The 57040-nt window shown below is 73.9% G+C and carries 55 protein-coding genes and 1 pseudogene (2 of these 56 running past the window's edge); 40 read left to right on the top strand and 16 right to left on the bottom strand.

The genetic code is table 11. The features are described from left to right. A protein-coding gene (locus BLS43_RS06580) for a glycosyl hydrolase (RefSeq protein ID WP_143029951.1) crosses the window boundary here: on the top strand, positions 1-1130 show its 3' portion. The gene continues 808 nt to the left of window position 1, outside the view; the window shows 1130 of its 1938 coding nt (coding positions 809-1938); the start codon falls outside the window, past its left edge; the stop codon is at positions 1128-1130. A gap of 19 nt (positions 1131-1149) precedes the next feature. On the opposite strand, the gene BLS43_RS06575 is transcribed toward BLS43_RS06580, so the two are convergent. Next, complete coding sequence (locus BLS43_RS06575) at positions 1150-3225, bottom strand: elongation factor G-like protein EF-G2 (RefSeq protein ID WP_093078252.1); 2076 nt, start codon at positions 3223-3225, stop codon at positions 1150-1152. 158 nt (positions 3226-3383) lie between these two features. Here BLS43_RS06575 and BLS43_RS06570 point away from each other — a divergent pair, with 158 nt between their 5' ends. The 3 genes from BLS43_RS06570 to BLS43_RS06560 all read left to right on the top strand — a co-directional run bounded on the left by BLS43_RS06570 (position 3384) and on the right by BLS43_RS06560 (position 6046). Then, positions 3384-4793: an NAD-dependent malic enzyme gene (locus tag BLS43_RS06570; RefSeq protein ID WP_093078248.1), complete on the top strand. Its 1410-nt coding sequence runs from the start codon at positions 3384-3386 to the stop codon at positions 4791-4793. Positions 4794-4859: 66 nt separating this feature from the next. Next, on the top strand, positions 4860-5459 hold the full coding sequence (gene pdxT / locus BLS43_RS06565) for a pyridoxal 5'-phosphate synthase glutaminase subunit PdxT (RefSeq protein ID WP_245707333.1): 600 nt from the start codon (positions 4860-4862) through the stop codon (positions 5457-5459). Positions 5460-5560: 101 nt separating this feature from the next. Beyond that, on the top strand, positions 5561-6046 hold the full coding sequence (locus BLS43_RS06560; protein ID WP_093078239.1) for an SRPBCC family protein: 486 nt from the start codon (positions 5561-5563) through the stop codon (positions 6044-6046). Here the strand turns inward: BLS43_RS06560 and BLS43_RS06555 are convergent. Further along, positions 6032-6337: a hypothetical protein gene (locus BLS43_RS06555; protein ID WP_093078236.1), complete on the bottom strand. Its 306-nt coding sequence runs from the start codon at positions 6335-6337 to the stop codon at positions 6032-6034. The two genes, BLS43_RS06560 and BLS43_RS06555, sit on opposite strands and share 15 nt — an antisense overlap. Positions 6338-6564: 227 nt before the next feature. Between BLS43_RS06555 and BLS43_RS06550 the strand changes: the two genes are divergently transcribed. From BLS43_RS06550 to BLS43_RS29845, 3 genes are all read left to right on the top strand, one after another. Continuing rightward, positions 6565-7314 carry a YebC/PmpR family DNA-binding transcriptional regulator gene (locus tag BLS43_RS06550; RefSeq protein WP_093078233.1) on the top strand — a complete coding sequence of 250 codons (750 nt, stop codon included), beginning with the start codon at positions 6565-6567 and terminating at the stop codon, positions 7312-7314. 75 nt (positions 7315-7389) lie between these two features. Next, entirely contained in the window at positions 7390-10143 is a 2754-nt protein-coding gene (gene polA, locus BLS43_RS06545) for a DNA polymerase I (RefSeq protein ID WP_093078230.1), read from the top strand. A 135-nt stretch (positions 10144-10278) separates the two neighbouring features. Then, positions 10279-10497 (top strand): hypothetical protein, encoded by a 219-nt coding sequence (locus BLS43_RS29845; protein ID WP_176921199.1) that lies wholly within the window; start codon positions 10279-10281, stop codon positions 10495-10497. Between the two features lie 13 nt (positions 10498-10510). On the opposite strand, the gene BLS43_RS06535 is transcribed toward BLS43_RS29845, so the two are convergent. Next, the gene (locus tag BLS43_RS06535) at positions 10511-10996 is read right to left on the bottom strand and encodes an MOSC domain-containing protein (protein ID WP_245707332.1); all 486 of its coding nucleotides are present in this window, start codon (positions 10994-10996) and stop codon (positions 10511-10513) included. A 17-nt stretch (positions 10997-11013) separates the two neighbouring features. Between BLS43_RS06535 and BLS43_RS31950 the strand changes: the two genes are divergently transcribed. The 9 genes from BLS43_RS31950 to BLS43_RS06485 all read left to right on the top strand — a co-directional run bounded on the left by BLS43_RS31950 (position 11014) and on the right by BLS43_RS06485 (position 20024). Then, positions 11014-11277, top strand: coding sequence for a helix-turn-helix transcriptional regulator (locus BLS43_RS31950; protein ID WP_176921198.1), 264 nt, complete (start codon positions 11014-11016; stop codon positions 11275-11277). Between the two features lie 91 nt (positions 11278-11368). Beyond that, entirely contained in the window at positions 11369-11953 is a 585-nt protein-coding gene (ruvC, locus tag BLS43_RS06520; protein WP_093078580.1) for a crossover junction endodeoxyribonuclease RuvC, read from the top strand. 156 nt (positions 11954-12109) lie between these two features. Next, positions 12110-12706, top strand: a complete 597-nt coding sequence (ruvA, locus tag BLS43_RS06515; RefSeq protein WP_093078227.1) for a Holliday junction branch migration protein RuvA — start codon at positions 12110-12112, stop codon at positions 12704-12706. Next, positions 12703-13743 carry a Holliday junction branch migration DNA helicase RuvB gene (gene ruvB, locus BLS43_RS06510; RefSeq protein ID WP_093078224.1) on the top strand — a complete coding sequence of 347 codons (1041 nt, stop codon included), beginning with the start codon at positions 12703-12705 and terminating at the stop codon, positions 13741-13743. Before ruvA ends, ruvB begins: the two co-directional genes overlap by 4 nt. Positions 13744-13844: 101 nt before the next feature. Continuing rightward, complete coding sequence (gene yajC / locus BLS43_RS06505) at positions 13845-14288, top strand: preprotein translocase subunit YajC (RefSeq protein WP_093078221.1); 444 nt, start codon at positions 13845-13847, stop codon at positions 14286-14288. Between the two features lie 93 nt (positions 14289-14381). Then, a complete protein-coding gene (secD, locus tag BLS43_RS06500) occupies positions 14382-15917 on the top strand; it encodes a protein translocase subunit SecD (RefSeq protein WP_093078218.1) in 1536 nt (511 codons plus the stop codon). A 1-nt stretch (position 15918) separates the two neighbouring features. Then, on the top strand, positions 15919-17082 hold the full coding sequence (gene secF / locus BLS43_RS06495) for a protein translocase subunit SecF (protein WP_093078215.1): 1164 nt from the start codon (positions 15919-15921) through the stop codon (positions 17080-17082). Further along, the gene (locus tag BLS43_RS06490; RefSeq protein ID WP_093078212.1) at positions 17079-17621 is read left to right on the top strand and encodes an adenine phosphoribosyltransferase; all 543 of its coding nucleotides are present in this window, start codon (positions 17079-17081) and stop codon (positions 17619-17621) included. Before secF ends, BLS43_RS06490 begins: the two co-directional genes overlap by 4 nt. Positions 17622-17702: 81 nt before the next feature. After that, positions 17703-20024 carry a RelA/SpoT family protein gene (locus BLS43_RS06485; protein WP_176921197.1) on the top strand — a complete coding sequence of 774 codons (2322 nt, stop codon included), beginning with the start codon at positions 17703-17705 and terminating at the stop codon, positions 20022-20024. An 89-nt stretch (positions 20025-20113) separates the two neighbouring features. Here BLS43_RS06485 and BLS43_RS06480 read toward each other — a convergent pair whose 3' ends face one another. Continuing rightward, positions 20114-20953: a peptidylprolyl isomerase gene (locus BLS43_RS06480; RefSeq protein ID WP_093078210.1), complete on the bottom strand. Its 840-nt coding sequence runs from the start codon at positions 20951-20953 to the stop codon at positions 20114-20116. A gap of 77 nt (positions 20954-21030) precedes the next feature. Between BLS43_RS06480 and BLS43_RS06475 the strand changes: the two genes are divergently transcribed. The 3 genes from BLS43_RS06475 to BLS43_RS06465 are packed head-to-tail and all read left to right on the top strand — an operon-like array spanning position 21031 to position 23599. Continuing rightward, positions 21031-21702, top strand: a complete 672-nt coding sequence (locus BLS43_RS06475) for an MBL fold metallo-hydrolase (RefSeq protein WP_093078207.1) — start codon at positions 21031-21033, stop codon at positions 21700-21702. Then, entirely contained in the window at positions 21699-22970 is a 1272-nt protein-coding gene (gene hisS / locus BLS43_RS06470; protein WP_093078205.1) for a histidine--tRNA ligase, read from the top strand. Before BLS43_RS06475 ends, hisS begins: the two co-directional genes overlap by 4 nt. Before the next feature lie 59 nt (positions 22971-23029). Then, complete coding sequence (locus BLS43_RS06465) at positions 23030-23599, top strand: class I SAM-dependent methyltransferase (protein ID WP_093078202.1); 570 nt, start codon at positions 23030-23032, stop codon at positions 23597-23599. A gap of 109 nt (positions 23600-23708) precedes the next feature. On the opposite strand, the gene BLS43_RS06460 is transcribed toward BLS43_RS06465, so the two are convergent. Further along, positions 23709-24818: a YibE/F family protein gene (locus BLS43_RS06460; RefSeq protein WP_245707331.1), complete on the bottom strand. Its 1110-nt coding sequence runs from the start codon at positions 24816-24818 to the stop codon at positions 23709-23711. Positions 24819-25228: 410 nt separating this feature from the next. Between BLS43_RS06460 and BLS43_RS06455 the strand changes: the two genes are divergently transcribed. From BLS43_RS06455 to BLS43_RS06435, 5 genes are all read left to right on the top strand, one after another. Further along, positions 25229-26299 carry an Rv2578c family radical SAM protein gene (locus tag BLS43_RS06455; RefSeq protein WP_281245815.1) on the top strand — a complete coding sequence of 357 codons (1071 nt, stop codon included), beginning with the start codon at positions 25229-25231 and terminating at the stop codon, positions 26297-26299. Positions 26300-26333: 34 nt separating this feature from the next. Then, on the top strand, positions 26334-28100 hold the full coding sequence (gene aspS, locus BLS43_RS06450; protein ID WP_093078197.1) for an aspartate--tRNA ligase: 1767 nt from the start codon (positions 26334-26336) through the stop codon (positions 28098-28100). Beyond that, positions 28100-29041, top strand: a complete 942-nt coding sequence (locus BLS43_RS06445) for a DUF389 domain-containing protein (protein ID WP_093078194.1) — start codon at positions 28100-28102, stop codon at positions 29039-29041. The genes aspS and BLS43_RS06445 overlap by 1 nt, the downstream gene beginning before the upstream one ends. Before the next feature lie 62 nt (positions 29042-29103). Then, positions 29104-30309 carry a hypothetical protein gene (locus BLS43_RS06440; protein ID WP_093078191.1) on the top strand — a complete coding sequence of 402 codons (1206 nt, stop codon included), beginning with the start codon at positions 29104-29106 and terminating at the stop codon, positions 30307-30309. 62 nt (positions 30310-30371) lie between these two features. After that, the gene (locus tag BLS43_RS06435; RefSeq protein WP_245707330.1) at positions 30372-31181 is read left to right on the top strand and encodes a GDSL-type esterase/lipase family protein; all 810 of its coding nucleotides are present in this window, start codon (positions 30372-30374) and stop codon (positions 31179-31181) included. On the opposite strand, the gene BLS43_RS06430 is transcribed toward BLS43_RS06435, so the two are convergent. The 4 genes from BLS43_RS06430 to BLS43_RS06415 form a co-directional block, all read right to left on the bottom strand. Then, entirely contained in the window at positions 31178-31375 is a 198-nt protein-coding gene (locus BLS43_RS06430) for a hypothetical protein (protein WP_093078189.1), read from the bottom strand. The two genes, BLS43_RS06435 and BLS43_RS06430, sit on opposite strands and share 4 nt — an antisense overlap. Positions 31376-31460: 85 nt before the next feature. Continuing rightward, positions 31461-32615 carry an aminotransferase class I/II-fold pyridoxal phosphate-dependent enzyme gene (locus BLS43_RS06425; RefSeq protein ID WP_093078186.1) on the bottom strand — a complete coding sequence of 385 codons (1155 nt, stop codon included), beginning with the start codon at positions 32613-32615 and terminating at the stop codon, positions 31461-31463. Next, the gene (locus BLS43_RS06420) at positions 32612-33097 is read right to left on the bottom strand and encodes an Lrp/AsnC family transcriptional regulator (protein WP_218129726.1); all 486 of its coding nucleotides are present in this window, start codon (positions 33095-33097) and stop codon (positions 32612-32614) included. Before BLS43_RS06420 ends, BLS43_RS06425 begins: the two co-directional genes overlap by 4 nt. Positions 33098-33107: 10 nt before the next feature. Then, positions 33108-34277: an aminotransferase-like domain-containing protein gene (locus BLS43_RS06415; RefSeq protein WP_093078183.1), complete on the bottom strand. Its 1170-nt coding sequence runs from the start codon at positions 34275-34277 to the stop codon at positions 33108-33110. A gap of 244 nt (positions 34278-34521) precedes the next feature. On the opposite strand from BLS43_RS06415, the gene BLS43_RS29835 reads away from it, so the two are divergent. Both BLS43_RS29835 and BLS43_RS06405 read left to right on the top strand, forming a co-directional pair. After that, complete coding sequence (locus tag BLS43_RS29835; protein WP_176921195.1) at positions 34522-35601, top strand: hypothetical protein; 1080 nt, start codon at positions 34522-34524, stop codon at positions 35599-35601. Positions 35602-35617: 16 nt separating this feature from the next. Beyond that, positions 35618-36973 carry a replication-associated recombination protein A gene (locus BLS43_RS06405; protein WP_425438525.1) on the top strand — a complete coding sequence of 452 codons (1356 nt, stop codon included), beginning with the start codon at positions 35618-35620 and terminating at the stop codon, positions 36971-36973. Between the two features lie 131 nt (positions 36974-37104). On the opposite strand, the gene BLS43_RS06400 is transcribed toward BLS43_RS06405, so the two are convergent. Both BLS43_RS06400 and BLS43_RS06395 read right to left on the bottom strand, forming a co-directional pair. Further along, positions 37105-37992, bottom strand: a complete 888-nt coding sequence (locus BLS43_RS06400) for a S1 family peptidase (protein ID WP_093078180.1) — start codon at positions 37990-37992, stop codon at positions 37105-37107. 87 nt (positions 37993-38079) lie between these two features. Then, positions 38080-39318, bottom strand: a complete 1239-nt coding sequence (locus tag BLS43_RS06395; protein WP_218129725.1) for an arginine deiminase — start codon at positions 39316-39318, stop codon at positions 38080-38082. Positions 39319-39337: 19 nt separating this feature from the next. Between BLS43_RS06395 and BLS43_RS06390 the strand changes: the two genes are divergently transcribed. The 3 genes from BLS43_RS06390 (at position 39338) to rocD (ending at position 41934) form a co-directional block, all read left to right on the top strand. Then, entirely contained in the window at positions 39338-39784 is a 447-nt protein-coding gene (locus tag BLS43_RS06390; RefSeq protein ID WP_093078562.1) for an Lrp/AsnC family transcriptional regulator, read from the top strand. A 117-nt stretch (positions 39785-39901) separates the two neighbouring features. Then, positions 39902-40732, top strand: coding sequence for a dimethylargininase (gene ddaH, locus BLS43_RS06385; protein WP_093078174.1), 831 nt, complete (start codon positions 39902-39904; stop codon positions 40730-40732). A 2-nt stretch (positions 40733-40734) separates the two neighbouring features. Further along, positions 40735-41934: an ornithine--oxo-acid transaminase gene (gene rocD, locus BLS43_RS06380; RefSeq protein ID WP_245707349.1), complete on the top strand. Its 1200-nt coding sequence runs from the start codon at positions 40735-40737 to the stop codon at positions 41932-41934. Positions 41935-41972: 38 nt separating this feature from the next. Here the strand turns inward: rocD and BLS43_RS06375 are convergent, their stop codons facing one another. Beyond that, positions 41973-43028: a DNRLRE domain-containing protein gene (locus tag BLS43_RS06375; protein WP_093078171.1), complete on the bottom strand. Its 1056-nt coding sequence runs from the start codon at positions 43026-43028 to the stop codon at positions 41973-41975. A gap of 113 nt (positions 43029-43141) precedes the next feature. After that, positions 43142-43828 carry a TetR/AcrR family transcriptional regulator gene (locus BLS43_RS06370; protein ID WP_176921194.1) on the bottom strand — a complete coding sequence of 229 codons (687 nt, stop codon included), beginning with the start codon at positions 43826-43828 and terminating at the stop codon, positions 43142-43144. 528 nt (positions 43829-44356) lie between these two features. Here BLS43_RS06370 and shbA point away from each other — a divergent pair. From shbA to BLS43_RS06340, 6 genes are all read left to right on the top strand, one after another. Next, positions 44357-44968, top strand: a complete 612-nt coding sequence (gene shbA / locus BLS43_RS06365) for an RNA polymerase sigma factor ShbA (protein WP_245707348.1) — start codon at positions 44357-44359, stop codon at positions 44966-44968. A gap of 134 nt (positions 44969-45102) precedes the next feature. Further along, positions 45103-45498, top strand: a complete 396-nt coding sequence (locus tag BLS43_RS06360; RefSeq protein WP_093078162.1) for a DUF948 domain-containing protein — start codon at positions 45103-45105, stop codon at positions 45496-45498. Beyond that, complete coding sequence (locus tag BLS43_RS06355) at positions 45495-45800, top strand: hypothetical protein (protein WP_093078159.1); 306 nt, start codon at positions 45495-45497, stop codon at positions 45798-45800. The genes BLS43_RS06360 and BLS43_RS06355 overlap by 4 nt, the downstream gene beginning before the upstream one ends. Positions 45801-45822: 22 nt before the next feature. Then, complete coding sequence (alaS, locus tag BLS43_RS06350) at positions 45823-48483, top strand: alanine--tRNA ligase (RefSeq protein ID WP_093078156.1); 2661 nt, start codon at positions 45823-45825, stop codon at positions 48481-48483. 135 nt (positions 48484-48618) lie between these two features. Further along, positions 48619-49035, top strand: coding sequence for a Holliday junction resolvase RuvX (gene ruvX / locus BLS43_RS06345; protein WP_093078154.1), 417 nt, complete (start codon positions 48619-48621; stop codon positions 49033-49035). 110 nt (positions 49036-49145) lie between these two features. Continuing rightward, positions 49146-50348 carry an endolytic transglycosylase MltG gene (locus BLS43_RS06340; protein ID WP_245707329.1) on the top strand — a complete coding sequence of 401 codons (1203 nt, stop codon included), beginning with the start codon at positions 49146-49148 and terminating at the stop codon, positions 50346-50348. Positions 50349-50426: 78 nt separating this feature from the next. On the opposite strand, the gene BLS43_RS06335 is transcribed toward BLS43_RS06340, so the two are convergent. Next, positions 50427-51284, bottom strand: coding sequence for a spermidine synthase (locus BLS43_RS06335; RefSeq protein WP_245707328.1), 858 nt, complete (start codon positions 51282-51284; stop codon positions 50427-50429). 232 nt (positions 51285-51516) lie between these two features. Between BLS43_RS06335 and BLS43_RS31625 the strand changes: the two genes are divergently transcribed. The 5 genes from BLS43_RS31625 (at position 51517) to aroQ (ending at position 55879) form a co-directional block, all read left to right on the top strand. Next, complete coding sequence (locus BLS43_RS31625) at positions 51517-52404, top strand: prepilin peptidase (RefSeq protein ID WP_281245814.1); 888 nt, start codon at positions 51517-51519, stop codon at positions 52402-52404. A gap of 12 nt (positions 52405-52416) precedes the next feature. Beyond that, on the top strand, positions 52417-53622 hold the full coding sequence (gene aroC / locus BLS43_RS06325) for a chorismate synthase (RefSeq protein ID WP_093078151.1): 1206 nt from the start codon (positions 52417-52419) through the stop codon (positions 53620-53622). Beyond that, positions 53619-54239, top strand: a complete 621-nt coding sequence (locus BLS43_RS06320; RefSeq protein ID WP_093078148.1) for a shikimate kinase — start codon at positions 53619-53621, stop codon at positions 54237-54239. Before aroC ends, BLS43_RS06320 begins: the two co-directional genes overlap by 4 nt. 123 nt (positions 54240-54362) lie before the next feature. Next, positions 54363-55454: a 3-dehydroquinate synthase gene (gene aroB, locus BLS43_RS06315; RefSeq protein ID WP_093078145.1), complete on the top strand. Its 1092-nt coding sequence runs from the start codon at positions 54363-54365 to the stop codon at positions 55452-55454. After that, positions 55451-55879, top strand: a complete 429-nt coding sequence (gene aroQ / locus BLS43_RS06310) for a type II 3-dehydroquinate dehydratase (RefSeq protein ID WP_093078142.1) — start codon at positions 55451-55453, stop codon at positions 55877-55879. The genes aroB and aroQ overlap by 4 nt, the downstream gene beginning before the upstream one ends. A 28-nt stretch (positions 55880-55907) precedes the next feature. Here the strand turns inward: aroQ and BLS43_RS06305 are convergent. After that, positions 55908-56972: pseudogene (locus BLS43_RS06305) on the bottom strand (MFS transporter); the annotation flags it as partial. A 21-nt stretch (positions 56973-56993) separates the two neighbouring features. Further along, a protein-coding gene (locus tag BLS43_RS06300) for an MBL fold metallo-hydrolase (RefSeq protein ID WP_093078136.1) crosses the window boundary here: on the bottom strand, positions 56994-57040 show its 3' end. 655 nt of this gene lie beyond the right edge of the window; the window shows 47 of its 702 coding nt (coding positions 656-702); its start codon lies off the right edge, out of view — the gene reads right to left on this strand; its stop codon occupies positions 56994-56996.

Genomic DNA, 57040 nt, shown 5'->3' with positions numbered 1-57040 from the left:
CGAGCGTGGGGTCGTTCGCCACGCTCTACGGCCGCATGGACCTGTGCCGCACGACGTCGCTGCAGCTGCGCACGCCTGCGCTGACCCCGTCCGGCGCCCTCGACCTCGGCAGGCTCGACGCGGCCGAGCGGACCGAGCTCGAGCGGGCCGTCACGGCGGACACGGCAACGTTGCAGCTGACCGCCGCGGACACCTACTTCGGTGGGAAACAGCTGGCCAGGGCCACGAACCTGCTGACCCTCGCCGAGGGCCTGGACATGGCGCCGACCGCGCAGCGGATCCGCGACCAGCTCGTCCCGGTGCTGGAACAGTGGGCCGACCCCACGGGATGCGCCGAGCGGACCACGCACTGCTTCGTGTACGACCCGACGCTGCGCGGCATGGTGGGGCTCGAGAACTCGTTCGGCTCCGAGGAGTTCAACGACCACCAGTTCCACTACGGCTACTTCCTCTACGCCGCCGGGATCCTGGGCCGGGACGACCCCGCGCTCGTCGAGAGGATCGCGCCGGTGATCGACCTGCTGGCGGCGGACATCGGCAACGCCCGCGCCACGGGGGAGTTCCCCCGGGCCCGGGCGTTCGACCCGTACGAGGGCCACTCGTGGGCGTCCGGGTTCAGCCCGTTCGGCGACGGCAACAACCAGGAGTCCAGCTCCGAGTCGGTCACCGCCTACAACGGGCTGGCCCTGTGGGCGGAGCTGCGCGGACAGCCCGAGCAGCGCACGCAGGCCGTCGCGATGCTGTCCCGCGAGGCCTCGTCCGCGGTGCGGTACTGGACGCAGCCCGACCTGCCGTCGGGGTTCGGGCACGAGATCGTGTCCATCAACTGGGGCGGCAAACGGGACTACGCCACCTGGTTCAGCGCGGAACCCAGCGCGATCCTGGGGATCCAGCTGATCCCGATGTCGCCCGTCGCGGGCTACCTGGGTGGGGACGTCGACCGGATCCGCCGCGCCGTCGCCGAGGCCACCCCGAACGGCTACGACGTCCCGCTGGGCGACTACGTGCTGATGTACAAGGCGATGGCGGACCGCGACGAGGCCCTGCGCATCGCGCGCACCCTCCCGAACGACGCGATCGACGACGGCAACTCCCGCGCCTACCTCCTGGCCTGGATCCTCACCCGCTGAGATCCCGCCATGCCGGAGGTCAGGGGGTGTCGTAGCGGGCGAAGCGTCGCGTGAACGTCGCGGTACCGCTCGTCAGGGCGCGCAGGTCCACGGCGTAGCGGAGCAGCTCGGCCGCAGGCACCTCGGCGCGGACCAGGGTGCGGCCCGGCACCTCCGTCGGCTCGGTGCCCAGCACGCGTCCCCGCCTGCCGGACAGGTCGCCCAGGACGGCACCCAGGTGCGCGTCGAGGATCGTCACACCGACCTCGTCGACCGGCTCCAACACCACCAGCCCGCACTCCTCGGCCGCCGCGCGCACGGCGAGCGCCCCGGCCGTCTGGAAGGCGGCGTCCGAGGAGTCGACGCTGTGGGCCTTGCCGTCCACCAGCGTCGCCCGGACATCGACGACCGGGTGTGCGACGCCGTCGACCGCAGGCCCGTGGGCGAGCTGCGCGCGGATGCCCTTCTCGACGCTCGGCACGTACTGCGTCGGCACCGACCCGCCGACCACCGCGGAGCGGAACTCGAACCCGGACCCGCGGGGGAGCGGCTCGAACTCGACGTGGCACACCGCGTACTGCCCGTGCCCGCCGGACTGCTTGACGTGCCGCCCGGTCACCCGCGCCGCGGACCCGAGCGTGACCCGCATCGGCACCCGGACGTCCTCGGTGCGGACGTCCGCCCCCGCCTCCCGCAGCCGCGAGAGCACCACGTCCGCGTGCGCCTCCCCGGTCGTCCACAGCACGGTCTGGTGGGTCTCCCGGCTGCGTTCCAGGCGCAGCCCCGGGTCGGCGGCGACCAGCGTGGCGAGGGTCCGCGCGAGCTGGTCCTCCGCGCCCCGCTCCGTCGGCGCGACGGCGATCGGCAGCAGCGGCTCGGGCAGCTCCCAGGCCCGCAGCAGCAGGGGGTGGTCGGCGGCGGACACGGTGTCGCCCGTCTCGGCCCCGGAGACCTTCGTCAGGGCGCAGATGTCCCCGGCCACGCAGACCTCGGTGTCGACGAGCGTGGCGCCCAGCGCCGTGTAGAGGTGGGAGAGCCGGTCGTCGAGGTCGTGACCGGTGTCCTCGGGGCTGCTGCGCGGCGCCGGCACGTGCCCGGACACGTGGATCGCGGTGTCCGCGCGCAGGGTCCCGGAGAACACCCGGACCAGCGAGACCCGGCCGACGTACGGGTCCGCCGAGGTGCGCACGACCTCCGCGGCCAGCGGCCCGTGCGGATCCGCCGTCAGCGCGGGGTGGGGGTTGCCGTCGATGGTGCTCACCGGCGGCAGTGGATGCTCCAGCGGCGTCGGGAACCCGCCTGCGAGCAGCTCCAGCACGGCGTCCAGCCCGGTCCCCGTCGCGGCGCAGACCGGCACGACGGGGTGGAAGGCCCCGCGGGCGACGGCCGTCTCCAGGTCGGCGACCAGCGTCTCGACGGCGATGTGCTCGCCGCCGAGGTAGCGGTCCATCAGCGACTCGTCCTCGGACTGTTCGATGATCCCCTCGATCAGGCTCGCCCGGGCCTCCTCGGCGCCGTCGGGCGCGGCTCCGGGACCCTGCGTGAGCAGGCCGTACAGCCCGTCGTCGGTCGGCAGGTACAGGGGGGCGACCCCCGCGCCGAACGCCTCCCGGCACGCCAGCCGGGCGGCCTCGACGTCCGCCCGGGCCTGGTCGCACCGCGCCACCACGACCGCCCGCGGCATCCCGACGGCGGCGCACTCCTGCCACAGCGCCGCGGTGGCGGGGTCGATCGCGCCGTCGGCCCCGGCGGTCGCGGGGACGACGAACAGCGCGGCGTCCGCGGCGCGCAGGCCCGCCCGCAGGTCGCCGACGAAGTCCCCGTAGCCGGGGGTGTCGATCAGGTTGATCTTGAGCCCCGCGTGCCGCAGCGGCGCGACGGCGACGCCGACCGAGCGGTGCCTGCGGACGGCGGCGGGGTCGTGGTCGCAGACGGTCGTCCCGTCGACGACGCTGCCGGCGCGGGGGATGGTGCCGGTGTGGGCGAGGAGGGCCTCGGCCAGCGTCGTCTTGCCCGCCCCCGAGGGGCCGACGAGCACGACGTTCCTGATCAGTGCGGGATCGACCACCCCGGCCGGGTCGGCTCCCGAGGCTGTCCGGTCTTGTCTGACGGTCATGGCCGCACCTCCGCGGGCATCCGCGCGGCACACCGGTGTGCCGCCGGTCACACCGATTGGACTCCGGTGTCCGGTCGCGCACAACCCCTCAAGACTTGCTCAAGACCGACCCCGGCGTGTGCGTGGCCACGTCGGCCCCGCGAGTAGGGTCCCTGGCCGTGCCCATCCCCGGTCCCGGTTACGCCATCACCGTCCGCGTCGAGGCCCCGTCGTCCAGCAGCGCCGCGGGGGATCTCGCGGTCGCCGTCGGGAACGTGGGCGGCGTCGTCACCGCGTTCGACGTCGTGGAGTCGCGCACCGACGCGATCGTCGTCGACATCTCCTGCAACGCCCTGAACTCCGAGCACGCCGAGGAGATCACCGCGGCGCTCGGCGCCGTGCCGGGCGTGACCGTGCGGAAGGTGTCCGACCGGACGTTCCTGATCCACCTCGGCGGCAAGATCGAGGTCTCGTCGAAGGTGGCGCTGCGCAACCGAGACGACCTGTCCCGGGCCTACACCCCGGGCGTCGCGCGGGTGTGCCAGGCGATCGCGGCGAACCCGTCGGACGCCCGGCGGCTGACGATCAAGCGCAACACCGTCGCCGTCGTCACCGACGGGTCCGCGGTGCTGGGCCTGGGCAACCTGGGCGCGGCCGCGTCGATGCCGGTGATGGAGGGCAAGGCGGCGCTGTTCAAGCGCTTCGCCAACGTCGACGCCTGGCCGGTCGCGCTCGACACCCAGGACACCGAGGAGATCATCCGCACCGTCCAGGTCATCGCGCCCGCGTACGGCGGCATCAACCTCGAGGACATCGCCGCGCCGCGCTGCTTCGAGATCGAGCGCAGGCTGCGCGAGCTGTTGGACATCCCGGTCTTCCACGACGACCAGCACGGCACCGCCGTCGTCGTGCTCGGTGCGCTGCGCAACGCCCTGCGGGTCGTGCACAAGTCGATCTCCGACGCCAAGATCGTGGTCTGCGGCGTCGGCGCGGCGGGCTCGGCGATCATCCGGCTGCTGGCCTCGGAGAAGCCGGGGGAGGTGCTCGCCGTGGACATCGACGGGATCGTGCACGCCTCGCGGCCGGGCCTGGACGAGAACCTCACGTCGATCGCGGCGCAGACCAACCCGACCGACCGCTCCGGCTCGCTGGCCGACGCCCTCGTCGGCGCGGACGTGTTCATCGGCGTCTCGGCGCCGAACCTGTTCGGGGCCGACGAGGCCGCCACCATGGCGGACGACGCGATCATCTTCGCCCTGGCCAACCCGGACCCGGAGATCGACCCGAGCGTCGCCATGCAGCACGCGGCCGTCGTGGCCACGGGCCGCTCGGACTACCCGAACCAGATCAACAACGTGCTGGCCTTCCCGGGGGTGTTCCGCGGCCTGCTCGACGCGCAGGCCCACGACATCACCGACCGGATGCTGCTGGCCGCCTCGGCCGCGATCGCGGACGTCGTCGCGGAGCCCAACGCGAGCTTCATCGTCCCCAGCGTCTTCGACCAGTCGGTCGCGCCCGCCGTGGCGGACGCCGTCCGCCACGCCGCCCAGGAGGCCGCGGCGGCGGGCGAGGTCACCGCGGGTCTCTGACCCCCGCCGCGTGCCGTCCGCTCGTCGGGGTCGGGGTGCGCTGGGTCACTGTCTACCCTGGTCGGCGTGGTTCCGACGATCGGTGTGCTGGCCCTGCAGGGTGACGTCCGCGAGCACCTCGCCGCGCTGAGCGCGGCCGGGGTCGGCGCGGTGCCCGTGCGCAGGCCCGCCGAGCTCGCGGCCGTGGACGGGATCGTCCTCCCCGGCGGCGAGTCGACGACGATCAGCAAGCTCCTCGGGATCTTCGAGCTGCTCGATCCGTTGCGCGCCCGGATCGCCGACGGGCTGCCGGCCTACGGATCCTGCGCCGGGATGATCCTGCTGGCGGGCGAGGTGCTCGACGGGCGCCCGGACCAGGAGCAGCTCGGCGGCCTGGACGTCGTCGTGCGCCGCAACGCCTTCGGTCGCCAGGTGGACTCCTTCGAGACCGACCTGGACATGACCGGCGTCGGGTCGGTGCGGGCGGTGTTCATCCGCGCGCCGTGGGTGGAGAAGACCGGCGCGGACGTCGAGGTCCTGGCCACGGTGCCGGGGGACGCCGCCCAGGCCGCGGGCCGGGTCGTCGCCGTCCGGCAGGGGAACGTCCTGGCCACCTCCTTCCACCCGGAGATCACCGGGGACCTGCGCGTGCACGCCTACTTCGCGGACCTCGTGCGCTCGGCATAGACAACCGATCGGGTGCTGAGCCGCGCCACCCGGCTCCTGGAGTCCTACGCACAGCTCTGGCGCCATCGCGCGCAGTCCATCGACGCACTGCTGGAGGAGACATGACCGTCGTCGACGTCGTCCGCGACACCGAGAACCTCACCCTCACGTTCGTCGCGGAGTTCGCGGCGCCCGTCGAGCGGGTGTGGCAGGTCTGGGAGGACCCGCGCCTGCTGGAGCGGTGGTGGGGGCCGCCGACCCACCCGGCGACGTTCGAGCTGCTGGAGGTCGAGCCCGGTGGCCGCGCCGCCTACTTCATGACCGGCCCGGAGGGGGACCGGTTCCACGGCTGGTGGCGCATCACCGCCGTCGACGCCCCGCGCGGCCTCGCCTTCGAGGACGGCTTCGCGGACGCGGACGGCACCCCGTCGGACGCCATGCCGACGACGTCCGCCCTCGTCACGCTGGAGGCGACGGACTCGGGGACCCGGATGACGACGGTCACCACGTTCCCCTCGCTCGAGGCGCTGGAGAAGCTCTCCGAGATGGGCATGGAGGAGGGCATGCGCCTGGCGATGGGGCAGATCGACGGGCTACTGGCCGCCTGAGTGCAGCAGCTGCCCGTCGATCCACGGGTCGAAGCTGCGCGTGCGCCCCAGGTCGTCGGTGTAGGCGCAGGCCCGGTTGGTGATCGTGTCCGGGTTCGCGGGGTCGCCGAACTGCGGCGGGCTCTGCAGGTCGCAGGTGTACAGCGGCTGCGCGGGCCCGGTCACGGTGACGGTCAGTGGGGCGGCCTCGGCGTGGTCGGCGGTGCCGAGGAGGACGACGGACGACCCGGTCGCGAGCGCGGCGGCACCCGCCGCGGCGAAGCCCAGGCGCGCGATCAGCGTGCGGTCCATCGTGTCCCCCTCGTGTCGTCCCTGCCTCGCTATCGCGGGCCGGTCGACCGTCATTAACGCCTGACCTGGGCTTTCACCGAGGTCGGTGAATTCGGGGTACCCCGTGTAACGCCGGGTGCACCCTCTGGCGATGAGGCGCCGGACACCAGGTCGGTAGCATGGACGGGACATCCGGCAGGGGCCCTGGGCCGCCTGCGTGCCGCGAGCGAGGAGGGACGGGGCAGCCGATGAGTGGCCACTCCAAATGGGCGACGACCAAGCACAAGAAGGCCGTCATCGACGCCCGGCGCGGCAAGATGTTCGCGAAGCTGATCAAGAACATCGAGGTCGCGGCCCGCACCGGCGGCGGTGACCCGGACGGCAACCCCACGCTCTACGACGCCATCCAGAAGGCGAAGAAGAGCTCGGTGCCGAACGACAACATCGACCGGGCGGTGAAGCGCGGCTCCGGTGCGGACGGCGGCGGCGCCAACTACGAGACGATCACCTACGAGGGCTACGGCCCCAACGGCGTCGCGATGCTGATCGAGTGCCTGTCGGACAACCGCAACCGCGCGGCCACCGAGGTGCGCACGGCGATGACCCGCAACGGCGGGACCATGGCCGACCCCGGCTCCGTCGCCTACCTGTTCACGCGCAAGGGCGTCGTCGTGCTGCCGAAGGGCTCGCTGACCGAGGACGACGTGCTGCTGGCCGTCCTCGAGGCGGGCGCCGAGGAGGTCAACGACCTGGGGGACAGCTTCGAGGTCGTCTCCGAGCCCACCGACCTGGTCGCGGTGCGCACCGCGCTGCAGGAGGCGGGCATCGACTACGACTCGGCCGAGCCGACCTTCCTGCCCTCGATGCAGATCGAGCTGGACGCCGAGGGCGCCAAGAAGGTCTTCAAGCTGATCGAGGCGCTCGAGGACTCCGACGAGGTCCAGAACGTCTACTCGAACTTCGACGTGTCCGACGAGGTCATGGCCGAGGTCGGCTGAGATACCACCCGGTCCCGGGTGGGGGAGCGCTTCCCCCACCCGGAACCGTCGGTGCCCGGTCCTAGACTCGCGGCCGTGACCGCACCGACGAAGAACGCGACCGACACGAAGCGACTCCTGCTGCTGGACGGGCACTCGCTGGCGTACCGGGCCTTCTTCGCCCTGCCCGCGGAGAACTTCCGCACCGGCACCGGGCAGACCACGAACGCCGTCTACGGCTTCACGTCGATGCTCATCAACCAGCTGCGGGACGAGCAGCCGACGCACCTCGCCGTGGCGTTCGACGTCTCGCGCAAGACCTTCCGGTCGGAGCGCTACGCCGACTACAAGGCGAACCGCACGACCACGCCGGACGACTTCCGCGGCCAGGTGGACCTCATCAAGGAGGTCCTCAAGGCGCTCAACATCCCGGTGTTCGCCGTGGACGGGTTCGAGGCGGACGACATCATCGCCACCCTCGCCACCCAGGCGGAGCAGCAGGGCTTCGACGTGCTGATCACCACCGGCGACCGGGACGCCTTCCAGCTGGTCACCGACCACGTCACGGTGCTCTACCCCAAGCGCGGCGTCTCCGACCTCGGTCGGATCGACCCGGCCGAGGTGGACAAGCGCTACGGGCTCACCCCGACCCAGTACCCGGACTTCGCGGCGCTGCGCGGGGACCCCTCGGACAACCTGCCCTCCATCCCCGGCGTGGGGGAGAAGACGGCGGCGAAGTGGGTCCGCGAGTTCGGCTCCCTCGGCGAGCTGACCGACCGGGTGGACCAGGTCAAGGGCAAGGCGGGGGACGCGCTGCGCGCCAACCTGGCGAACGTGCTGATGAACCGCCAGCTCACGGAGCTCGTCCGGGACGTGCCGCTGGACAGCGTCCCCGCCGAGCTCGAGGTGCGGCCGTGGGACCGGGACGCGGTGCACCGGCTGTTCGACGAGCTGGAGTTCCGCGTGCTGCGCGAGCGGCTGTTCGCCACGCTGCAGAGCGCCGAGCCCGAGGCGGAGTCCGGGTTCGCGGTGCAGGGCGGGATCATCGCGCCCGGGGAGCTGGGCGACTGGCTCGCCGAGCACGCGCGGGACGGGCGGCGCGTGGGCGTCGCGTTCTCGGGGGTCGCCGGGGCGATCACCGAGCGGGACTTCTCCGGGATCGCGCTGGCCACGGGCGAGCCGTCGGTCGAGGACCGGGCGGACGGGGCCGCGGCGGGGGTGCCCGTGGCCGGGTACGTGGACGTCCGGCTGCTCACGCCGGAGGACGAGGCCGCGCTCGGGGCGTGGCTGGCGGACCCGACCGTGCCCAAGGCCTCACACGACGTCAAGGCGGTGCTGCACGGCCTGCGCTCGCGCGGGTGGGAGCTGCGGGGCCTGACCAGCGACACCGCGCTGGCGGCGTACCTGGCCCGGCCCGGACAGCGCTCCTTCGACCTGGCGGACCTGGCGCTGCGCTACCTGCGCCGCGAGCTCGCCATGGAGGGCGGCCCCGCGGACGGGCAGCTCTCCCTGCTCGGCGGCGAGGAGGAGGCGGACGCGCAGCACGCCGAGGCCGAGATGGTCGCCGCGTCCGCGGTCGCCGAGCTGGCGGACGCACTGGGCACCGAGCTCGCCGAGAAGGAGCAGACCCGGCTGCTGCTGGAGCTGGAGCAGCCCCTCGCCTTCGTGCTCGCGGACTGCGAGGCCGCGGGCATCGCCGTGGACCAGTCGCACCTCGGCATGCTGGAGGCGGAGTTCGGCGGGCAGGTCGCCCAGGCCGCGCACCTCGCCTACGAGGTCATCGGCAAGGAGATCAACCTGGGCTCGCCCAAGCAGCTGCAGGTCGTGCTGTTCGACGAGCTGAACATGCCCAAGACCAAGCGCACCAAGACCGGCTACACCACGGACGCGGACGCGCTGCAGAGCCTGTTCGAGCAGACCGAGCACCCGTTCCTGCAGCACCTGCTCACCCACCGGGACGCCACCCGGCTCAAGATCACGGTCGACGGGCTGCTCAAGTCGGTCGCGGCGGACGGGCGGATCCACACCACGTACTCGCAGACGATCGCCGCGACGGGCAGGTTGTCGTCCACCGACCCCAACCTGCAGAACGTGCCGATCCGCACGGCGGCCGGGCGGCGGATCCGCGAGGCGTTCGTCGTCGGCGAGGGCTACGCGGAGCTGATGACCGCGGACTACAGCCAGATCGAGATGCGGATCATGGCCCACCTGTCCGAGGACGCCGCGCTGATCGAGGCCTTCAACTCGGCGCGGGACTTCCACTCGGAGACGGCGTCGAAGGTGTTCGGGGTGGCGCCGGACGAGGTCACGCCCGCCCAGCGCGCCAAGATCAAGGCGATGAACTACGGGCTGGCCTACGGGTTGTCGGCCTTCGGCCTGTCCGGGCAGCTGCGGATCTCCACCGAGGAGGCCCGCGCCCTGATGGACGACTACTTCGAGACCTTCGGCGGGGTGCGGGACTACCTGCGCTCGGTCGTCGACGTCGCCCGCCGGGAGGGCTACACGGCCACCATGCTGGGTCGTCGGCGCTACCTGCCCGACCTGACCAGCGACAACCGCCAGCGCCGCGAGATGGCCGAGCGGATGGCGCTCAACGCCCCCATCCAGGGCTCGGCGGCGGACATCATCAAGGTCGCGATGCTCGGGGTGGCCAGGGCACTCGCCGAGGAGGGGCTGCGCAGCCGGATCCTGCTCCAGGTGCACGACGAGCTGGTGCTGGAGGTCGCCGAGGGCGAGCACGAGCGGCTGGAGAAGCTCGTCCGCCGCGAGATGGCCGCGGCCGAGGACCTCTCGGTGCCGCTCGAGGTCTCGGTCGGCTACGGCCGCAGCTGGGACGACGCCGCCCACTGACCGCCCCGCGCCGCGAGTCCCACACTTCGGACACGCGAGTCCCGCGGTCGGCACGCGAGTCCGCCGCCCCGTGCGCGCGGGCGTCGGTGACCGCTGAAATCGGGTTGCCGCGGGCGGCAGGATGCTCGGAGTGCTGTGCGCCACGGACCCGCTCCCGCCCGCCCGTTCCTCACCGACCCCGACCACATCGTGCGGTGGGCCTGGCGCACCCAGCCGACGGCGGGCGAGCACGTGCGGGCCCTCGCCGCCGCCCGTCCCGACCTGCCGGTCGTCCGGCTGCGCTCGCGCGCGGAGATCAGGACCTGGCTGGAGGGCCCCGCCCGCGCCCTGGCCCCGCCCGCCGCGGACACCTGAACGTCGGCCGCGGTCACTCGCCGCGGTCGAGGGTCGTCGGGCCCAGGCGCAGGACGCCGGACGTCAGCGGTGCGCACCGGATCCCGCCGCGGCGGCGGAGGGCCCGGAACGCACCCGGCGCGAGCGCCTGGTCCATCCAGGCACACGGGTTGGCCGGGCGGTGGGCCCGGAACCGCACGCCGCCGAGAGTGAACTCGCCGGCCAGCCCGTCGACGTCCGCGCCGCGCAGCACGACCGTGCGCCGCGCGAGGACCGGGTCGAACGCCGGCACCCCGAGCTCGGCGGCCACCGCCTCCAGGGACTCGACCGCGATCAGCGTCACGGAGGCGCGGCGGTGCGCCGGGTGGCCGAAGTACCGGTCGCCCACGACCCCCAGCCCGGCCCTGACCTCGACGGACGCCCGGCCCGGAGGCTCGGGATCGGGCCGCGGCCCGTCGGACGGGCGACCCTCGAACGCGTGGATCGGCGACGCCATCAACGCGACGATCTCCACCTGCACGGCTCCATCCTTCCCCCATGAGCCCGCCGCCCGTCGCACACGTCCGGCGGGCCCGTGACCTGATCGACCGCTGCTACGCCGAGCCGCTCGACCTGGAGGCCATGGCGATCGCGGCCGGGTACTCCCGGTTCCACTTCGCCCGGGCGTTCCGCACGGCCTACGTCGCGCCACGTTCGCCGAGCTCAGCGGGCGCGGGGTCGAGTTCCTGCAGCCGCCCGCCGAACGCCCGTACGGCGTCGAGGCCGTGTTCCGGGACGACTCCGGCAACTGGTTCAGCCTGACCGAGCGGGCGTAGGCCCGGCCCGTCCGCGCGTCGGACGTCCGCGGCGGAGCCGGGCGCCGGTAGCGTCCTCCCGGACGAGGGGAGTGCGGGTGCGGGTACTCGGAGTCGACCCGGGGCTGACCCGGTGCGGGCTCGGCGTGGTCGACGGCACGGGTGCGCGCCAGGTCGCGTGCGTCGACGTCGGCGTGGTGCGCAGCGACACGGACGTCCCGGTGGACCGTCGGCTCCTCGTCGTGGCGGACGAGGTGGAGCGCTGGATCGCACGCCACCGGCCGGACGTGGTCGCGATCGAGCGGGTGTTCGCCCAGCACAACGTCCGCACCGTGATGGGCACCGCCCAGGCCAGCGGGGTGGTCGCGCTGGTCGCCGCGCGGGCCGGGCTGCCGGTCGCGTTCCACACCCCGAGCGAGGTCAAGGCCGCGGTCACCGGTGCGGGTCGCGCGGACAAGGCCCAGGTCACGGCCATGGTCACCCGCGTGCTGGGGCTCGCCGAGGCGCCGCGGCCCGCGGACGCTGCGGACGCCCTGGCCCTCGCCATCTGCCACTGCTGGCGGGCGCCGATGATGACCCGGATGGCCGAGGCCGAGCGCCGGGCGGCCGAGATCGCGAAGCAGCACAGGGCGCGGTTGGCGGCGGCCCAGAAGGAGCGGCTCGCGGCGGCCCGACGGCGCTGAGCGAGGGCCGGGGTGAGAGCCCGGTCGCGCGGCGCCTCCCCCGCCCGAGTGCAGGACTCGCGGTGGGACACGCCGTCGGGTGGGGGTGGATCGGTTCGGGGGACCGGGCCGGTAGCCTTCGGCTCGAACTAGTGTTCGTATCTGCGAGGAGTGCTTGTGATCTCGTCCGTGCGCGGGCCCGTGCTGGAGATCGGGTTGGACCACGCCGTGGTCGAGGTCGGCGGGCTCGGGTACGCCGTGTTCTGCACGCCGAACACGCTGGCCGGGCTGCGGCGGGGGACCGAGGCGAAGCTCGCCACCACGTTGATCGTCCGCGAGGAGTCGCTGACCCTCTTCGGGTTCGCGGACGTCGACGAGCGGGAGCTGTTCCTGCTGCTCCAGACCGTGTCCGGGATCGGCCCGCGGCTCGCGCTGGCGACCATCGCGGTGCTGGAGCCGGACACGCTCCGCCGCGCCCTGCACGACGGGGACCTGGCGACGCTGCAGCGCATCCCCGGCGTCGGGAAGAAGAGTGCGGAGCGGCTGGTGGTGGAGCTGCGGGACAAGGTGCTGGTCACGCCCGCCACCCCGCCCGTCGCGCAGGTCGCGGCCACCGGCGGGCACCGGGACCGGGTCGTGGAGGCGCTGCTGGGGCTCGGGTTCACCCAGAGACCCGCCGAGCAGGCGGTGGACGCGGTGCTGGCCGAGAACCCCGCGGCGGACCCGTCGCACCTGCTCCGGACCGCGTTGAGCAGCCTGGGCCGTAGCCGGTGAGCGAGGAGTCGCGCGAGTTCAGCGGGGTCGCCGCCGAGGCGGTACCCGAGGACCTGGACGTCGAGAACTCGCTGCGGCCGCGGAACCTGCGGGAGTTCATCGGGCAGCCGCGGGTGCGCGAGCAGCTCGAGCTCGTGCTCGAGGGGGCGCGGCGACGCGGCGACCCGCCGGACCACATCCTGCTCTCCGGGCCCCCCGGGCTCGGCAAGACCAGCCTGAGCATGATCGTCGCGGCCGAGATGGGGGCGTCGATCCGGCTGACGTCCGGGCCGGCGTTGGAACGCGCGGGCGACCTCGCCGCGATGCTGTCCAACCTGCTCCCCGGGGACGTGCTGTTCATCGACGAGATCCACCGCATCGCCCGGCCCGCCGAGGAGATGTTGTACCTCGCGATGGAGGACTTCCGGGTGGACGTCGTCGTCGGGAAGGGGCCGGGGGCCACCTCGATCCCGCTGGACATCGCGCCGTTCACGCTGGTCGGGGCCACGACCCGGGCCGGCGCGCTGACCGGCCCGCTGCGGGACCGCTTCGGCTTCACCGCGCACATGGAGTTCTACGAGCCGCACGAGCTGGAGCGGGTGCTGACCCGCGCGGCCACCATCCTGGACGTCGACCTGAAGGCGGACGGCGCCGAGGAGATCGCCGGGCGCTCCCGCGGCACCCCCCGCATCGCGAACCGCCTGCTCCGCCGCGTGCGGGACTTCGCCGAGGTCCGCGCGGACGGCACCGTGAACCGCGCCGTGGCCCGGGACGCGCTCGCGGTGTACGACGTCGACGAGCTGGGTCTGGACCGGCTGGACCGCGCCGTGCTGGGGGCGTTGGTGCGGACGTTCGGAGGAGGCCCCGTCGGCGTGTCGACGCTGGCTGTGGCGGTGGGCGAGGAACCCGGTACCGTCGAGGAGGTCTGCGAGCCGTACCTGGTACGGGCCGGGATGCTCGCCCGCACGCCGCGGGGCCGGGTGGCCACACCCGCGGCCTGGGCCCATCTGGGGTTGCGTCCTCCGGAGGAGAGCACCGGTCCGCAGGGACTGTTCTAGGCGAAACCGCACGTCACGCGCCCGGCCCGGTGGTCGAGGCGCGAGCCCGGACTGGCAGACTCGCACCGCCGACGTGCTCGAATACGGAAGAAAGCGACATCATGGACCTGAGCCTGCTGTTCCCCATCCTCATCCTGCTGCTGTTCATCCCGATCTTCCTGTCGGGGCGCAAGCAGAAGCGGCAGTTGGCGGAGACCCAGCAGATGCAGAACGCCCTGGCGGAGGGTGACGTCGTCACCACCACCTCGGGCCTGCGCGGCACCGTGGTCGACGCGTCCTACGAGGACACCATCGACCTGGAGATCGCGGACGGCGTCGTCACCACGTGGCTGCGCGCCGCGGTGCGGGACAAGGTCGCGACCGACACCCACGCCGAGGACGCCGCCGAGGACGCCGCGGACACCGAGTCGGACACTCCGGCCGAGCTGCCCACGACCGGCACGACCGGCACGACCACCGCGAACGGGACGAGCCCGACGACGGCGACCACCTCGGACACCCCGGCGGGCGCGACCGTCGAGACCCCGGCCGACGACAAGAAGTGACCGCGGGGGCGCTGTCCGCGCCCTTCGACCCGTGGTGCAGCATCGTCGGGTGCGCACGCAGCGCAGTCCGAGGCGACCGGGAGTGGAAGAAGAGTGGCAACGACCCCGGGGCGGATCCGCCCCTGGCGGTACCTCGCGGGGTTCGCGGGCATCGTCGTGGCGCTGTACGCGTTGGTGGCCTTCACCGGTGACCGGTCCTTCGCGCCGAAGCTCGGCATCGACCTGCAGGGTGGCACCCGGGTCACGATGACCGCGCGCACCGCGGACGGTCAGACCCCGCCGCGGGACCAGCTGATCCAGGCGCAGGCGATCATCGAGCAGCGCGTGAACGGGCTGGGCGTGAGCGGCGCCGAGGTGGTGCTGGACGGCAACAACCTCACCATCACCGTCCCCGGTGACGGTGGCGAGCAGGCCCGTGACCTGGCCCAGACGGCGCAGCTGCGGTTCCGGCCGGTCGTCGGGCAGCCGATCCAGGCCACCCCCGCCGACCCGGCGCAGCCCCCCGCGGCGGACCCCGAGTCGCCGGACGCCGTCGCGCAGGCCAAGCAGCTGCGGCAGAGCACGGACCCGACGACGCAGCAGATCGCGCTGCAGACGCTGGACTGCAACGCCCCGGACCCGCTGCAGGGCTACGACGACCCGGCCCTGCCGCTCGTCGCGTGCGACCAGAACAAGACGGCCAAGTACGTCCTCGGCCCGACCATCGTCGAGGGCACCGAGATCGCGTCGGCCACGGCCACGCAGGACCCGAACGGCGTCGGCTCGGTCGTCGACCTGACGTTCAAGTCCGCGGGCAACGCGGCGTGGGGCGCCTACACGGCGGCGAACGTCGGCACCCAGGCGGCGTTCGTGCTCGACGGCGAGGTCGTCTCGGCCCCCACCATCCAGGGCGCGCTCTACGGCAACACCCAGGTCAGCGGCAACTTCAGCCAGGAGCAGGCGCAGAACCTCGCCAGCGTGCTGCGCTACGGCTCGCTGCCGCTGTCCTTCGAGTCCTCCGAGGCCCAGACGGTCTCCGCGACGCTGGGGCTCGCCTCGCTGGAGGCCGGGCTGCTCGCCGGCGCCGTCGGCCTGATCCTGGTGTTCGTCTACTGCCTCTTCTACTACCGGGTGCTCGGGCTGCTCACGATCCTGTCGCTGATCCTGTCCGGCGCGGTCGTCTACGCCGTGCTGGTGCTGCTGGGGCGCTGGATCGGGTTCACCCTCGACCTCGCGGGCGTCGCCGGGTTCATCGTGGCCATCGGCATCACGGCGGACTCGTTCGTGATCTTCTTCGAGCGGCTGAAGGACGAGGTCCGCGAGGGCCGCTCGTTCCGGTCCGCCGTGCCGCGGGCCTGGGTCCGCGCCCGCCGCACCATCCTGACCGCGGACGCCGTCAGCTTCCTCGCCGCGGCGGTGCTCTACATCCTGGCCGTCGGCCAGGTGAAGGGCTTCGCGTTCACCCTCGGCATGTCCACGGTGCTCGACCTGGTCGTGGTGTTCCTCGTAACGCACCCGCTGGTGGCGCTGGCGTCGAACTCGAAGATCTTCTCCAGCCCCGCGCTGTCCGGCCTGGGCTCGGTCGCCAGGATCGGGGCGCAACGCCGCCGCACCCGCGAGACCGCCTCGTCCGGCACGAAGGGGGCCTGAGATGTCCGTGTTCAGCAGGCTCTACTCCGGGACCGGCGCGTTCGACGTCGTCGGGCGCCGCAAGGCCTGGTACGTCACCTTCGGGGTGCTCGTCCTGATCTCGGTGCTGTCGATCGCGATCCGCGGGTTCAACCTCGGCATCGACTTCACCGGCGGCTCACAGATCCAGCTGCCGGCCGCGGGCGTGAACGGCACCATCACCACCGAGCAGGTGGAGCAGGTCTACCGGTCCGCCGTGGGCGAGGACCCCGCGACCGTCCAGTCGGCGGGGGTGGGCGACTCGGCGACGATCATCATCCGGTCGGAGGCGCTCGAGCCCGCCCAGCTCGCGGCCCTCAAGGACGGTCTGAACGCGCAGCTGCAGCCCGTCGGCGGCGAGCAGGTGATCAGCGACAGCGCCGTCTCCGGCACCTGGGGCGGGGAGATCACCCGGCAGGCGCTGATCGCGCTCGGGGTGTTCCTCGTGCTGGTCACGCTGTTCCTGGCGCTCTACTTCGAACGCTCGATGGCGATCGCCGCGCTCGTGGCGCTGGTGCACGACGTCGTCGTCACCGCGGGCATCTACTCGCTCGTCGGGTTCGAGGTCACGCCGTCCACGGTGATCGGCCTGCTCACGATCCTCGGCTTCTCGCTCTACGACACGGTCGTGGTGTTCGACAAGGTCAAGGAGAACACCCGCGGCCTGCTGCAGCTGACCCGCCGCACCTACGGCGAGCAGGCCAACCTCGCGGTGAACCAGACGCTGATGCGCTCCATCAACACCTCGCTGATCGCGGTGCTGCCGGTGATCGGGCTGATGGTGGTGGGCGTCGGGCTGCTCGGCGTCGGCACGCTCGCCGACCTGGCGCTCGTGCAGCTCGTCGGCATCATCGCGGGTGCGTTGTCCTCGCTGTTGCTGGCCACGCCGCTGCTGGTCGACCTCAAGATGCGGGACCCGCGCTTCCGCAAGCAGGCCGAGCGGGTCATGGCCCGCCGGGCGCGGGCGGCCGCGACCCGGTCGGGTGAGGCCCCGGAGTCCGCGCAGTCCTCGGACCTCGACACCACCGACGACGAGGCCGTGGCCCGGGAGCTGCGCCGCGAGCGGGCCCTCGCGGCGGCGGCGAGCTCGCCGCGGCGCGCCCAGCCGCAGCCGGGTCGTCCGCAGGGCAAGAGGCGCCGCCGGTGACCGCCGCAGGCGACGACTCCGAGTACGAGCTGGAGCGGGTGCGGGACCTGGTCCGCAGCGTGCCGGACTACCCCGAGCCGGGGGTGCTGTTCCGCGATCTCACGCCGGTCCTCGCGGACGCCGAGGCGTTCGCGACCCTGACCACCGAGCTGGCGGCCTGGGCGGGTGCCGCGGACCTGGTCGCCGGGGTGGAGGCGCGCGGGTTCCTCATCGGCGCCGCGGTCGCGCTCGTCGCCGGGACGGGCGTGGTGCCGATCCGCAAGGCCGGGAAGCTGCCGTCGGTCGCCGGGACACGGACCTACGACCTCGAGTACGGCACGGCCACGCTCGAGCTGCCCGCGGGCGTCGTCGAGCCGGGCACGACGGTCTTCGTGGTGGACGACGTGCTGGCCACCGGGGGCACCGCCGCCGCGGCCTGCGGCCTGCTGACGGACGCGGGCGCCGAGGTCACCGGGTTCGCCACCGTGATCGAGCTGGCGGCGCTGCGGGGGCGGGACAAGCTGCCCGGCGTCGAGGTCCACTCCCTGCTCTCCTACTGAGGCGCTCCGCGCCCGTGAGTGGTAAGTGGTGCCCTGGCACCACTTACCACTCACGGGCGCGGAGCGCCTATCGTTGAGGGGGTGACGGACGTCCAGCAGACCAGCCCCGCCGAGCTCGATCCGGCGCTGGAGTCGGCCAGACCGTCCGCCACCCGGCGCGTGCGGGCCCGCATCGCCCGCCGGATGACCCCCCAGCGCGTGGCGATCGTGAAACCGGTCCTCGAACCGCTGGCCAGTGTGCACCGCACGTTGCACCCCAAGGCCGACCTGGTGCTGCTGCAGCGCGCCTACGACGTGGCCGAGGAGAAGCACGCCCACCAGAAGCGCAAGTCCGGGGACCCGTACATCACGCACCCCCTGGCCGTCGCCACGATCCTCGCCGAGCTGGGCATGGACACGACCACGCTGGTCGCGGCCCTGCTGCACGACACCGTCGAGGACACCGACTACTCCCTCGACCGGCTGCGTGCGGAGTTCGGCGACGAGGTCGCGCACCTGGTGGACGGGGTCACCAAGCTCGACAAGGTGGAGTTCGGCACGGCCGCGGAGGCCGAGACGATCCGCAAGATGGTCGTCGCGATGGCCCGGGACCCGCGGGTCCTGGTGATCAAGCTGTCCGACCGGCTGCACAACATGCGGACCATGCGCTACCTGCCGCCGGAGAAGCAGGCGAAGAAGGCCCGCGAGACCCTCGAGGTCATGGCCCCGCTGGCGCACCGGCTCGGCATGGCCACGGTGAAGTGGGAGCTGGAGGACCTGTCCTTCGCGATCCTGCACCCGAAGAAGTACGACGAGATCGTCCGGCTCGTCGCGACCCGCGCGCCGTCCCGGGACACCTACCTCAAGCAGGTCATCGCCGAGATCTCGCGACAGCTGCAGGCCGCCCGGGTGGACGGCACCGTCGAGGGCAGGCCCAAGCACTACTACTCGATCTACCGCAAGATGATCGTCAAGGGCCGCGAGTTCGACGACATCCACGACCTGGTGGGCGTGCGCGTCCTGGTGGACGAGGTGCGGGACTGCTACGCCGCGATGGGCATGGTCCACGCGCTGTGGCAGCCGATGCCGGGCCGGTTCAAGGACTACATCGCCCAGCCGCGCTTCGGCGTCTACCAGTCCCTGCACACCACGGTGATCGGGCCGGACGGCAAGCCCCTCGAGGTGCAGATCCGCACCCACGAGATGCACCGCACCGCCGAGTACGGCATCGCGGCGCACTGGCGGTACAAGGAGACCCGGGGCCACAACAACGGCTCGTCGGTCGAGATCGACGAGATGTCCTGGATGCGGCAGCTGCTCGACTGGCAGCGCGAGGCCGCGGACCCCGGGGACTTCCTCGAGTCGCTGCGCTACGACCTCGCGGCCAAGGAGCTGTTCGTCTTCACCCCGAAGGGGGACGTGCAGACCCTCCCGGTCGGCTCCACCCCGGTCGACTTCGCCTACGCCGTGCACACCGAGGTCGGGAACCGGTGCATCGGCTCGCGGGTCAACGGCAGGCTGGTCGCGCTGGAGCGCACGCTCGAGTCCGGGGACGTCGTCGAGATCTTCACCTCGAAGGCCGAGGGCGCCGGGCCGTCGCGGGACTGGCTGGGCTTCGTCCAGTCACCGCGCGCCAAGACCAAGATCAAGCAGTGGTTCGCGAAGGAGCGCCGCGAGGAGGCCATCGAGGAGGGCAAGGAGGCGATCACCCGGGAGGCCCGCCGCACGGGCATGCCGCTGCAGCGCCTCGTGTCCGCGGACGCGATGAACGCGGTCTCCCGGGAGCTGCACTTCACCGAGATCTCCCAGCTCTACGCGGCGATCGGCGAGGGCCAGACCAGCGCCCGGCACGTCGTGCAGCGGCTCACCGCCCTGCTCGGCGGCATGGAGGACGCCGAGGAGGAGCTCGCCGAGCGGGCCACCCCGTCGACGGTGCGGGTCCGCCGCCCGAGCGGGGACGCCGGCGTCGTCCTGCAGGGCGCGGACGGCGCCGAGATGGGAGACGTCTACTGCAAGCTCGCCCGCTGCTGCACCCCCGTCCCCGGGGACGAGATCCTCGGGTTCGTGACGCGCGGGGGAGCGGTCTCCGTGCACCGCACCGACTGCACGAACGCCGCGGACCTCAAGGCCCGCAGCGAACGGCTCGTGGACGTCGCGTGGTCGGTGTCGCCCGCGTCGGTGTTCCTGGTGGCGATCCAGGTCGAGGCGCTGGACCGGCACCGGCTGCTGTCGGACGTCACGAAGGTGCTGGCGGACGAGAAGGTCAACATCCTCTCGGCCTCGGTGACCACGAGCCGCGACCGGGTGGCGGTGAGCCGGTTCTCCTTCGAGATGGGCGACCCCAAGCACCTCGGCCACGTGCTGCACGCCGTCCGCAACGTCGAGGGCGTGTACGACGTCTACCGGGTCACCAGCGCCGGCTGACCCCGTGAGCGGCGATAGTCGCTATAGCGGCTCCGCCGACCCACCCCGCCGCCTCCGGCGGCTGCCGACCCCCGGCCGCCGCTCACGGCTCAGGAGACGGTGGCGGTCTCGATGGTGACCGGGGTGGCGGGGGCGCCGTCCCCGGAGCCGCTGGTCGTGCCGCCCGCGGCGACCGTGTCGAGGGTCTGCAGGCCGGGGGCGTCGATCGTGCCGAACACGGTGTAGTTCGGGTCCAGCTGGGCGTTGCCGTAGATCATGAAGAACTGGCTGCCGTTGGTGTTCGGGCCCGCGTTCGCCATGGCCAGCAGCCCGCGGCCGTAGGTGATCTCCGGGAACGTCTCGTCCGCGAACGAGTAGCCGGGGCCGCCGCTGCCGCTGCCCGACGGGTCGCCGCACTGCAGCACCTGCAGGCCGGGGGCGGTGGTGAGCCGGTGGCAGGTGGTGCCGTCGAAGTAGCCCTGCTGCGCCAGGCTGACGAAGCTGTTGACCGTGCAGGGGGCCAGCGCCCGGTCCAGCGTGAGGCCGATCGGGCCCGCGGACGTGGTGAGGGCGGCGGCCACCGTGCCCTGCGCGCTCACCCCGGTGGTCTGCGCGGGCGGGGTCGCCGGCTTGGCCGCCTGCTCACCCGCCGGGTACGCGCAGTCGACCGCGGCCGGCAGCGGGGTGGGCCGGACCGGGACCGGGGCGTTCTCGGTGGGGACGTTCTGGGCGGCGTCCGTCGGGGCCGCGGCCGGCGGCGGGGCGGCGGAGGTGTCGGACTTCCACGGGGCGGTGACCAGCAGCACCACGGCGACGACGACCACGACGACCGCCCCGGCCGAGGAGAGCACCGCGACCCGCTTCTGTCGGCGCGCCCGCTCCTCCCGGTGCTTCTGCTGGTTCGCCAGCTTCCGCTTGGCCGCCTCCCGGCGCATCTGGTTCGTGGCCACCCGAGAATCCTCCGTCACTAGATCGCCCCGGCAGGGTAGCGAGGTCGCCTGTGTGACCCGCGTCTAGGCTGGTCGCCGTGCTCGTGGTCGGTTTCCCCGCAGGGGCGTTCCAGACGAACTGCTACCTCGTCGCGACCGGTGTCGGGGAGGCGTGCGTGATCGTCGACCCGGGCCAGGACGCCGAGGAGCCGCTCTCCGCCGCGCTGGCGGAGCACCGGCTCACCCCGGTCGCCGTGCTGCTGACCCACGGCCACTTCGACCACACCTTCAGCGTGCAGCCGGTGTGCGACGGCGCGGACATCCCCGCCTGGATCCACCCGGACGACCGCGAGCTGCTCGCGGACCCGATGAAGGGCATCAGCAAGGAGTCCGCCGCCTTCTTCGGCGGCCGGCTGGAGCTGCGCGAGCCGCGCTCGGTCGAGCTGCTGGTGGACGGCGGCGACCTCGAGCTGGCCGGGATGCGGCTGCGGGTCGACCACACGCCGGGCCACACCCGGGGCTCGGTCGTGTTCACCACCGAGACCGAGGACGGGGTCGAGGTGATCCTCGCCGGGGACACCCTCTTCGCGGGCTCCATCGGGCGGACCGACCTCCCCGGCGGCTCGCACGAACAGCTCCTCACGAGCATCCAGGACCGGCTGATGACCAGGCCGGACAGTGGCGTCGTGCTCCCCGGGCACGGCCCCACGACGACGATCGGCCGGGAACGGGCCGCAAACCCGTTCCTCCAGACGAGGCAGGGACTGTGAGCACGTTCTCGGCGCCCAAGGGCATCCCGGAGTACTACCCGTCGGACGGCGGGTCGAGCTCGGCCGGGTTCGTGCACGTGCGGGACACGCTGTCCGCCGCGGCGGAGCGGGCGGGCTACGGGTACATCGAGCTGCCGGTCTTCGAGGACACGGGGCTGTACGCGCGCGGCGTGGGGGAGTCCACGGACGTCGTCAGCAAGGAGATGTACACCTTCGCCGACCGCGGGGAACGGTCGGTGACGCTGCGGCCCGAGGGGACCGCGGGCGTCGTGCGGGCGGTGATCGAGCACCACCTCGACAAGCAGGGGCTGCCGGTCAAGCTGCGCTACGCCGGCCCGTTCTTCCGCTACGAGCGGCCGCAGGCCGGGCGGTACCGGCAGCTGCAGCAGGTGGGCATCGAGGCGATCGGCGCGGACGACCCGGCGCTGGACGCCGAGGCCATCGCGATCGCCGACGAGGGCTTCCGGGCGCTGGGGCTGCGGGGCTACCGGCTGGAGCTGACCTCGCTGGGGGACGCGGCGAGCCGCCCGGCCTACCGCGCCCTCCTGCAGGACTTCCTCGCGGGCCTGGACCTCGACGAGGCGACCCGGGCGCGCGCGGAGATCAACCCGCTGCGGGTGCTCGACGACAAGCGCCCCGAGGTCCGCACGCTGATGCTGGACGCGCCGCTGCTGCTCGACCACCTCTCGCCGGAGGCCCAGGCCCACCACGAGGCCGTGCTCGGCCACCTGGACGACCTCGGCGTCGCCTACACGATCAACCCGCGGATGGTGCGCGGGCTGGACTACTACACCAAGACCACGTTCGAGTTCGTGCACGACGGGCTCGGCGCCCAGTCCGGCATCGGCGGCGGCGGGCGCTACGACGGGCTGATGGCCACCCTGGGCGGACCGCAGCTGTCCGGCGTCGGGTTCGGGATCGGGGTCGACCGCACCCTGCTGGCCTGTGCCGCCGAAGGGCTGCAGCCGTGGTCCGCGGCCCGGGTCGAGGTGTTCTGCGTGCCGCTGGGCGACGAGGCCCGACGCAGGCTGGTCACCGTCGCCGGTGCGTTGCGGGCCGCCGGGGTCCGGGTGGACCTCGCCTACGGCGGCCGCGGCCTCAAGGGTGCGATGAAGTCCGCGGACCGCTCGGGCGCCCGCTACGCGCTCGTGCTGGGGGAGCGCGACATGGAGTCCGGGACCGTGGGGGTGAAGGACCTCGCCTCCGGGGACCAGCGGTCGGTGCCGCTCGAGTCGGTGGTGACGGAGCTCGCCTCGCTGCTCGCGTGAGCGGGGTCTCGTCCCCGGTGAGCAGGGACCGATGAGCAGGGACCGATGAGCAGGGACCGATGAGCACGGCGGACCGGGAGCGCTGGGACGCCCGGCACGCGGCCGTGGGGCTCGGCACCCCGATGCCGCCCGACGGGCTGCGGGGCCGGGAGTCGCTGCTGCCCGGGGCGGGGCGGGCACTGGACCTCGCCTGCGGGCGGGGCGCGGTCGCCGTGTGGGCGGCGCAGCGGGGTCTCGCGGTGGACGCGGTGGACGTGTCGCCCGCGGCCGTGCGGTCGGGGCGGGCGCTCGCGGGGGCGGTGGGGGTGCGCGCGGTCGAGGTCGGTGAGACGGCCGCGCCGGGCGAGGTGCGGTTCGCGGTGGCGGACCTGGACGCCTGGCGGCCGCCCGAGGGCGTCTACGCGCTCGTCGTGTGTCAGCGGTTCCGCGATCCGGCGCTGTACCCGGCCCTGGCCGCGGCCCTCGCACCCGATGGCCTGCTGGTGGTCACGGTGTTGTCCGAGGTCGACGACGAGCCCGGGCGGTTCCGCGCGCGACCCGGCGAGCTCCGCACGGCGTTCGGGCACCTCGACGTGCTCGCGGACGAGGAGCGGAACGGGGAGGCGACGCTGGTCGCGCGGCGCCCGTGACGCCGCCTGTGACGCCCCCGGGTCGGGTCACGGGCGGGTCATGATCCACCCGTGGGGAGGAGGAGGGTCGATTTCCGACCGTCCCGCTCCCGGAGTGTGGATCACCCCCTCAGGCCCGCTCCCGGCTCGCGACGACCGCCGCGAAGGCCGTCGTGATCGGCACCGACGCGACCAGGCCGATGCTGCCGACCAGGGTGCGGACGACCTCGGTGGCGACGTCCTGCGAGGTCAGCACCGCCCCCGGGCCCTGCCCCGCCACCGTGAACAGCAACAGCAGGGGCAGCGAGGCACCGGCGTAGGCGAGCACCAGGGTGTTGACGGCCGACGAGACGTGGTCGCGCCCGATCCGCATGCCGGCGGCGAACAGCTCTCGCGGGCCGAGCGAGGGGTTGGCGGTCCGCAGCTCCCAGACCGCGCTGGTCTGGGTGACGGTGACGTCGTCGAGCACGCCGAGCGCCCCGATGATCACCCCGGCGAGGACGAGGCCGCGGGCGTCGACGGGCGCGCCGAGCGTGGCGATCAGGCCCGCGGTCGTGTCGTCGAGCCCCGTGAGCCGGGCGAAGGCCGAGAACACCGAGCTCAGCACCGCGATGAGGCCGAGCGAGAGCAGGGTGCCGAGGACGGTCGTCGACGTGCGCGCGGAGAAGCCGTGGGTCAGGTACAGGACCAGGAACATGATCACCGACGCGCCGATCACGGCGACCGTGACCGGGCTGGACCCGGCCAGGATCGCGGGCAGCACGAACACGACGAGCACCACGAGGCTCAGCCCGAGCGCGACCAGCGCCGCCAGCCCGCGCCACCGCCCCAGCGCGAGCACCGCCAGCGCGAACGCCGCGCCCAGCCAGATCAGCGCGCTCCCGCGCTGGAAGTCGACCACCTGGTACGAGCCCGGGTCCGCCGCGTCACCGCCCGAGTAGGCGACCTGCACCGCGTCGCCGACGGCGAAGCGGGGGGTCGACGGCTCGATCGGCACGAGCTGCACCAGGTCGCGGCCGGGCAGCGGCCCGCCCTCCATGTGCAGCGTCAGCCCGGCGCAGCCGCCGTCTCCGGAGCCGGGCGAGCAGTCGGCCGCCTGCGCCGCCGTGACCTCGGCGTGGAACACCTCCTGGGGTCGCTGCGTGCTGTGCGGCAGGTCGCCCGTCGGCCAGAGCACGACCAGCCCGACCAGCGTCGCGAGCGCACAGGGGACCAGCAGGGCGGCCAGCAGGACCCGCACCCGGCGCCCGGCAGGTGCCGCGGGCCCGTGGCCGTGGCCGTGGCCGTGGCCGGTTCCGGGCGCCGGCTCGGGCTCCGGCTCCGCGACGGGTGCGGGCGGGACGACCGGGATCGGCTCCGTCCGCTCCGCAGCCGAGCCTCCCGCAGCCGAGTCTCCCGCAGCCGAGCCTCCCGCAGCCGAGCCTCCCGCGGCCGAGCCTCCCGCGGCCGAGCCTCCCGCGGCCGAGCCTCCTGCGGTCGAGCCTCGCCGAGCCGGGTCGCCCGCCGCCCCGCGCGCGGGTGCCCCGTGCTCGGGCCGGAGCGCGCGACGGTCGTGACGGGCCATCCCCGCATCCTCGCGACCCCCGCCGCGGCGACGACGCGCGGGTCCGGGCTTGCGCACGATCTCGAACATGTGTTCGACTGACGCTCGTGCGATGGAGCGGTCAGGAACCCCAGCAGGCGCTCCCGGGACTGGTCCGGACGGTCCGGGCCCCGGAGTTCGCCGGCGTCGTCTTCCACGAGGTGGAGGCGAGGTCGGCGCTCAACCGGGTGCCCGGCTCGTCGCCGATGCCGTTCTCGTGGACGGTGAACCCGTACCGGGGCTGCTCGCACGCCTGCGTCTACTGCTTCGCCCGCACCACCCACACCTACCTCGACCTCGACGCGGGCCGGGACTTCGACTCCCAGATCGTGGTGAAGGTGAACGTCGGCGGGGTGCTGCGCCGCGAGCTCGCCCGGCCGCGGTGGGCGCGCGAGCCGGTCGCGATGGGCACCAACACCGACCCCTACCAGCGTGCCGAGGGCCGCTACCGGCTGATGCCCGGGATCGTCGAGGCGCTGGCCCGCTCCGGCACGCCGCTGTCCGTCCTGACCAAGGGCACCGTGCTCGCCCGTGACCTGCCGCTGCTCGCCGCCGCCGCGCGGGACGTGCCGGTCGGGCTCGGGGTGTCGCTCGCGCTGCTCGACCGGGACCTGCAGGGCAGGCTGGAGCCGGGCACGCCGAGCCCGCGCGCCCGGCTGGACCTCGTGCGCCGGATCGCCGACGCGGGCCTGGACTGCGGCGTGATGATCGCGCCGGTGCTGCCGTACCTGACCGACTCCCGCGAGGCGCTCGACGCGGTGCTGGCGCAGGTGAAGGAGGCGGGCGCGTCCGGGGTGAGCGTCCTGCCGCTGCACCTGCGGCCGGGCACCCGCGAGTGGTTCCTGGCCTGGCTGGCGCGGGAGTACCCGCCACTGGTCCCGCGCTACGAACGGCTCTACCGCCGCGGCGCCTACGCCGACCCGCAGTACCGCAAGGCCCTCGCCGCCCGGGTCCGCCCGCTGCTGCGTGCGCACGGCCTGGACCGCGGGGAGGGTGTGCGCCGCAGCGCGCAGGACGACGGGGTCTCCGCCGGCCGGGTGTCGGCCCAGGCGGGTTTCCCGGCGTCGGACGTGGCGCGGCAGGCCCCGCCCGCGGAGCACCTGGCGGCCCCGGTGGTGGAGCAGTTGACCCTGCTCTGAAATGCGGTCGCACCGGCGGATAGCCTTGCCGACCGTGATGCGAACCCACCCCGTCGGCACGCTGCGTGCCGAGCACGCCGGCCAGACCGTGACCCTCGCCGGATGGGTGGCCCGTCGCCGCGATCACGGCGGCGTGATCTTCGTCGACCTGCGGGACGCGTCCGGCTCCGCCCAGATCGTGTTCCGCGAGGGCGAGATGGCCGAGCGGGCGCACCGGCTGCGCTCGGAGTTCTGCCTGCAGGTGACCGGCGAGGTCGTGCCGCGCCCGGCGGGCAACGAGAACCCCGACCTGCCCACCGGGGCGATCGAGCTGACCGTCACCGAGTTCACCGTGCTCTCGGAGTCCGCGCCGCTGCCCTTCCAGATCGACGAGCAGACGGTCGGCGAGGAGGTCCGGCTCAAGTACCGCTACCTGGACCTGCGCCGGGCCGAGCCCGCCGCCGCGATCCGGCTGCGCAGCAAGGTCAACCAGGCCGCGCGCAGCGTGCTGGAGAAGCACGACTTCGTCGAGATCGAGACGCCGACGCTCACCCGCTCCACCCCCGAGGGCGCCCGGGACTTCCTGGTCCCCGCCCGCCTCAAGCCCGGCTCCTGGTACGCGCTGCCGCAGTCCCCGCAGCTGTTCAAGCAGCTGCTGATGGTCGGCGGGATGGAGCGCTACTACCAGATCGCGCGCTGCTACCGGGACGAGGACTTCCGCGCCGACCGGCAGCCGGAGTTCACCCAGCTCGACATCGAGATGAGCTTCGTCTCCCAGGACGACGTGATCGCCCTGGCCGAGGAGGTCCTCGCGAGCCTGTGGCGGCTCGTCGGACACGAGATCACCGGGCCCATCCGGCGCATCTCCTACGCCGAGGCCATGTCCCGCTACGGCAGCGACAAGCCGGACCTGCGCTTCGACCTCGAGCTGACCGAGCTCACCGAGTACTTCGCCGAGACCGGGTTCCGGGTTTTCCAGAACCCGTACGTCGGCGCCGTCGTCATGCCGGGCGGGGCGGCCCAGCCCCGCAAGCAGCTGGACGCCTGGCAGGAGTGGGCCAAGCAGCGCGGCGCCCGCGGCCTGGCCTACGTGCTGGTCGACGAGGACGGCACCGTGTCCGAGAAGGGCCCGGTGGTCAAGAACCTGTCCGAGGAGGAGCGCGCCGGGCTGCCCGCGGCGGTCGGGGCCAATCCGGGCGACTGCATCTTCTTCGCCGCAGGCCGGCCGAACGAGGCCCGCGCCCTGCTCGGTGCGGCCCGCCAGGAGATCGCCCGGCGCACCGGCCAGATCGACGAGAGCGCCTGGTCCTTCGTCTGGGTCGTCGACTTCCCGATGTTCGAGAGCACGGCCGACACCACGGACGTCGCGGTGGGCAAGGGCGCCTGGACGGCCCTGCACCACGCCTTCACCTCGCCGACGCCCGAGTGGATCGACAAGCTGGAGTCCGACCCGGGCCACGCGCTGGCCTACGCCTACGACATCGTCTGCAACGGCAACGAGATCGGCGGCGGGTCGATCCGTATCCACCGGGCCGACCTGCAGAAGCGGGTCTTCGAGATCATGGGCCTGTCGGACGAGGAGGCGCAGGAGAAGTTCGGCTTCCTGCTCGACGCGTTCGCCTACGGCCCGCCCCCGCACGGCGGGATCGCGTTCGGCTGGGACCGGATCACCGCGCTGCTCGCCGGGCAGGACTCGATCCGCGAGGTCATCGCGTTCCCGAAGACCGGCGGCGGCTTCGACCCGCTCACCGCGGCCCCGGCGCCGATCACGCCGGAGCAGCGCAAGGAGGCAGGGGTCGACGCCCAGCCCCCGACGCCGTAATGCTGCACCTGCGGGTCGTCAGCCCCGCGCAGACGACACCGCAGGTCCTGCGGCTGCTGGAGGCCGAGGCCGGGGTCGCGCACCTGGTCCTGCACCGCGGCGCGGCCGTGCGGCCCGCCGGGGACGTCGTCGAGGCGGACGTGGCCCGCGAGTGCGCCGACGCGCTGCTCAGCGACCTGCGCACCCTCGACCTGGACCACGACGGCGCCCTCACCCTCGAGTCGCTGGACACCGTGCTGTCGGACTCGGCGGACCGCGCCGAGGAGGCGGCACCCGGCGAGGGCTCCGACGCGGTGCTGTGGGACGAGCTGATCGCGCGCACGGGGGAGGAGTCGCGGCTGTCGTTCTCCTTCCAGGCCTTCCTGACCATCGCGTGCCTGCTGGCCGCGATCGGCGCGATCACCGACTCGGCGGTGCTGGTCGTGGGCGCGATGGTCCTGGGACCGGAGTTCGGCCCGCTCGCCGCCGTCGCCGCCGGGCTGGTGCTGCGCCGGCGCGACCTCGTCCGCCGCGGCGGTACCGCGCTCGCGGTGGGCTTCCCGCTGGGGATGGCGATCACCGCGGCGGCCACGGTGCTGTTCGACGCCACCGGCCTGCTGGTCAGCGCCGATCTCGACGGCCTCGACGAGGTGGCGTTCATCTACCAGGTCGGCCCGTTCTCGCTGATCGTCGCGCTGCTCGCGGGGGTGGCCGGGACCCTGGCGCTGACCTCGGCGAAGTCCGGGAGCCTGGTCGGGGTGTTCATCTCCGTCACGACCGTGCCGGCGGCGGCGTTCGCCTCCGTCGCGGCCGTGGAGGGCCGGTGGTCCGAGGCCGGGTTGTCGGCGTTGCAGCTGCTGGTCAACCTCGTCGGGATCGTGGTCGCGGCGGCCGGGACGCTGCTCGTCGCCCGGTGGACCGGCGCCCGCCGCGACCGCGGCCGGGAGCTCTCGGCGGGCTGAGGGGCACGCCGCTGCCCGCGCGCCACCCGGCGCGGCAGGCCACAGGGGGTAGGGTCGACCCGATGTCACGTGACCTGGCCGACTTCCCCAGGCCCGTGCTCACCGCCCTCGCCGCCGCCGAGCGCTTGTTGACCCGCCGCGCCGGCGCGAGCGTGGTGCTCGCCGACCCCGAGGACCTCGGCGGCAGCGAACGGTCGGTGGTGGCGCGCGCCCGGGTGGCGCGCAACCCGTTCTCGCTGCCGCGCACCCTCGTGGTGAAGCACTATCTCGGCGATCCCGGGCCCGACCGGCCCGACCCGTTCCACTTCGAGGTCGCGAGCTGCCAGCTGTTCACCGCCCTGCCGGTCGACTCCCGGCCCAGCCCGGTGCTCATCGCCCACGATCCGCAGGCCCGGCTGCTGGTGCTGGAGGACCTCGGCCGCAGCTCCACGCTCGCGGACACCCTGTTCGGCACCGACCCGGTCGCCGCCCAGCGCTGCCTGCTGAGCTGGGCCCGCGCGCTGGGGCGCATGCAGGCGGCCACCGCGGGCCGGGAGAACGACTTCGGCGCGCTGTTGCGCAGGCTGGGGGAGCGGGCCCGCCGCGACCCGATCGCGGACGAGGCCCGGGCGGCGTTCGCCGGGGTGCCCGAGCTGCTGCGCCAGGCGCTCGGGGTCACCGTGTCCGCGGCGGCCGAGGCGGAGGCCCGCGAGACCGCCCGGCTGTTGGGTGGGACCCGGTTCCGGGCCTTCAGCCCGTCGGACACCTGTCCGGACAACAACCTGGTGACCAGCCGCGGCGTCCGCTTCGTGGACTTCGAGTGGGGCTGCTTCCGGGACGTCGCGCTCGACGCGGCCTACTTCCGGGTCCCCTTCCCCGGCTGCGAGTCCAGCTTCGCCCTGCCGGACGGGATGGCCGACGCGATGCTCGAGGCCTGGCGCAACGAGATCGCGACGGTCTGGCCCGACCTGGACGACCCGGCGCTGCTCGGCGCCCGCCTGCTCGACGCCCAGCTGCTGTGGGTCTGGCTGTGCACGTGGTGGCTGCTGCCCCGGATCACCGGGCCGGACGCCACCGACACCGCGTTGGGCCCCGATCCCGGCCGCTCCCCGCGGACCAGCGTGGCGCTCGCCGAGTACTGGCGCCGCCTCGAGCAGGACGCCCGCGGAGCCGGTCGCACGGCCACGGCGGAGCTGGCCGCGGCGATCGCCGCCGCGCTGGGGGCCCGGTTCGACCCCGAGGGCGGGCACACCCTGGCGGTGTACCCGGCGTTCCGCGAGTTCGCCTGACCGCCCGCCGACCTTCACCACGCGCACATCGGACGGGTCGGGCGAGGATCGATCATGCCCTCGTGACCGTGCAGACCCTCGCCCCTGCCCGTTCCGGCACCCTCGCCCCCCGCCCCATCCGGACCCTGGCCGCGCTGGGCGACTCCACGGTCGTCGGCGTGGGGGACCCCCTGCCCGGCGGCGGCTGGCGGGGATTCCCCGCGCTGCTGCGGGACGCCGTCGGGGCCGACCTGCTCAACACCGGCCGCACCGGCGCCCGCATGGCGGACGTCCGGGACCTCCAACTGCCCGCGGCCGTCGCCGCCCGCCCGGAGGCGGCGGTGGTCTGTGCGGGGATGAACGACACCCTGCGCTCGGACTTCGAGCCGGCGGGCATCCAGCGCGACCTCGCGGCCGTCCTGCGGGCACTGCACGGGGTCGGCAGCCATCCGGTGGTGCTGCGCTACCACGACCACACGCAGGTCTTCCGGCTGCCGCACCGGCTGCGGGCCGCGCTGCGCTCGCGGGTCGCGGCCTTGAACACGGCGATCGACGGGGCCGTGCAGGAGAGCGGGGAGACGGGGGCGACCGGAGTGCTCGACCTGCACCGACTCCCGGGCGGCTACGAGCGGACGGCGTGGAGCGTGGACCGGTTGCACCCCTCGGAACAGGGGCACCGGCTGCTGGCCCGGGGCACCGCCGAGCTCTACCGCGCGGCGGGGTTCGCGGTGCCGGGTGAGGTGACGCTGGAGTGCGCGGGCGGGCGCGAGGTCACGGCGCTACACCGCGGGGCGTGGATCGTCGTCAAGGGCACGCCGTGGCTGGTACGCCGCGGCCGGGACCTCGGCCCGGTGATCCTGCGCGGCCTCCTCGACGGAGACCGCGCCCGCTAAGCGGACTTCTGCAGCGGGGCGGGCGCCAGGGGCAGGCCCGTCTCGATCTCGAAGAGGGAGGCCCGGCTGCAGGGTCCGCAGACCCAGCTGATCCCGGCGACGGTGTGGTGGCTGCTCCAGGCGAGCCCGCGGACGTCACGGGCGGTGCGTGGATCGTGACAGACGGCGCAGCGGCTGGGCGGGTTCTCGTCCATGCCTGCCGAGGATGGCCGAGTCGCATTGCCGTTCTGTGAACGCCACACCCCTCGATGTTGCTTTCCGGGGAAGACTGTGAACCTGTTACCGCGAACGCAGGAACCGGCCCATCCGGACGAGGGCCTCCTCCAGCAGCGGCAGCGCCGTGGCGTAGGAGCAGCGGACGTGCCCCTCACCGCTGGGCCCGAACACGTTCCCGGGCACCACGGCCACCGACTCCGCCTCGAGCAGCCGCTCGGCGAAGGTCTCCGAGTCCAGGCCCGACGACCGGATGGACGGGAAGGCGTAGAACGCGCCGCCCGGCTCGGGACAGTCCAGCCCGATCTCCCGCAGGCCCTTCACGAACACCCGGCGGCGCCGGTCGTAGTCCGCGACCATCTCCTCGACGTCCCCGTCCGCCTCCTTCAGCGCCTCCACGGCGGCGAGCTGGGAGACGTGCGGGGCGCAGAGCATCGTGTACTGGTGCACCCGGACGCACAGCTCGGCGATCGTCTGCGGCGCGCAGATCCAACCGACCCGCCAGCCGGTCATCGCCTGGGCCTTGGAGAACCCGCCCAGCACGACGGTCCGCTCCCGCGCCCCGGGCAGGGCGCCGAGACTGGTGTGCACGCCGTCGTAGGTCAGGCGGTCGTAGATCTCGTCGGAGAGCAGGTAGAGGTCGTGCTGCTGCGCCACCCGGACCAGGCCCTCCAGGGCGCTGCGCGGCTGCACCGCGCCCGTCGGGTTGGCGGGGGAGCCGATCAGGATCGCCTTGGTCCGCGGGGTCACGGCCGCCGCGACCACCGCCGGGTCCACGGCGAACCCGTCCTCCGCGCGCGTCGGCACCCGGACGGGGGTGCCGCCCGCGAACGCGACGCACGGCTCGTAGGCCACGTAGCAGGGCTCCGGGACGATCACCTCGTCCCCGGGGTTGAGGACGACCCGCAGGGCGAGGTCGAGCCCCTCCGACACCCCGGTGGTGATGAGGCACTCGGAGTCCCACGCGTAGCTCGCCGAGTACCGCTTCCGCAGGTCGGCGCAGATCAGCTGCCGCAGCTCGGGCAGCCCGGCGTTCGACGTGTAGGTCGTGTAGCCGTGCTCCAGGGCGTAGATGCCCGCCTCGCGGATCCGCCAGGGTGTGACGAAGTCCGGCTCGCCGACGCCCAGGGAGATGACGTCCTCCATCTCCGCGGCGATGTCGAAGAACCGCCGGATGCCCGACGGCGGGGTGGCCCGGATCGTGTCGTTGAGCGGCTTCACGGGGTCACCGGCAGCCGGTGGTCCGGCTCGGGGTCGGAGAACGAGTCCCCGTCCCGCTTGTGGGTCTTGAGCACGAAGTGCGTGGCGGTGGCCTGCACCCGGTCGATCGTGGACAGCTTGCGGCTGACGAAGTCGCTCACCGCCCGGATGTTCGGCCCGACGACCGTGCACCGCAGGTCGTGCCCGCCGGAGACGAGGTAGCAGCTCAGGACCTCGTCGAAGCGGGCGATCCGCTCGGCCACGTCGTCGAACCCCACGCCGCGGGCGGGGGTCACCGCCACGTCGATGAACGCGGTCACCTCACCGGAGTCGCCGTCGACCTTCTCCCAGTCGACGACGGCCTTGTACCGGCGGATGACGCCCGCCCTCTCCCACTCCTCGACCTGGGCCGTGACCTCGGCGACGGACCGACCGGTCATCGTCGCCAGGGTGTCGTGACCCAGCGTCGAGTCCTTCTCCAGAAGCTCGAGGATCTCGCGCACGTCGGCGACCCTACGACAGGCTGCGCGCGAGCCGCCGGACCGCCTCCCGCAGCTCGTCCGGCGGGTAGGTGGCGAAACAGACCCGGGCGCTGTGGGCGAAACCGGCGTCGACCGAGAAGGCGGAGCCGGGCACGAACCCGACGCCGTTCTCGACGGCCCGGGGGAGCAGCGCGGTCGTGTCGGGGGCGTCGGGGCCGTCGAAGTCCAGCCAGACGAACATCCCGCCGGTGGGGGTGGAGCGACGGACCCCGCCCAGCTCGGTGTCGATCGCCGCGGTGAGGGCGGCGGCCCGCTCCCGGTTGGCGGCGCGGAGCCCGTCGAGGTGGGCGGCGAACCACGGCTCGTCGGCCAGCAGCTCGGCCGTGATCGCCTGGGTCAGGGCGGAGCCGCAGAGGTCGGTGGACTGCTTGAGCCGCTCGACGGCCGCGGTCAGCGGCGCGGGCCCGGTGAGCCAGCCGACCCGCAGGGCGGGCGCGAGGACCTTGCTGGCGCTGCCCAGGCGCACGACCCGGTCGCCGTGGGCGGCGACGGGGGTCGGCGGCGCGCCGTCGAAGGCCAGCAGCCCGTAGGGGTCGTCCTCGACGACGAGGAAGCCGTAGCGCTCCGCGAGCCCGGCCAGCGCGCGGCGGCGCTCCTGGCTCAGGGTGACCCCGCGCGGGTTGTGGAAGCTGGCGACCGTGTGGACCAGCCGCGGCCGCAGCCCGCCCGCCAGCCGCTCGGCGAGCAGGTCGACGCGCAGGCCGTCCTCGTCGACGGGGACGGCGTGGACCGCCGCCCCGGCGGCCTGCAGGACCTGCAGGGCGCCGACGTAGACGGGATCCTCGACGACGACCGGGTCGCCGGGGTCGAGCAGCGCGCGGGCCACCAGGTCGAGGGCCTGCTGCGACCCGCTGGTGACGACGACGTCCCCGCCTCCGACCGGCCGTCCGATCCGGGCGCTCTCGTGGGCGGCGACCACCTCGCGCAGCACCGCGATCCCGGTCGTCTCGCAGTATTGGGCGGCGGCCGGGTCGGCGAGCGCCCGCGCGGCGGCCTCGGCGATCCGTGCGCGCGGCAGGGCGTCGGCGGCGGGCAGCCCACCGGCCAGGCTGAGCACGTGGGGGCGAGCGGTGAGGGTGAGCAGGTCCCGGATGGCCGAGCCGCGAACGGCCGACAGACGGGTGGACAGCGTGAGCGACATGAGCGTTCCCGAGGCAGACGGTGGGGGAGCCGGGCTCCGGGGTCGGAGCGTGGTGGCCGGGTCCCGCGGGGGTCGTCCGCGGCGTGGGGTGCCGAACCGGGTGGGGTTCCGCTCCATGGTGCAACAGTCGTCCTGCGATTCGGAACCGAGATTCCAGGATATGGGAATGTGTCGAGGTTGCGAACCGATCACGACAGCATTCGGGTGATGGCCTCACCTGCACGGACCCTCTAGGTTGCCGGGCATGAGCTACCCGCCCGGTGACGACGGCGACCAGGCCCGTCCGCAGCAGCCCGGCCCGAACGACCCCGGCTACCCGCAGCAGGGCGGTTACCCCCAACAGGGCGGATACCCCCAACAGGGCGGCTACCCCCAGCAGGGTGGCTATCCGCAGCAGGGCGGCTATCCCCAGCAGGGCGGTTACCCGCAGCAGGGTGGCTATCCGCAGCAGGGCGGTTACCCCCAGCAGGGCGGTTACCCGCCGCCCGCGGGCTACCAGGGCGGCTACCCCCAGCAGGGCGGGTACCCGCCGCCCGCGTACCCGGGACCCGGTGGCGGTGCTCCCGCGCTGCCGGACCCGCTGGTGGCGGCGGACTTCGGCGACTGGTGGACCAAGGTCATCGCGGTGCTCGGCCGCAGCTGGCAGCCGCTGCTGATCATCCAGCTGGCGACCGCGCTGCCCGCGCTGATCATCGGCGCGCTCGTGGCGTGGGCGATCGCCGCGGCGGCGGCGGGCAGCGGCGGCGGTGCCGTGCTCGCGTTCATCGGTGTCGGGCTGTCCCTCATCATCGTCGTCGCGGCGTCGCTGCTCGCCCAGGGCGCGTCGATCTACGTCGTCACCCGGCAGGCCGCCGAACAGCCGGTGAGCGCCGGTGAGGCACTGTCCTTCGCCGCCAGCCGCGCGCTGCCGCTGCTCGGCTGGGGCATCGTCGCCGGGATCCTGGTCGTGGTCGGCCTGATCCTGCTGGTCATCCCCGGCATCTACCTGGGCGTGGTGTTCGCCGCCTCGCTGACCGGTGTGATCATGTACGAGCGGGCGGGCATCGGCCGCACGTTCGAGCTGGTCAACCCGCAGTTCTGGCCCACGCTGGGCAGGCTGATCACGTTCGCGATCGCCGCGTGGGTGTACTCGCTGGTCATCGGCCTGATCATCGGCAGCTTCACCGAGCAGGGCTCGGCGGTGCAGGGGATCCTCACCAACATCTTGACCCTGCCGGTCTCCCTCGCCTCCGCAGGCGTCGCCGTGGTGACCTACGCGAGCCTGCGCAACAAGGAGAACCCCCAGGTCGGCACCCCCACCCTGGTTCAGGAGATCCAGCGCTAGTGGCACCCTGGTCGTCGTGACGGACGGCCTGTTCGACCTCGGCGAGCCCGCCGCCCCCACCCCCGACCCGGAGGTGCAGGCGGCGGGCTCGCCGCTCGCCGCGCGCATGCGGCCCCGCACGCTCGACGAGGTGGTCGGCCAACAGCAGCTGCTCAAGCCCGGCGCGCCCCTGCGGCGGCTGCTGGAGGGCGGGTCGGCGGCGTCGGTGCTGCTCTACGGCCCGCCCGGGACCGGCAAGACCACGCTCGCCCGGCTGATGGCCCGGGCCGGGGGCGATCGGCGTTTCGTGGCCCTCTCGGCGCTGTCCGCCGGCGTCAAGGAGCTCCGCGCGGTGATCGAGGACGCGCGGCGCCGCCGGGACTACGACGGCGGCTCCACCGTCCTGTTCATCGACGAGGTGCACCGCTTCTCCAAGACCCAGCAGGACGCGCTGCTCGGCGCCGTCGAGGACCGGGTCGTGCTGCTCGTGGCGGCGACGACGGAGAACCCGTCGTTCTCGGTGGTGTCCCCGCTGCTGTCCCGGTCGCTGGTGCTGCAGCTGCAGTCGCTCACCGAGGACGAGGTGCGGGAGGTGCTGCGCCGCGCGGTCGCGGACGAGCGGGGGCTGGGCGGGGCCGTCACGCTCTCCCCGGACGGCGAGGCGGCCCTGGTCCGGCTGGCGGCGGGAGACGCCCGGCGGTCCCTCACCGCGCTGGAGGCGGCCGCGGACGGCGTGCTCGCCGACGGGACCGGGATCGTGGACCTGGCGGCGGTGGAGCGGGCGGTCACCGAGGTCGCCGTGCGCTACGACCGCGCGGGCGACCAGCACTACGACGTCATCAGCGCCTTCATCAAGTCCATCCGCGGCTCCGACCCCGACGCGGCGCTGCACTACCTCGCCCGCATGATCGTCGCGGGGGAGGACGCCCGGTTCATCGCGCGGCGGCTGATGGTGCACGCCAGCGAGGACATCGGGCTGGCCGACCCCACCGCGCTGCAGGCCGCGACGGCGGCGGCGCAGGTCGTGCAGCTCGTCGGGATGCCGGAGGCGCGGATCGCGCTGGCCCAGGCCACGATCCACCTCGCCACGGCGCCGAAGTCCAACGCGGTGATCACGGCGATCGACGCGGCGATGGCGGACGTGCGCAAGGGTGCCGTCGGCTCGGTGCCCGCCCACCTCCGGGACGGGCACTACGCGGGCGCGGAGAAGCTGGGGAACGCGGTGGGCTACCGCTACCCCCACACCGATCCCGGCGGCGTCGTCGGGCAGCAGTACCCGCCGGACGACCTGGTCGGCACGGACTACTACGCGCCCACCACCCACGGCGCGGAACGGGTGCTCCACGATCGGCTGCCCAAGCTGCGCCGCGTGGTGCGCGACCACAACCCGTGAGCGGTGATGGTCGCCAGGGCGACCATCGCCGCTCACGGGGGTGTCGGGGGCGCTCCCGCTCGGACCCGTGACGGGGAGCGGGAGCGCGCGCCCGTCGCCGGGGAGCGGCTGAGGTCGGCGGTCGCCGAGGGTTACGTGGTGCGCAGGGTGAGGCCGAGCGCGCTCAGCGCCTGGCCGATCGGGGTGAAGTAGGCGGTGCACTGCCCGCCGCCGCCGGAGTGGACGCCCTGGGCCTGGCCGTCGGGGGTGAGGTAGGGGCCGCCGGAGTCGCCCTGGGCGCTGCAGACCGCTGCGACGACCATGTTCGTCTGCCGCTGGCCGTCGAAGTTGACGGTGCGCCCGCGCGCGGTGATCTTTCCGCAGGACTTGCCGCTGGTGCTGCCGTAGAGGCAGACGTCGGACCCGACCGGGGCCTCGGTCGTCCCCCGGACCGGGACGCCCGCGACGTCCGGCAGCGCCTGCATCGCGCTGGTCACCGGGATCCCGCCGACGTCCACGGTGCCGGGCGCGGTGGTCGCGCCCGTGCCGATGAGCTCGCCGTCCGCGTCCTCCCAGCGGTCCGCCTCCCGGGTGCAGTGCCCGGCCGTGATGATCCAGTCCTGGGCGCCGCGGCTCGCGGTGAAGCCCAGGGTGCAGCGGGTCCGGTCGCCGACGATCCGTTGCCCGCCCTCGAGGGCCTGGTGCCGGGGCGGCGCGGCGTCGGTGTGCACGCGCACCAGCGCGGGGTCGATGCCCGCCAGCAGGGCGTCGAGCCCGGGGCCCGCCGGTCCGGTCAGCCGGATGTCGACCGCGTCCCCGTCGATGCCGTAGTCGGCGATCTCCGGCGGCATGGTGGCGGCGGTGCGGGCGTCGAGCAGCGCCATGACGGCCGCGGGCGCGGCGAGCGGGGCGGCGGCCTTCGGGGTGTCCGGCGAGGCCGCCGCGACACCGGCGCTCGCCAGCACGCCGACGGCGGCCAGCACGAGCAGACCGCGCAGGACCGACCGCACCCCGGGAAGCTGCTGTTCGACCACCGCCACGCCCGACCAACGACGCAGGGGTTGCCGCGGCAGCGGGGCGCCACCCGGCCGGGCGTCACCCGTTCAGAGTAGTTACACGGACGGTATTCAAAGCCCGTCGCGCTGCACCGGACAGCTCATGCAGCGGGGGCCGCCCCGACCCCGTCCGAGCTCGCCGCCGGGGATCTCGAGCACCTCGACGCCCTCGCGGCGCAGGTAGGTGTTGGTGGTCACGTTCCGTTCGTAGGTCACGACCACGCCGGGGGAGACGGCCAGGACGTTGCACCCGTCGTCCCACTGCTCGCGCTCGGCGGCGTGCACGTCCTGCTCGGTGGTGAGCACCCGGATGTCCGGCAGCCCCAGCGCGGCGGCGATGGCCCGGTGCATGTCCTCGGGCGCGTGGTCGGTCACCACCATCTCCTTGCCGGGGTCGTCCAGGTCGCCGGGCGCCACGGTGTAGCCGGGCAGCATCCCCAGCCCCGCGTACTTCACGAACGTCTCCGGGTCGACCATGGTCAGCACGGTGTCCAGGTGCATCAGCGCCCGCGTCTCGGGCATCCGCAGGGCCACGATCCGGGTCACCTCCCCACCCGCGAACAGCGACCGGGCCAGCCGTTCGACGCCCGCGGGCCGGGTCCGCTCGCTCATCCCGACCAGCACCGCGCCCCCGCCGAGCACGAGCACGTCCCCGCCCTCCACGGTGGCGGGCCCGCCCGCGGCACCGTCGGACCACAGCGCGAACGACTCGCGCGCGAACAGCGGGTGCCAGCGGTAGATCGCCTCGTAGTGCACGGTCTCGCGCATCCGGGCCTGCTTGCGCATGGAGTTGATCGCGACGCCGCCGTGGATCCAGGCGGTGGTGTCCCGCGTGTAGAGGTGGTTGGGCAGCGGCTCGAGGACGAACTCGTCGAGCCCGAGCACGTGGAAGGCGACCGAGCGCGGCTCCGGGATGCGGTCGAGCACCTCGCGCTTGGTGATGCCGCCGATCATGTGCTCGGTCAGGGTCTCGGTGTCCATCGCGTCGAACAGGTTCCGCAGCGCGTCGACGGCCAGCGGGCCGTAGATGCGGTCGTCGAAGATCCGGTCGAGGGCGTAGGCCTTGGCCTCGGGCAGGGCGAGGGTCTCGCGCAGCAGCCGGTCGAACAAATGGACGGTGACCCCACGCTCGCGCAGGACGGCGGCGAACCGGTCGTGCTCCTCCTGCGCGCGGCGCACCCACAGGACGTCGTCGAACAGCAGCTGGTCCTTGTTGGAGGGGGTGAGCCGCTTGAGCTCGAGGCCCGGCCGGTGCAGCAGGACCTGACGCAGCGTGCCGACCTCGGAGTCCACCCGGTACATGGGGGCCATCGTGGTCGATGATGGGCGCGTGCGCTGGGACGACCTCGATGAACGTCTTGTGACGATGCTGCTGGCGGACAGCCGCCGCAGCTTCGCCGACCTGGGCACGCAGGTCGGGCTGTCGGCGTCGGCGGTCAAGCGGCGGGTGGACCGGCTGCGGGCCGACGGGGTGATCACGGCGTTCACGCTGCGGCTGGACCCGGCGGCGCTGGGGTGGACGGTCGAGGGGTACGTGGAGCTCCACTGTCGACCGTCGACGTCCCCCGCCGCCATCCGGCGGGCCGTCGAGGGGCTGGCCGAGGTGGTCGACGCCAGCACGGTCTCCGGGGACGCCGACGCCCTCGTGCGGATCGTGGCCCGGGACATGCGGCACTTCGAGGAGGTCCTCGAACAGATCGGCGCGGAGCGGTTCGTGGAGCGCACCAAGTCGGTGCTGGTGCTGTCCCCGCTGATCCGCCGGCCGCCGCCGCACTGATCGTGCGCTGGCATGCCTGTACGCGCAACGATCGTGTGTGAACGGGCAACATCCGTCCGTTGTGTGCGCGTACCGACCTTCTTTACCGTTGCAGCCATCCCCACCTGGGAGGCGTGCATGACCAGTGTCCTGACCCGCCCCGAGCTGCACCGCGACCGAGTGCCCACCCGCAGGCACTACGTGATGTGCCCGCCCGCCCACTTCGCCGTCGAGTACGCCATCAACCCCTGGATGGATCCCGCCGTCCCCGTCGACCGGGACCTCGCCCACCGCCAGTGGGACGCCCTGCGCCGCACCCACCTCGAGCTCGGGCACCAGGTGACCGTCGTCGAGGCGGTGCCCGGGCTGCCGGACATGGTGTTCGCCGCCAACGCCGCGACCAGCGTCGCGGGGCGGGTCTACGGCGCCCGGTTCCGGTATCCGGAGCGGGTGCCGGAGGCGGCGGCCTTCCGCGCCCACCTGCCGGGCGTGTACGTCGAGCCCCGGTTCGTGAACGAGGGCGAGGGCGACCTGCTCGTGGCGGGGGACGTGCTGCTCGCGGGCACCGGCTTCCGCACCGACCCGCGGGCCCACCGCGAGGCGGCCCGGGTGCTGCGGCGGCCCACCCTGTCCCTGGAGCTGGTCGACCCGCGCTTCTACCACCTCGACACCGCCCTCGCGGTGCTCTCCGCGCACGAGGTGACCTACCTGCCGTCGGCCTTCTCGGCCCGGTCCCGGGGCATCCTCGCGGGCCGCTACCCGGACGCGGTGCTCGCCACCGAGTCGGACGCCGCCGTCCTCGGCCTCAACGCGGTGTCCGACGGCAGGCACGTCGTCCTGCCCGCGGCCGCGACCGGACTGGCCGCGGACCTGCGGGAGCGCGGCTTCGAGCCGATCGGGGTGGACCTGTCCGAGCTGCTCAAGGGCGGTGGCGGACCCAAGTGCTGCACGCTGGAGGTACGACCGTGACGCTGCCCCTGGTGCGGTCCTGCGCCACCGTCGACCACGAGCGGCTGGTCGCCGACCACTCCGCGCACAACTACGCCCCGCTCCCGGTGGTGATCACCCGCGGCGAGGGCGCCTGGGTGACCGACGTCGAGGGCCGCCGCTACCTGGACCTGCTCGCCGGGTACTCGGCGCTGAACTTCGGGCACTCGAACCCCCGGCTCCTGGCCGCCGCGCACGCCCAGCTCGACCGCGTCACGCTGACCAGCCGGGCCTTCGGCCACGACCAGCTCGGCCCGTTCTGCGCCGAGCTCGCCGCGCTCGTCGGCAAGGACATGGTCCTGCCGATGAACACCGGCGCCGAGGCCGTCGAGTCCGGCATCAAGGTCGCTCGCCGGTGGGGCTACGAGGTCAAGGGCGTGGCGCCGGACCGGGCGCGGATCGTGGTGGCCGCGGGCAACTTCCACGGCCGCACCACCACGGTCGTCTCCTTCTCCACCGATCCCGAGGCCCGCGGCGGGTTCGGCCCCTTCACCCCGGGCTTCGACGTGGTGCCCTACGGCGACCTCGCGGCGCTCGAGGCGGCCATCGGCCCGGACACGGTGGCGGTGCTGCTCGAGCCGGTCCAGGGCGAGGCGGGCGTGGTCGTGCCGCCGCCCGGCTACCTCGCGGGGGTCCGGGCGCTGTGCACCGACGTGCTGTTCGTCGCGGACGAGGTGCAGTCCGGGCTGGGCCGCACCGGCCACGTCCTGGCGTGCGAGGCGGACGGCGTGGTGCCGGACGTCGTGCTCCTCGGCAAGGCCCTCGGCGGCGGTGTGGTGCCCGTGTCCGCGGTGGTGGCGGACCGGGACGTCCTCGGCGTGCTGCGCCCCGGTCAGCACGGCTCGACCTTCGGCGGCAACCCGCTGGCCTGCGCGGTCGGCCGGGAGGTGGTGCGGCTGGTGCCCGAGGTCCTGCCGCGGACCCGGCGGCTGGGCGAGGTGCTGCACGCGCGGCTGCGGGCGATGCCCGGGCTCACGGCCGTCCGCGGTCGGGGGCTGTGGGCCGGGGTGGACGTGCACCCGGAGATCGGGACCGGCCGCGAGGTGAGCGAGCGGCTGGCGCGGGCGGGTGTGCTGACCAAGGACACCCACGGCCCCACCCTGCGCCTGGCCCCGCCGCTGGTGATCTCCGAGGCCGACCTGCACACCGCCCTCGACGCCCTGGAACGCGCCCTGAACCCGTGAGTGGGGATAGTCGCCATGGCGACCATCCCCACTCACGGTCAGGTCAGGGTCAGGTGCGGGACGGTCGCGGTCTCGGCGGAGGCGAAGCGCTTCCAGGACTGCGGGTCGGTCTCGTCCGCGGCCTTGAGGACCACGGTGCCGCTGGTGGCGCCCGCCGCGAGCCATTCCTGGACGAGCGGGGTCACGTCGACGCTCGACCAGCCCGCCGCGCACGCCGGCGCGTTGCCCCGGGTGTCGGTGCTGGTGGCCCACAGCCGCTGCGGAGCGGGCTGGTTCGCCCAGCGCAGCGTCGGGCCGACCACGCTGCCCGCGGGCAGGGTCCACACCTCCCACCCGGTGGCCCTGCAGGTGGAGGACCAGGTCTGGAACAGCTCGAGGGAGGCCCGGGAGACCGTCCGGCCCGCGGCCGGGGCGAGGTCGAAGGTGAGGTAGCTGCGCGCGGCCTCGACGCCGTCGTAGCTGCCCACGCGCAGGTCCGGGTCGCCGGAGGCGTCGGTGTTGCGCACCGTGGTCTGCGTGGTCGTGTCGAACGGCACGGGCGCGTCCTCGGTGACCGGCGCGGCGGCGACCACCCGGTCGACCGCGGACACCGCCTCGGTGCCCGCCCGGCCGGTGAGCCGCAGGGGCGGCGGGGGAGCGGTGGGCGTGCCCGCCTTGCGCACCGACGCCACGAAGCCGGTGCGGGTGGCCTCGACCTCCAGGTCGTAGCCGGGCGCGGCCTGCGGGTAGGTGGCCGTCGGGCCGTCCAGGACGGGGGTGGGCAGCGGGGTCGGCCACGGCAGGGACTGCTCGCCGCCCGCGGCGTAGCGGACCGACGGTCCGGCCGGGGTGAGCGTGAGGTCCTGCGGCGAGGCCACGGGCCGGACGACGCCGTCGGGCCCGGTCTGCAGGGTCAGGTCCACGTCCTGCCACTCGGCGCCGCGCTGCACCCGCACGGGGCCCGAGTAGAGGGTGAGTGCGTTCTCCGCGCTGGTCGCGGACTCGGTGAGGACGGACTCGGCCCCGGTGGGCTCGGCGGCGTGGGCGGGGGCGGGCAGGCCGAGCGTGAGGGTCAGGGAGAGTGCGAGGGAGAGCAGGGTGGCGGCAACGGTCACCGCGCGACGTTCCATGATCGCTAGGGGTACCGGCGCCCGGTCGTCCGCGGCGTGCGACGCGCCGTTCGTCGAGGGCGGCCCCACCCGTTCGGGACCCCGCCGCGCGGGACGCGTCAGCGGGCGCCGGAGAAGGGCCGTTCGGCGTCGAGCAGGAGCGCCGGTTTGAGTAGTCCGAACATCGCGGTGAGTAACAGCTCGGCGGTGCGCTCCGGCGGTTCGTGCGGCCGGTTCACCGCCCGGATGAGGAGCATGTTGGCGATCGTCCCGGCCACGTCGCCCGCCTCGGGATAGGACCGGAACTCCCCGGACCCCTGGCCGTCGGAGACCAGCCCGAGGACCGTCGCGGGGATCGGGGCGAGCACCCGGGGGTCGTCGGGGTCGCCCGGCTCGGGCGGGCCCGCGGGGCGCCCGCCTGCGTAGTCGTTCAGCGCGAACCAGAACGCGGTGGTGAGCCCGTGGTTGCGCGCTGTCATCCGGGTCAGGGCGCTGACCTGGTCCTTCAGTGCGTCGATGAGGTCGCGGCCGCGCTCGCGGTCCTGGTCGGCCTGGTCGACGAGGGCAGTGACGTACGGGGCGTACACGTGGCCGATCAGCGTGTGCTTGCTGGCGAAGTGGTTGTACGCCGAGGCCGGGCTGACCTCCGCCGTGGCGGCGATGTCCTCCATCCGCGTGCGGGCCCAGCCGCGGGTGGCGAAGGTCGTGTCCGCAGCCTCGAGCAGAGCGCGACGGGTGCGGTCGCGTTTCGTCTGGGCGGCGCGGGCACGTGCATCACCCGAACGGCCTCCGGGAGCGGCAGGCATTACACAAAGCGTAACCGAAACCGGCCGAGTTGGGCTTGACTCCAAGATGAAGGTCACCCAAGATGGTGACGTACTTGAAAGTCGAACCGTCCGGGTGTGCAGGGCACGGCCACCGGGGCGCGAACGCTCGACCGGACGGTACGCCGACATCCGTCGGGGGTCGTCGTCACCACTGAGGACGGCTCGGGTGGCGGTGGTACGGGCCGTCCCGCGAGGGGCGGATCACCGCGGGATCCGAAGGGCACATCGGGTCCGGCGGTCACACCGTGACGCATACAGGGGGACGTTCCGCGGTCCCGCCTGTCCAGGGGAGGGGTTCCCGATGTACCGCACCACCACCGGATCCGGCCGATGACGGCCGCCGTGGCCGAGCCGCCGCTCGGACCGCACGCCCTCGGGACCGTCGAGTCCGAGGACGGAGTCGAGGCGCCGGGTCGACCGCAGCTCAACGTGCTGCAGGGCGGCAAGGCCGAGGCCACCGCCGGGGTCATCGCCGAGGTCGCCGCCGAGGTGATCGCCGAGCCGGCGATCGAGCCGGTCGAGCAGGCCCGCACGGCGAACGGCAGGCCGGTCCCGGCCCCCGCGCCGCTCGAGCAGTACGTCGCCGCCGCGGTCGCGGGGGACGAGACGGCCCGGGACAAGCTGCTGCAGGAGATCCGCCCGCTCGTGCTGCGCTACTGCCGCGCCCGCCTGGGCCGCCAGGAGAGCGTGATCGGCTCGGCGGAGGACGTCGCGCAGGACGTCTGCGTGGCCGTGCTGGCCGCGCTGCCCGGCTACACCGTCAAGGGGCTGTCGTTCCGCGCCTTCGTCTACGGGATCGCCGCGCACAAGGTCACCGACACCTTCCGCGCCATCGGCCGGAACAAGTCGGAGCCGGTGGCGGACGTGCCGGACACCGGCGTCGTCCTCGACGGGCCGGAGCACCAGGCGCTGATGGCCGAGCTGAACACCCGTCTGGGTGGTCTGCTCACGGTCCTGACTGAGCGCCAGCGCGAGGTGCTCGTGCTGCGCGTCGTCGTGGGCCTGAGCGCCGAGGAGACCGCACAGACGGTCGGCTCCACCCCGGGCGCGGTCCGGGTCACCCAGCACCGCGCCCTGGCCCGGCTGCGCTCGCTGGTGACCGGCGGGGCGTCCGACTGACCGTCGCCGAGGAGCCCGCCCGCGGACCGCGGCACGTCGGGGTTCTGCAGCGGGCTCCTTCAGGTCGGCGGTAGCCTGACCGCCGACCTCCACCCGCCGGTGGGGGCGATCTCGGAAAGTCGCTGGAGGGCCCCGTGTCGGCAGGTCAGATCGCTGCGCTCATCGCGGCGATCGCGTTCGTGGTGCTCGTCGTGCTGCTCGCGATCCCCTTGCTCAAGCTCGGCCGCACCCTGGACGAGGCGACCGTGGCGATCCGCAAGGCCCACGAGAGCTCGACCCCGCTGCTCACGGACGCGCACACCACGCTGACCAGCGTCAACACCCAGCTGGAGCGGGTCGACGGGATCACGTCGAGCGCCAAGACGGTCACGAGCAACGTCTCCGTGCTCACCTCGCTGTTCACCGCGACGCTCGGCGGGCCGCTGGTGCGCGCCGCCGCCTTCTCCTACGGCCTGAACAAGGCCCTCAAGGCGCGGCGCGGGGCGAAGGACGCGGGGCAGCACAGCAAGCGGCGGGGGCGTCGCAAGTGAAGCGCCTCTTCTGGGTCGGCGTCGGGGCGGCCGCGGGCGCCTACGTCATGCGCCGCATCACCGAGACCAAGCAGCAGCTGACGCCGCAGGGCATCGGCGCGAACCTCGCGGACGGCCTGCGTGAGCTGGGGGCGGGCCTGGGCGCGTTCGGCGCCGAGGTCCGGGCCGGCATGCAGGACCGCGAGCAGGAGCTGACCGCGCTCGTCGAGAAGCGGACGGGTGGGCACGTCCCGACGTACGGTGAGGCCTTGAGCGAGGACCCGCCTGCGAACGACGCCACGCAGCCGATCCGCCGTCGCTAGAACCCCTTTCGAGAGAGACATCGTGCAGACCCACGAGATCGTCCGTCGCTTCACCGATCACTTCGTCAAGGCCGGGCACACGCCCGTGCCCAGCGCGTCGCTGATCCTCGACGACCCCAACCTGCTGTTCGTCAACGCGGGCATGGTGCAGTTCAAGCCCTACTTCCTGGGTCAGGCCCCGGCGCCGTACCCGCGGGCGACGTCCATCCAGAAGTGCGTGCGCACCGGGGACATCGACGAGGTCGGCAAGACCACCCGGCACAACACGTTCTTCCAGATGGCCGGGAACTTCAGCTTCGGCGACTACTTCAAGGCCGGGGCGATCGAGCACGCCTGGAACCTCGTGACGGGGGACCTGGCGTCGGGCGGATTCGGGTTCGACCCGGACCGCATCTGGGTCACCGTCTACGAGACGGACGACGAGGCCATCGCGCTCTGGAAGCGGATCGCCGGGCTGCCCGAGGAGCGCATCCAGCGCCGGGACGGCAAGGACAACTACTGGGACATGGGCGTGCCCGGTCCCGGCGGGCCCTGCTCGGAGATCTACTACGACCGCGGCCCGGAGTTCGGCCGCGACGGCGGCCCGGTCGTCGACGAGGACCGGTACCTGGAGATCTGGAACCTCGTCTTCATGCAGGACGAGCGGGGCGAGCTCTCGCCGAAGCTCGGGCACCCGCCGATCGGGACCCTGCCCTCGAAGAACATCGACACCGGCATGGGTGTCGAGCGGGTCGCCTACCTGCTCCAGGGCGTCGCGAACGTCTACGAGACGGACCTGGTCCGGCCGGTGATCGCGCGGGCGGAGGACTTCTCGGGCCGCCGCTACGGCGCCTCGGCCGAGGACGACACCCGCTTCCGGGTCATCGCCGACCACGCGCGCTCCGGCGTGATGATCATCGGTGACGGGGTCACCCCGTCGAACGAGGGCCGGGGCTACGTGCTGCGCAGGCTGCTGCGGCGGATCGTGCGCTCGGCCCGGCTGCTCGGCATCACCGAACCGGTGCTGAAGGCGTTCGCGGAGGTCGTGCGGGACGAGATGTCCCCGACCTACCCCGAGCTGACCACCGACTTCGAGCGGATCTCCGCGGTCGTCGAGGCCGAGGAGGAGGCGTTCCGCGCCACCCTGTCGTCGGGCACCCGCATTTTCGACACCGCGGTGGCCGACACCCGGTCCTCCGGCGCGCTCGTGCTGCCGGGGGACAAGGCCTTCCAGCTGCACGACACCTACGGCTTCCCGATCGACCTGACCCTGGAGATGGCCGCCGAGCAGGGGCTGTCGGTGGACCAGGACCGGTTCACGGCACTCATGCAGGAGCAGCGCTCGCGCGCCAAGGCGGACGCCGCCAAGCACAAGGTCGGGCACGGGGACGGCACGATCTACCGCGCCGTGCTCGACACCCACGGCACCACGGACTTCCTCGGCTACACCGAGCTGGTCGCCGAGGGCACCGTCGTCGGGCTGGTGGTGGACGGGCAGTCCGTACCCGCCGCCCCCGAGGGCTCGTCGGTCGAGGTCGTGCTGGACCGCACGCCCTTCTACGCGGAGTCCGGCGGTCAGCAGGCGGACCGCGGCGTGCTCAGGTCCGGGTCCTTCGAGGTCCGGGTGGACGACGTCCAGTCCCCGGTCGCGGGCCTGCGGGTGCACCGCGGCGTGGTGACTGCCGGGACCGCGACCCTGGACTCGTCGGTCATCGCCGAGGTCGACGTGGCCCGCCGGGCCGCGATCTCGCGCGCCCACACCGGCACGCACCTCGTGCACGCCGGCGTCCGCGGGGCCCTGGGCACCTCGGCGGCGCAGGCCGGTTCGCTGAACGCCCCGGGCAGGCTGCGGTTCGACTTCACCTCGCCGTCGGGCGCGGTGTCGCCGACGCAGCTCGCGGAGGTGGAGGGCGAGATCAACGCGGTGCTGCAGGAGAACCGCGAGATCGCGACCTACGAGACGTCGATGGACGAGGCCAAGCGGCTCGGCGCCATGATGCTGTTCGGCGAGAAGTACGGCGACCGCGTCCGGGTCGTCGACATGGGCGACTACTCGCGCGAGCTGTGCGGTGGCACCCACGTGGGCCGCACCGGCGAGATCGGCCTGATCAAGGTGCTCTCCGAGGGCTCGATCGGCTCCGGCGTCCGGCGCGTGGAGGCCCTCGTCGGGCTGGACGCGTTCGACTACATGTCCAAGGAGCACCTGCTCGTCGCGTCGCTGGCCGAGCAGCTCAAGGCCAAGCCCGAGGACCTGCCCGAGCGGATCAACGGGCTCGTCGAGCGGCTGCGAGACGCCGAGCGCGACCTCGAGAAGCACCGCGCCGAGGCCGTCCTGGCCTCCGCCGGGTCGCTCGCGGCGCAGGCCGAGGACCTGGGCGGGGTGTCGCTGGTCGCCGTCGAGGCCCCGGCCGGGCTGGGCGGCAACGACCTGCGCAACCTCGCCTCGGACGTCCGCGGTCGGCTGGGCTCGGCCCCCGGGGTGGTCGCGCTGTTCTCCTCGGACGGGGACAAGGTCGCGTTCGTGGTCGCGACCACGGCCGCGGCCCGGGACCGCGGTCTGGCGGCCGGGAAGCTCATTCCCACGTTCGCCCCGGCCGTGGGCGGGCGCGGTGGCGGCAAGCCCGACCTGGCCCAGGGCGGCGGCACGGACCCGGCGGGTGTGGGAGCGGCGATCCAGCAGCTCCGCGAGGCCGTGCGTGGGTGACGCTGGTGCTGCTGGTGCCGCGTGCGCTGCTCGTGCCGCTCGGGTGCCCGCTGACGCTTGGGACGCCCAAGCGTCGCTGAGCGGTGCTTGGGCGTCCCAAGCGTCACCGGCCCCGTCGGCCCCACCGGCGTGCGCATGATCACCCCGCGCGGGCGCAGGCTGGGGGTCGACGTCGGCTCGGTGCGGGTGGGGACGGCGCTCTGCGATCCCGACGGGCTCGTGGCAACCCCGCTCGAGACCGTGCCCCGCGCGGACGCGGCCCGGCGGATCGCGGAGCTGGTCGAGGAGCATCTCGTGGTCGAGGTCGTCCTCGGGCTGCCGCGGACCCTCGCGGGGCGCGAGGGCCCGGCGGCAGAGGCGGCTCTCGCCTTCCGGGACGAGCTGACCCTGGTCGTCCCCGCCGTCCCCGTCGTGCTGCAGGACGAGCGGCTCACCACGGTCGTGGCGACGCAGCAGCTGCGCGGCCGGGTGAAGGGCCGTCGGCAACGCGCCGTGATCGACCAGGCGGCCGCGGTGGCCATCCTGCAGGGGTATCTGGACTCCCGCGGCTGACCGGCCGTTACAGTCCGGGGCGTGAACCGGACGTCTCGCCCCCACGTCCCCGTCCTCGGCGCGACCGCACACGGCCTGCTCCGCACGGTCCACCCCCGGGTCCGGCGCGCGTGAGCCACCCGCCGCCCGGACCGTTCCTGACCCGCCGCGAGGAGCTCGCCGCCCGGCGGGCCGAGCTGCGGGAGAACGCCCGGCGCAGGCGCAGGCGGGGGGTGCTCGTCCTGCTGGCCGCGTTGCTGCTGCTGGGCGTGGTCTTCGGGGGCGGCGCCTATCTGGTGGGGTCGCGGTTCTTCACGGACGACTTCGACGGGCCCGGCGAGGGGGACGCCGTCGTCCGGGTCATCGATGGGGACACCACCGGCCAGATCGCGACGATGCTGGCCAACCGCGGCGTCGTCGCGAGCCGGGAGGCGTTCACCGAGGCCGCGGCCGAGGACAGCCGGATCCTCGCCATCCAGCCCGGGTACTACCAGGTCAAGCTCAAGATGTCCGGCACGGCCGCGGTCGCCGCGCTGGTCGACCCCGGCTCCCGGGTCGGGCGCCTCGAGGTCCGCGGCGGGACCCAGCTCGACGACACCCGCTCACCCGACGGCACGGTCGCCCCCGGCGTCCTCAGCCTGATCGCGGCGGCGAGCTGCGCCGAGCTCGACGGCACCCGCACCTGCCTCACCGCGGACGATCTCCGCCAGACCATGGCGACCGCCGACCCCGCCTCGCTGGGCGTGCCGGAGTGGGCGGTCGAGGACGTGGCGCGGGCCGAGCCGGGCCGCCGCTTCGAGGGCCTGATCACCCCCGGTCTGTACGACGTCGCGCCCGGCACCTCCGCCGCGGACGTCTGGAAGTCCCTGCTCGCCGTGTCGGTGGCCAAGCTGGAGTCCGACGGGCTGACCGGCGACGCCACCCACGACGGGCTGACCGCCTACCAGCTGCTGGTGCTGTCCTCGATCGTGGAGAAGGAGGGGATCACCCCGGACATGCCCAAGGTGGCGCGGGTGATCACCAACCGGCTGGACGTCAACCAGCGCCTCGAGATGGACTCCACGGTCAACTACCCGCTCGATCTGCAGGCTCTGCGGACCACGGCCGAGGCGCGCGCGACGGCCGGGCCGTACAACACCTACCAGAACACCGGCCTGCCACCCACGCCCATCGCCGCGGCGGGCAAGAACGCCATCGCCGCGGGTCTGGCCCCCGAACCCGGCCCGTGGACCTTCTTCGTCCGTTGTCAGACCGACGGCACCAGCTGCTTCGCCACCAGCCTCGCCGAGCACCAGGCGAACGTCGGACGAGCCATCGCCAACGGCGCCTTCTAGAACGCGACCCCCCAGGACCCGCGAGTCCCTCACCTCGAACACGCGAGTCGGACACCTCGGGGCCGGCGCCGCCGCGGCCTACCGGCCGAAGAAGCCCGCGGGCGGAACCGGCGAGGGGGTGGTGGCGCGGTCCCGCCGGACCCGCGCGCCCCGGATCCGCTCGCGCAGCTCCGCACCCGACAGGACGCGGGCGCGGAAGGGGTCCGCGGCCGTCCGGCGGACGAGCTCGTCGAGGGGCAGCTCCCGGGCCGACGCGACCACCACGACGTTCCCGAACCGCCTGCCCGCGAGGAGGTCCGGGGCGGCGATCGCGGCGAGCCGCGGGAAGGACTCGGCCACCGTCGCGAGCTGGTCGCGGGCGAACGCGAGGTCCCCGCCGTCGGCGACGTTCGCGAGGTAGACCCCGTCCGCGGCGAGGACCCGCCGGACGTCCGCCACGAACTCCGCGGAGGTCAGGTGCGCCGGGGTGCGGGCCCCGGCGAACACGTCCAGCACGACGAGGTCGGCGGACCCCGTGGGGTGGGTCGCCAGGATGGCCCGGGCGTCTCCGCTGGTCAGGCGGAGCCCGGGATCGTTGACGGGCAGCCGCGCGGCGACCAGGTCCATCAACGCGGCGTCCAGCTCGACGACGACCTGCGCCGACCCGGGGCGCGTCGCCGCGAGATAGCGGGGCAACGTCCAGGCCCCGCCGCCGAGGTGCAGGGCGCGCAGGGGCGTCCAGGGCGGGGCGGCCAGGTCGATCACGTGCCCCATCCGCCGGACGTACTCGAACTCCAGGTGCTCGGGATCGGCGAGGTCGACGTGCGACTGGGCGGTCCCGTCGACCAGCAGCGTCCACGCCTGCGGGCGGTCCGGGTCGCCGATCAGCTCCGCGCGTCCGTGGTCCACCTCCGCGCGCACGACGGCGCGGGCGGTCCCGGGGTCACGAGGGGGCACCCCTCGATCCTGCCGCAGCCGCGGCGGGCGCCGGCGGTGACGCGCACTACCACTGCGAGCGGACGGTTCCCGGCGAGCGGGCGGCACCGAGCCCTGGTCATCCACGGGAAACGGCACCTGTGGACCGAATCCGTCGACGTCGTCCGAGGCCTCGCCGGACGCGGCAGGCTCGCGGCGGCGGTGGAGGACGACCGGTGCGGACCGGTGTCGAGCCGGAAGGGGTGGGGCGGACATGGACGCAAGCGGCGCAGTGGCTGCAGCGGGGGAGTGGCTCTCGGGGCGGGAGGCCTGGCTCGCCTGGGCCCTGCTGGGCGCGGGAGCCGGGATGCTCGCGGGCGCGGTGGGACGCGGGCTGGTGGGGCGACTCAGGCGCGGCACGGCGATCCCGCCGCCCTGGTGCGAGGTCACCGTCGGCGGGCTCTGGGCGGGCGTCGCGGCGGGCGCGGCGACGGCGCACGTCCCGCTCGCCTGGGTGCCCGTGCTGGCGGGCGCGGCGTGGTTGGCGGTGGTCGCGGGCGTGGTCGACGTGCGCCACCACCGCCTGCCGGACGCGCTGACCCTCCCGGCCCTGCCTGCGGCCCTGGCGCTGGTCGTGCCGCTGGGTGGGTCCGCGGTCGGCAGGGCGGCGGCCGGGGCGGTGCTCCTGGCGATGGTCCACCTGCTGGTGCACACGGTCTCGCCCGCCGCGCTCGGCCTCGGGGACGTGAAGCTCGCCGCCCCGGTGGGTGCGGTGCTGGCCGCGGGATCCTGGTCGGCGCTGGTCCTCGGCTGTGCCCTGGCCGCGCTGTTCAGCGGTCTTCTGGGGGCGACCGTCGGGCTCCGGCGGCTGCGCCGCGGGCGCCGCCACGAGTCCGCGGCCGCCCCGGGCGGGGACGCGGGGGCCGAGGGGGGTCCTGTCGCGTCGGCGCGGGTCGCGGGGGCCTGGCGCGCGCGTCCCGCCTCCAGGGCCCCGCGGGCGCCGTCGCGGCTCGGGCCTGCCGCCGCGGGCGCCGAGGAGGGGGTGGGCCGGGTGGAGCTGCCGCACGGGCCGTCGATGCTCGCCGCGGCCTGGCTGACCGCGGCGGCGACGGCGGTCGGTGCCGGCCTGACCGGGCCCGTCGGGGCGGTGGTGGCCGGGTGAGAGAATCGCGGGGTGTTGCGTTGGATCACCGCAGGCGAGTCGCACGGCCCGGCCCTGGTCGCCGTCCTGGAGGGCATGGTGGCCGGCGTCGAGGTCACCACGAAGGAGCTGCAGGCCGAGCTGGCCCGCCGCAAGCTCGGTCACGGCCGCAGCCCCCGGATGGCCTTCGAGGCGGACGAGCTGGAGGTGATCGGCGGTCTGCGACACGGGGTGACCCAGGGTGGCCCGGTCGCGGTGCGGATCGGCAACACGGAGTGGCCCAAGTGGGAGACCGTGATGGCGGCCGACCCGGTGGACCCGGAGCTGATCGCGAACCGGGCGCGCAACGCGCCGCTCACCCGTCCGCGGCCCGGCCACGCCGATCTCGCGGGCATGACGAAGTTCGGCTTCGACGAGGCCCGTCCCGTGCTGGAGCGGGCGAGCGCGCGGGAGACCGCGGCGAAGGTCGTGATGGGGACGGTCGCGAAGGCCTTCCTCAAGCAGGCGTTCGACGTCGACGTCGTCTCGCACGTGGTGGCGATCGGCGCGGTGGACGCCCCGGAGGGCGACCCGGTGCCGGGCCCGGCGGACCTGGACCGGGTCGACGCCAGCCCCGTGCGTGCGCTGGGCGAGGACACCGCCGCCCGGATGATCGCCGAGATCGACGCGGCGCACGAGGCGGGGGACACCCTGGGCGGCGTGATCGAGGTGCTGGCCTACGGCATGCCGGTGGGCGTGGGTTCCTACGTCCAGTCCGACCGCAGGCTCGACGCCAAACTCGCCGGCGCGCTGATGGGCATCCAGGCCATGAAGGGCGTCGAGATCGGAGACGGGTTCCGGACCGCGCACCGCCGCGGCAGCGAGGCGCACGACGAGATGGTCCCGGGCGACCCGGTGAAGCGGCTCTCCAACCGCGCCGGGGGCATCGAGGGCGGCATGACCAACGGCGAGCCGGTGCGGGTGCGGGTCGCGATGAAGCCGATCTCCACGGTCCCGCGCGCGCTGCGCACCATCGACACGGCGACGGGGGAGGAGGCCACCGCGATCCACCAGCGGTCGGACGCCTGTGCCGTCCCCCGGGCCGGTGTGGTCGCCGAGTCCATGGTGGCGCTGGTGCTGGCGGAGGCGGCGCTCGAGAAGTTCGGCGGCGACTCGCTGGCCGAGACCCGGCGGAACGTCGCCGCGTACCGCGAGGACGTCGCACGCCGGTTCCACCACGGGTCGCAGGACCCCCGGTGAGCCGCCCGCTGCTGGTGCTGGTCGGTCCGCCCGGCTCGGGCAAGAGCACGGTCGGCAAGGTGCTCGCCCGGCGGCTCGCGGTGACCTTCACCGACGTGGACACGGTCGTCGAGCAGCGGGTCGGCACCACGATCGCGGACATGTTCACCACCCAGGGGGAGCCCGCGTTCCGGGCCGTCGAGCGGGAAGTGGTGGCGGAGCTGCTCGGTACGGAGTGCGGTGTCCTCGCGCTCGGCGGCGGTTCCGTGCTGGCCGCGGAGACCCGCGCGCTCCTCGCGGCGCACCGGGTGGTGTCCTTGCAGGTCAGTCTCGCGGACGGGATCCGTCGCACGGGCATGTCCACGGCGCGGCCGCTGCTCGCCGGGGTCAACCCCCGCGCCACCTTCCGGACGCTGCTCGAGGCCCGCGCCCCGCTGTACGCGCAGGTCGCGACGATCCAGGTCGACACGGCCAGGCGCAGCGCCAACCAGGTTGCGGCGGCGGTCCTGGCCGGGCTGGGCCTGGAGACGGTGGACCGGCAGGCGGGCGGGTCCGCGAACGCGGACCCGAACGACGAGATCACCCCGAGCGAGGCGGCCCCGCTGCCGGACCCCGTCCTCGGCCGTCTCACGGACTGACCCCGGACCGCGAGCCCCGGACCGCGAGCGAGCACGACGGCGTGCCCGGCGGCCGGGCGGGCCGGGAGCGGTCGGGACCGGGCGGGCCGGGGCTTCGGCGGGGCCGCCGGTTAGGGTCGTCGCATGTCGGCTCCTCCCGCCCCCACCAGCATCCGCGTCGCGGCCGAGAACCCGTACGAGGTCGTCGTCGGGCGGGGGGTGCGCGCCGGGCTGGCGGGCACCGTCGAGGGGCTCGGGGCCGCGAAGGCGCTGCTCGTGCACCAGCCCGCGCTGGCCGAGGCGGCCGAGGCGGTCCGCCAGGAGCTGGAGTCCGCGGGGCTGGACGCCCACCGCGTCGAGATCCCGGACGCCGAGGAGGGCAAGTCACTCGCCGTCGCGGGGTTCTGCTGGGAGGTCTGCGGTCAGATCGGGCTGACCCGGCAGGACGTCGTCGTCGGGTTCGGCGGGGGCGCGGCGACGGACCTGGCCGGGTTCGTCGCGGCGACCTGGATGCGCGGGGTGAAGGTCGTGCACGTCCCGACCACCCTGCTCGCGATGGTCGACGCGGCCGTCGGCGGCAAGACCGGCATCAACACCGCGGCCGGCAAGAACCTGGTCGGCTCGTTCTACGAGCCCGGCGCGGTGCTCGTCGACCTGGCGACCCTCGACACGCTGCCTGGGGACGAGCTGGCGGCCGGGATGGCCGAGGTCGTGAAGGCCGGGTTCATCGCGGACCCGGTGATCCTCGACCTCGTGGAGCAGGACCCGCGGCGGGCGCTCGACCCCACGGGGGACGTCCTGCCGGAGCTGGTCACGCGGGCGATCCGGGTGAAGGCGGACGTCGTCGGGGCGGACCTGCGCGAGTCCCACCTGCGGGAGATCCTCAACTACGGCCACACGCTGGGCCACGCGATCGAGCGCCGCGAGGAGTACCGGTGGCGGCACGGGGCGGCGGTGAGCGTCGGGCTGGTGTTCGCCGCCGAGCTGGCGCGCGCGGCGGGGCGCCTGGACGATGCCACCACCGACCGGCACCGCGCCATCCTCACCTCGATCGGCCTGCCCACGACGTACGAGGCGGGTGTGCTGCCCGAGCTCGTCGAGACGATGCGGGGCGACAAGAAATCCCGCGCGGGCACCCTGCGGTTCGTGGTGCTCGACGGGCTCGCCAAGCCCGGACGCCTGGAGGGCCCGGCCCCGGAGCTGCTCGAGCAGGCCTATGCGACGGTGTCCGCATGACACGCGTGCTCGTCCTCAACGGCCCCAACCTGAACCGGCTCGGCCTGCGCGAGCCCGGCATCTACGGGCACACCACGTACGCGGACCTGGAGAAGCTCTGCGTCCAGACGGGCACCGAGCTCGGTCTCGAGGTGGAGGTCCGGCAGACCAACACCGAGGGCGAGCTGCTCGGCTGGCTCCACGAGGCCGCGGACGCGGGCATCCCGGTCGTGCTCAACCCGGCGGCGTGGACGCACACCAGCGTCGCCGTGCGGGACGCCTGCGCCATGCTCACCGGCGGGCTCGTCGAGGTGCACATCAGCAACGTGCACCAGCGCGAGGAGTTCCGGCACCACAGCTACGTCAGCGCGGTCGCCACCGGCACGATCGTCGGGCTGGGTGTGCAGGGCTACGTCCTCGCGCTGCGCTACCTCGCCCAGCACTAGCGCCGTTCGCCTGGGCCGGCGGGTGGGCTCAGGTCGTCGCGACCGCCACGGGTGACGCCGAGCGCAGGCCGTGGCGTTCGGCGTCACGGTCGGGGCGGACCACCAGCATGGTGACCAGCCCGCCCACCACCATCAGCAGGCCCGCGATGTCGAAGGCGCGGCCGAAGCCCTCCAGCGGCGTGGCGGCCGCGTCGACCAGGATGCCGGTGAGCAGCGGCGACACCACGCCGGCGACGGCGACGACCGCGTACCAGGTCCCCAGCACCGCGCCGCGCTGGCGGGTCGGCGTGGTGTCGGCGACGGCGGCCTGCGACAGCGGGGTCTGCGAGTTGCCGATCCCGAACGCCAGCGCGATGAACGGCAGCAGCAGCCACGGCGCGTCGATCCGGGTGACCAGCAGCATCGAGATGCCCGCGACCAGTGCGAACGCGCCGCCGAGCACGCCTTGCGCCAGGTGCCGCGACACTCCGCGGCGCAGCAGCCGCTGGGAGAGCCCGCCGCCGAGCAGCATGAACGCGATCGACACGAACGCGGGCACGGTGACGACCAGCCCGATGATCCCGCCGCCGAACCCGACCGCCGCGAGGTAGAGCGGCCGGAACGCGATCGCGAGCGCCAGCCCCCGGTAGACGGTGAACCCGGAGAGCACGGTGCCGAGCCAGGTCCCGGACGTCAGGAGGCGTCGGTACGGGACCCGGGGTTGCGTGACCGGGGCGGCGGGCGAGGTCACCGCGTGCGGTCCGTCGCCGCCGATCGCCAGCCAGGCGACGCACCACAGCAACCCGATCCCGCCGAGGATCCCGAAGGCGGCGCGCCATCCCCACGCGTGCACCGCCGCGTTCAGCAGCGGCGCGCCGAGGATCACGCCGAGCCCGGAGCCGACCGTCAGCAGCGCGGCGGTGAAGCCCCGCTTGCGCTCGTCGACCCAGGTGAACGCGACGTGCATGCCGAGCGGGACACCCGGCCCCTCACCCGCACCGAGCAGGATCCGGGTGACCAGCAGGACCGCGAACCCGGCCGCGGGCACCAGGATCGGCAGCTGCGCGGCCGACCAGATCAGCGCCAACGCGACCAGCATCCACCGGGCGGAGAACCGGTTGCCGAGGAAGCGACATCAGTTCCCGAACGCGAGGACGAACTCCTCGGCCGAGCGGGGCCGGA

Source organism: Pseudonocardia oroxyli (genome assembly GCF_900102195.1).
GTDB lineage: Bacteria > Actinomycetota > Actinomycetes > Mycobacteriales > Pseudonocardiaceae > Pseudonocardia > Pseudonocardia oroxyli.
Note: the sequence above shows the minus strand (reverse complement) of the source record. Positions and strands in the feature narration are given on the sequence as shown.

What these genes read in the sequence shown, in the direction of transcription:
- BLS43_RS06575 (WP_093078252.1), bottom strand. Translation starts at nt 3,225, where the DNA reads ATGACCGTCAGACAAGACCGGACAGCCTCGGGAGCCGACCCGGCCGGG.
- BLS43_RS06560 (WP_093078239.1), top strand. Translation starts at nt 5,561, where the DNA reads ATGACCGTCGTCGACGTCGTCCGCGACACCGAGAACCTCACCCTCACG.
- BLS43_RS06555 (WP_093078236.1), bottom strand. Translation starts at nt 6,337, where the DNA reads ATGGACCGCACGCTGATCGCGCGCCTGGGCTTCGCCGCGGCGGGTGCC.
- BLS43_RS06550 (WP_093078233.1), top strand. Translation starts at nt 6,565, where the DNA reads ATGAGTGGCCACTCCAAATGGGCGACGACCAAGCACAAGAAGGCCGTC.
- BLS43_RS31950 (WP_176921198.1), top strand. Translation starts at nt 11,014, where the DNA reads ATGAGCCCGCCGCCCGTCGCACACGTCCGGCGGGCCCGTGACCTGATC.
- yajC (WP_093078221.1), top strand. Translation starts at nt 13,845, where the DNA reads ATGGACCTGAGCCTGCTGTTCCCCATCCTCATCCTGCTGCTGTTCATC.
- secF (WP_093078215.1), top strand. Translation starts at nt 15,919, where the DNA reads ATGTCCGTGTTCAGCAGGCTCTACTCCGGGACCGGCGCGTTCGACGTC.
- BLS43_RS06465 (WP_093078202.1), top strand. Translation starts at nt 23,030, where the DNA reads ATGAGCACGGCGGACCGGGAGCGCTGGGACGCCCGGCACGCGGCCGTG.
- BLS43_RS06445 (WP_093078194.1), top strand. Translation starts at nt 28,100, where the DNA reads ATGCTGCACCTGCGGGTCGTCAGCCCCGCGCAGACGACACCGCAGGTC.
- BLS43_RS06440 (WP_093078191.1), top strand. Translation starts at nt 29,104, where the DNA reads ATGTCACGTGACCTGGCCGACTTCCCCAGGCCCGTGCTCACCGCCCTC.
- BLS43_RS06430 (WP_093078189.1), bottom strand. Translation starts at nt 31,375, where the DNA reads ATGGACGAGAACCCGCCCAGCCGCTGCGCCGTCTGTCACGATCCACGC.
- BLS43_RS06415 (WP_093078183.1), bottom strand. Translation starts at nt 34,277, where the DNA reads ATGTCGCTCACGCTGTCCACCCGTCTGTCGGCCGTTCGCGGCTCGGCC.
- BLS43_RS29835 (WP_176921195.1), top strand. Translation starts at nt 34,522, where the DNA reads ATGAGCTACCCGCCCGGTGACGACGGCGACCAGGCCCGTCCGCAGCAG.
- BLS43_RS06395 (WP_218129725.1), bottom strand. Translation starts at nt 39,318, where the DNA reads ATGGCCCCCATGTACCGGGTGGACTCCGAGGTCGGCACGCTGCGTCAG.
- ddaH (WP_093078174.1), top strand. Translation starts at nt 39,902, where the DNA reads ATGACCAGTGTCCTGACCCGCCCCGAGCTGCACCGCGACCGAGTGCCC.
- BLS43_RS06370 (WP_176921194.1), bottom strand. Translation starts at nt 43,828, where the DNA reads ATGCCTGCCGCTCCCGGAGGCCGTTCGGGTGATGCACGTGCCCGCGCC.
- ruvX (WP_093078154.1), top strand. Translation starts at nt 48,619, where the DNA reads ATGATCACCCCGCGCGGGCGCAGGCTGGGGGTCGACGTCGGCTCGGTG.
- BLS43_RS31625 (WP_281245814.1), top strand. Translation starts at nt 51,517, where the DNA reads ATGGACGCAAGCGGCGCAGTGGCTGCAGCGGGGGAGTGGCTCTCGGGG.
- aroB (WP_093078145.1), top strand. Translation starts at nt 54,363, where the DNA reads ATGTCGGCTCCTCCCGCCCCCACCAGCATCCGCGTCGCGGCCGAGAAC.
- aroQ (WP_093078142.1), top strand. Translation starts at nt 55,451, where the DNA reads ATGACACGCGTGCTCGTCCTCAACGGCCCCAACCTGAACCGGCTCGGC.